This window comes from Pseudomonas sp. NPDC098740 (assembly GCF_044760065.1).
Taxonomy (GTDB): domain Bacteria; phylum Pseudomonadota; class Gammaproteobacteria; order Pseudomonadales; family Pseudomonadaceae; genus Aquipseudomonas; species Aquipseudomonas rossensis.
This window is the reverse complement of the sequence record NZ_JBIWAM010000015.1, coordinates 57672-110730: the sequence shown is the minus strand read 5'-3', so window position 1 is coordinate 110730 and position 53059 is coordinate 57672. Positions and strand designations below refer to the sequence as shown.

Below are 53059 nucleotides of genomic sequence, written 5' to 3'. Positions count from 1 at the left end.
TGGAATTGCGCCAGGCCCAGCAGAGCGCATTGGTGCGCCAGGATGAGATCACGCAACTGCACCGCGACAACGAGCGTTTGTTAACGGAGAACCGTGGCACCCTGAGAGAGTTGAGCCTGCTGCAGGATCAACTCAAGCAAACCAACGCTCGACAGGATCAACTGCTGGAACAGGTCAACCGTATCGACAGCGAACGCACCCTCCTCCAGGAACGCTTGCGCGCTGCCCTGCTGGAAAGCCAGTCGCTGAAACAGAGCGCCGATGAGCAGTCGCAGATAAACAAAGCGCTGGAAATTGAGTTGATCAAGACTCAGGCGAGCCTCGATGAGAGCGTGCGCCTGGCGGCCGTCATTGCGACAGCGCCAGACGCATCAGAGCCCCGAAATGACGATTAACCCGCGACCGGCGTGCGCATGGTGACGAATTCTTCGGCGGCAGTTGGGTGCACGCCGATGGTTTCATCGAAATCGCGCTTGGTGGCACCCGCCTTCAAGGCGATCGCCAAGCCCTGCACAATTTCCCCTGCCTCCGGACCGACCATGTGACAGCCCAGAACCTTGTCGGTCTTGGCGTCCACCACCAGTTTCATCAGGGTGCGCTCCTGGCATTCGGTCAGGGTCAGCTTCATGGGCCGGAAGCGGCTTTCGAAGATCACCACATCGTGACCGGCCTCCCGGGCCTCTTCCTCGGTGAAACCGACCGTGCCGATGTTCGGCAAGCTGAATACCGCGGTCGGGATCATCTTGTAATCGACCGGGCGATACTGCTCAGGCTTGAACAAGCGACGCGCAACGGCCATGCCCTCAGCGAGCGCTACCGGCGTCAATTGAACCCGACCGATCACATCGCCAAGCGCCAGGATCGACGGTTCAGCAGTCTGATACTGCTCGTCGACCTCGACGAAACCTTTCTTGTCGAGTTTGACCCCGGTGTTTTCCAGCCCAAGATTGTCGAGCATCGGACGGCGACCGGTGGCGTAGAACACACAATCCGCCTCCAGCTCACGGCCGTCCTTGAGGGTCACCTTCAGGCTGCCATCGGACTGCTTGTCGATACGCTCGATGTCGGCGTTGAATTGCAGGTCCATGCCGCGCTTCGTCAGCTCTTCCTGCAGGTGTTTGCGCACTGCACCGTCGAAGCCGCGCAGGAACAACTCACCGCGATACAGCAACGTGGTGTCGGCCCCCAGACCGTGGAAAATCCCGGCGAATTCGACGGCGATGTAACCACCGCCCACCACCAGAACGCGCTTGGGCAGTTCTTTGAGGAAGAACGCCTGGTTGGAACTGATTGCATGCTCATGCCCCGGAATTTCCGGAATCTGTGGCCATCCGCCGGTAGCAATCAGGATGTTTTTGGCGGTATAACGCTCGCCATTGATCTCGACCTGGTGCGGATCAACGATTTTGGCGTGGCCTTCATGCAAGGTCACGCCACTGTTAACCAGCAGATTGCGATAGATACCGTTCAGGCGATTGATCTCGCGATCCTTGTTGGCGATCAGCGTTGCCCAATCGAACTTCGCTTCGCCCGGCGTCCAGCCAAAACCTTGCGACTGCTCGAAGTCTTCGGAGAAATGCGCGCCGTAGACCAGCAGCTTCTTCGGCACACAGCCGACATTCACACAAGTGCCACCCAGGTAGCGGCTCTCGGCCACAGCCACTTTCGCGCCAAAACCGGCCGCAAAACGCGCAGCCCGCACACCGCCGGAACCGGCGCCAATCACATAAAGGTCAAAATCGTAGGCCATTTTCAATCTCCTCGGCAGTCCACAAGCATACCCGCAGACGTCCGCTGGGCAAGCGCTGCAATCGATATGGGGACGGAAAATGAAAAAGCCACCCGAAGGTGGCTTTTCAATACAAGTGGGTCAGAGGCTATTAGTAGGCCTTGCCAGTCTTGTAGAAGTTCTCGAAGCAGAAGTTGGTGGCCTCAATGTAGCCTTCAGCGCCACCGCAGTCAAAACGCTTGCCCTTGAACTTGTAGGCAATCACGCAACCGTTTTTCGCCTGCTTCATCAGGGCGTCGGTGATTTGAATCTCGCCGCCTTTGCCTGGCTCGGTTTGTTTGATCAGCTCGAAAATATCCGGCGTCAGGATGTAACGACCGATGATCGCCAGGTTCGACGGTGCGTCTTCCGGGGCTGGTTTTTCGACCATGTTGCGAACGCGGTACAAATCATCAGCGATCAGCTCGCCGGAGATCACGCCGTACTTGTTGGTTTCCTGCGGATCCACTTCCTGGATCGCAACGATGGTGCAGCGATACTGCTCGTACAGCTTGACCATCTGGGTCAGGACGCCGTCGCCTTCGAGGTTGACGCACAAGTCGTCCGCCAGCACTACCGCGAACGGTTCGTCGCCGATCAGCGGGCGGCCAGTCAGAATGGCGTGGCCCAGGCCTTTCATTTCGGTCTGGCGAGTGTAGGAGAACGAGCACTCGTCCAACAGTTTACGGATGCCGACCAGGTATTTTTCCTTGTCGGTGCCCTTGATTTGGTTTTCCAGCTCGTAGCTGATGTCGAAGTGGTCTTCCAGAGCGCGTTTGCCGCGACCGGTAACGATGGAAATTTCGGTCAACCCAGCGTCCAGTGCTTCTTCGACGCCGTACTGGATCAGTGGCTTGTTTACCACCGGCAGCATTTCTTTGGGCATGGCTTTAGTCGCTGGCAGGAAGCGAGTACCGTAACCGGCTGCTGGGAACAAGCATTTCTTGATCATAAAAGTCCTTGATAGGGCTGTGTATACGAGTTTCGGCGCAGTCTAATCAGGCGGCGCGCACCTTACAATGCCCCGCACTGGCTAACCGATGCCATCATAGAGAAATATTCTCGCGGATAGTTCCCGAGATAGCTCCGCAGCCTTTATAGATAGCACAGCCCACCAGATCTGCACGGCCGCGAATCGCACAACCCTACACCATCAGCACCGGTTGAGTGCATTTGGCGCTATCATTGCGCGATTGAACCAGTCAACGAGGCAGATAGATGTCGGTAGCAAAAAGTGTCAACGGGTTCCTGATCAATCAGGCGAAAGACGGCCAGTGGTGGGTAGACAGTGCCAGCGGCGAGAATATTGCCGGGCCTTTCCCGACCGAGGCGTTGGCGATTGAAGTAGCATCCGTATTGGAGCTCGAACACCCAGCCCCGAAGCGTCGCGGCAAGGACAAGTCCTGAGAAGCACCCGACTCGACCCAAGCCCTGCTCGCGCAGGGCTTTTTTGTGATTGCCTGCAACCAAGTGGCCATTCGCTATAACCTTTTGATGCCTGCGCTGTCACAGGCTCAGCCCCTTCATCCTGACGACGACAACGACATGAATAAATTTTTGCCACTGATCGCGGCACTGGCCCTGAGCGGCTGCGCCACTTCCGAAACGACCTACCTGAACAACGGCGAGCAAGGCCTGGCGATCGACTGCTCCGGGGAAGCCAATTCCTGGGCCACCTGCTACGAAAAAGCCGATGCCTCTTGCGCCGGCACCGGCTATCGAATCGTCGGTACCGATGGAACACCTTCGACCAAGGAAAGCGACAAGACCCTGGGTGTCGACGTCGGCAACTACAAGAACCGCAACGTCGTGGTGGTGTGCAAGTAAGGCGCCCCTGCCCTACATGTGAATTTCGGCGAACTTGATCCCGAGGCCGCGCACCGTCTCGATCAAATCGTCGAGACGATTGAAGGATTCGACTTCATCGTTATCATCGACCAGAAAATAACTGCGCCCGGCGCTCTTCTTGAAAAACACGATCCATTCTCCCGAATTTGCCGGATTTTGGATCACGTGGGTGGCAGAAATGTGACCCTCTGCATGGCACTCCCGTACCTGCTCTCGCTTCATGCTCGACTCCAGAAATGACAATGCCGCCAAAGCGCTGCTTTGGCGGCATCGGTGCTGACTCGCGACAGTCTATCAGCCGGAAATGCACGCAGTAGCGGCATTGCGTACATCCATTGGGCGCAACGGCACATTGGAGATGCGCTCATGCAACTTGATGCTGCTGCCAGTGGAGCGGTCTTCGATATCAAATACCGCGGCCGGCCCCGAGGAGAACTTCTGCGGCACGATGACTCGCACACCGTCCTTCTGCGGCTCGACTTGCAGGGCTCCCCGGCTGCTGGCCAGTTTCTCGGTGAGGCATTGCGCGTACTCATGAGGCTTCTTGCCTGAAATCACGCTCATGGTCGGCAGCGACTCATTGATCTCCGAGACATTCGCGCAACCACTCATCGCTATCGCCATAGGCAGAAACAGCACACCCCACTTCATACAACACCTCCGATAAAGACACTCCGACAGTACAAATGCTGTTTTTCTCCGAGGCTTGCTGCGTTTATCGCTCATAGAATTCCGTATAACTGTTTTTAATTGTCAAAGCAGACCTCGACGACCGGATAATAACCCGTTCGGGCTGATAAACTGCGCCAATCGCACATGCTATCGTTTTGATTTTGTAGAAAAAGCCCTTCTGGAGGCGCCTCATGAAATTTATCCACCAGCGCGAGCACCTCAACGAAGACGACATCGTCGTCATTCAATGCTCCCAAACATGCAATATCCGCTTGATGAACGACGCCAATTTCCGCAGCTTCAAGAATGGCGGCCGCCACACTTACCATGGTGGAGCATTCGACACCTTCCCGGCCCGTATTACTGCGCCAAGCACCGGTTTCTGGAACATCACCATCGACACGGTCAACCGCCGGCCGATCAGCGTGACTCGCACACCGACCCTGACTCACACCATCAAGATCATCCGCCGCTCCAGCACGAAACTGAGCTGAGTGACACCCAAACACGAAGACAAGCAGGTATGACCGTGGCCCAAACGACCAAGTACGTCATCAAATACAAACTCAATGGTGAGCGTCGCTTCGAATTTGCCCAGCTTGAAAACGGCACCGAAGAAGAAGCCAAGGCCGCGCTGGACGTCATTCATGGCCAGGGCGACGACGTCATCAGCGAAATAAGCGTCAGCAAAGCGCTGTAACGGGATCCGGAGCGACAACATGGACGTCTGCTCCTGCCTCTGGAATTCAACCGCAAGCGCCGGAGTGTTAACGAAGTCCCCGCTCCCTAGACTGGCCACCTCAACCTTTGGTTAAGGAGTCAGAACATGTCTACTTCCTCGATTCGCTTCATCAGTGGCACTTCCAGCCTTGGCGTCTTGCTGCTCGCATTCAGCGCCGCGGGTTTGTGTGCGCTGCTGATCGGTGATGATCTGGCAATGCTGGAACGCGATCTTTCGCAACGCTTCCCCGGCCAACAAGCACCGCAGCGCGATGAAGGCTTGATGCCTGCGCTGGAGCAAACCCTGCGCCACCTCGAAGACCCGCGCACCACCCTGGATTTGCCGCTGGATCTGACAGGCAGCGTTTTTCAACGGCGAGTCTGGGATGCCCTTCGACACATACCGGTGGGTGAAACCGCCAGCTATCTGGATATCGCGCGACAACTGGGTCAACCCACGGCTTTTCGGGCAGTGGCCAATGCCTGCGGAGCAAACCCGCTGGCGGTTATCGTGCCGTGCCATCGAGTGCTGCGTCAGGATGGCAGCCTCGGCGGCTACCGCTGGGGGCTGGAGCGCAAACGGCAACTGCTGGAGCGTGAGGCGCAGCGATGAGTGCGCAATTTCTCGACGGACTGGACTGGGTCATGCTGGAACAGCAACTCGATCAGGATGGCTGCGCGATCATCAGGTCGCTTTTAAGCCACAAGACGTGCGATGAAATCAGCGCTTTGTATGCCCGCCCCGAGCCGTTTCGCTCGCAAGTGGTCATGGCTCGTCACGGCTTTGGTCGTGGCGAGTACAAATACTTCAGGTACCCGCTGCCGGATATCGTCGCCCGTTTGCGCAGTGCGCTCTATCCTCGATTGGTGCCCATTGCCAATCGCTGGTACGAGCACATGGACCTGCCGACCCGTTTCCCTGAAGCGCATGAAGCGTTCCTCGAACGCTGCCATGCCGCCGGTCAGGAACGCCCGACGCCACTGTTGCTGCAATATGGACCGCAGGACTACAACTGCTTGCATCAGGACCTGTACGGCGAACACGTCTTCCCGCTGCAAGTGGCGATTCTGCTGTCAGAGCCGGACGACGACTTCACCGGCGGCGAGTTCGTGCTGACGGAACAGCGCCCACGGATGCAGTCGCGCCCCCAGGTCATTGGCCTGAAGAAAGGTGACGCGCTGATCTTTGCCGTCAACCAACGGCCGGTCAAAGGCGTTCGTGGCTATTACCGAGTCACCCTGCGCCACGGCGTGAGTCGCCTGCACAGCGGAAAACGGCATACCCTTGGAATCATCTTTCACGATGCGTTATGACCCCATGAACCCGATCACCTTCGACTTGTTTGCCGACGCGGAACCCGAGCAGCAACCCAGGCTCGATCGTATCGGCGAACAGTCCTGCGTCCTCAGAGGCTTTGCCCTGCCCTGGCTGGATCAGTTGCTGCCCGCACTGGACGCAGTTCTGGCGGCGGCACCGTTTCGGCAGATGATCACGCCCGGGGGCTTTACCATGTCTGTCGCCTTGAGCAGTTGCGGCGTGCTGGGCTGGACCACCGACCGCAGCGGTTACCGTTATACCCGCAATGATCCGCTGACCGGGAAACCCTGGCCGAAATTGCCCGAGGTGTTTCTCGAATTGGCACAAGCGGCGGCGCGGGAAGCAGGGTTCGCGGATTTCGTGCCTGATTCCTGCCTGATCAACCGTTACGTTCCCGGGGCCAAGATGTCGTTGCACCAGGACAAAGACGAAGTTTCCTACGCAGCGCCCATCGTTTCAGTGTCCCTGGGATTACCGGCGATGTTCCTGTTCGGCGGCTTCGAACGCAGCGATAAAAGCCAGCGGGTGCCGCTGCTCCATGGCGACATCGTGGTCTGGGGTGGCGTGGATCGTTTGCGTTATCACGGGGTCTTGCCGATCAAGGACGGCCAACACCCGCTACTGGGCGAACAACGGATCAACTTCACCTTTCGTACCGCCGGATGAAGCCTTCGAATTCGACCGCAAGACCCGGGGTGCAGCGACCCCGTCGGCTGGTTAATCTGCATGAAACGGATCAACGGACATGAAGCCATGACAAGCCATTCGACAAAGATTGCCACCGAGAACGATCCGCGCTGGGCCGCCGTCGTCGCGCGTGATCCCCGGGCAGACGGACAGTTTGTGTATGCGGTGAAAACCACCGGTATTTACTGCCGCCCCAGCAGCCTGGCGCGTTTGCCGAAACCGCAGAACGTCGAATTCTTCGACACGGCCGAGCAGGCGCAAGCCGCGGGTTATCGCCCTAGCAAACGAGCCGCGAAGGATCAAAGCGACATCGCCGCGCAACATGCTGCGACCGTGGCGGCCGCTTGCCGCCAGATCGAAACCGCGGAGAATCTGCCTGTCCTGAGCGAACTGGCTGTTGCTGCGGGCCTCAGTAGCTTTCACTTCCATCGTGTGTTCAAAGCGGTTACCGGTCTGACGCCCAAGGGTTACGCCGCGGCCCATCGTTCACGCAGGGTCCGTGAGCGCCTCGCGGACGGAGACTCGGTGACCGACGCGCTGTATGACGCCGGCTTCAACTCCAACAGCCGTTTCTATGAATCCGCCGATCAACTATTGGGCATGAAACCCGGTGATTACCGCGCCGCCGGTCAGAACAACGACATTCATTTTGCTGTCGGCCAATGTTCCCTGGGGGCGATTCTGGTAGCGCAGAGTGAGCGTGGTGTTTGCGCGATCCTGCTGGGCAATGACCCGCACCAACTGGTCTGCGATCTGCAGGACAAGTTTCGACGCGCGAATCTGATTGGCGCCGACCAAGAGTTCGAGCAACTGATCGCCAAGGTTGTTGGTTTTATCGAAGCGCCGGCCCTTGGCCTGGACTTGCCGCTGGATATTCGTGGCACCGCTTTTCAAGAACGGGTCTGGCAAGCCCTGCGGGAGATTCCCGCCGGTTGCACCGCCAGCTACGCCGATATCGCTCAACGAATCGGCGCGCCAAAAGCGATGCGCGCCGTGGCCCAAGCCTGCGGCGCGAACAATCTGGCGGTGGCGATTCCGTGCCACCGCGTGGTGCGCAGCGACGGCAACTTGTCGGGCTATCGCTGGGGTGTGGAACGCAAGCGTCAGTTGCTTGAACGCGAAAACCCGTCTGAATCCTGAATGCCGATATAGACCGACACTGAATCCGGGCTGGTATAGACCTCGAAGTCTGTGGCGAACGTGCGGCAAACCTGCGGGTTGTCCTTAAAGTAGGCCCAGATCAGGCCCCAAGTCTGAATGACGCTGTCCGGCATCGCCCCTTTGGCGCTGAACACCAGGTAATCGCCTCCCTCCACCTGAATCTGCGGAAAGTCCTGGGAGGGCGCGGTGACCGCCACCCCCGCGGTCACATCGAAGTGGCCCGAAGCGTCGGACTCGTAGTTGGAATAGACGCCGTATACAAAGGAATCCGGCTGCTTGTGGGCGATCTTGTCGAAGATTCCCTCAACGAAAAATTGTTCCCACATCGGGCCGATGCGCGCCGTGTCTGGTTGCTGCTCTGCGGCATTGCAGGTGCGCACTTGCAGGCCCGAGACGCTAAAGGGCCGCACTTCACGCTGCTTTACATCCATGGTCGATAGTCCTTGTCTCTGTCGTTTGTCTGTTTGATTGGCGGTGAGACAGTCAACGATTGACGTCGACCACCACCCGACCACGCAATTGGCCGGCGAGTAATCGCGGTGCAGCCTCGATCACTTCGCTCAAGCCGATTTCGTGGCTGATCAGCGGCAACAAGGTGAAGTCGAGATCCTTGGCCAGACGATTCCAGGCCAGTATCCGCTTGGCTTTGGGCTGAGTCACGCTGTTGATCCCGGCCAGGGTCACACCGCGCAAAATGAACGGGGCGACTGAAGCCGGGAAGTCCATGCCTTGCGCCAGGCCACACGCGGCGACAGTGCCGTTGGCCTTCGTGCTGGCACAGGCATTGGCCAGGGTGTGGCTGCCGACCGAGTCGATGACCGCCACCCAACGCTCCTTGGCCAAGGGCTTGCCCGGTTCGGACAGCGTGGCGCGGTCGATGATTTCGCTGGCGCCCAGTTGCTTGAGGTAATCGTGCTCGAAGGTTCGGCCGGTGGACGCGACCACCCGATAGCCGAGCTTGCTCAGCAGTGCGATGGCGAAACTGCCTACACCGCCATTGGCGCCGGTGACCAATACGTCGCCCTGCTCAGGCGTCACGCCATTATGTTCCAGCGCCAGGATGCTCAGCATCGCCGTGTAACCCGCCGTGCCGATGGCCATCGCTTGCGCCGCAGTGAACTCCTTGGGTAGCGGAATCAACCAGTCGCCATTCAAGCGAGCCTTCTGCGCCAGTCCGCCCCAATGTCCTTCGCCAACTCCCCAGCCATTGAGTACGACCTGATCACCGACCTTGTAGTCCGGATGCCCACTGACTTCGACAGTGCCTGCCAGATCGATCCCCGGCACCATCGGGAATTTTCGCACCACCGGGCTGCTGCCGGTGATCGCCAGGCCATCCTTGAAGTTCAGCGTGCTGTACGCCACACGCACAGTCACATCGCCTTCGGGCAGTTGATCGTCATTGATCTCTTGCAGTGTGGCCCGGTAACCGCTGTCGTCCTTGTCGATCAAAATGCCTTGGAACATTGCTGCCTCCAGATGAAATCACTCAATTTGGTGCAGTTGAAATAACACATAGCAACATTTCACCGTACTCGACTTTAAGCCAAGAGTGGCACACGAACTGAAAACTCGACTGGCCTTGTATCAGTCATTGCTGATACAAAAATGGTCCTACCGTCCCTGCCCTGTTATGACGTCGGAGAACCCTGCAAATGAGCAAATGGCCAGACACTCGCATTCTTGACCTGCTCGGCATTGAACTGCCGATCATCCAGGCGCCCATGGCCGGCGCGACCGGTACGGCCATGGTTATTGCAGCCAGTAACGCCGGCGGCCTGGGCTCGATGCCCGCCGCCATGTTGAGCATCGATCAGTTACGCGAGGAGCTGAAAACGATTCGCCAACACACTCAGCGCCCGATCAACGTCAACTACTTCTGCCATCAGCCACCCGCCGCCGATGAGCAACGCGCTCAAGACTGGAAGAATCTGCTGGAACCCTACTACCGGGAACTTGGCGTGGACTTCGACGCGCCGACGCCGGTGTCCAATCGAGCGCCGTTCGATAGCGCAGCCTGCGAAGTGATCGAAGAGTTTCGCCCCGAAGTCGTGAGTTTCCACTTCGGCCTGCCGGAAAAGTCCCTGCTGGATCGCGTGAAAGCCACTGGGGCGAAAGTGCTCTCCTCGGCCACCACCGTCGAAGAAGCCATTTGGCTCGAGCAGCACGGTTGTGACGCAATCATTGCCATGGGGTATGAAGCCGGTGGCCATCGGGGCATGTTTCTCAGTGATGATCTGAGCAGCCAGGTGGGGATCTTTGCGTTGGTGCCGCAGATCGTTGATGCCGTGAAAGTGCCGGTGATTGCTGCCGGCGGGATTGCCGATGCACGAGGCGTCGCGGCAGCGTTCCTGTTGGGGGCTTCGGCGGTGCAAGTGGGCACGGCGTACTTGTTCACGCCAGAGGCCAAGGTCAGCGCGTCTCATCACAAGGCGTTGCGCACCGCCAAGGAAAGTGAGACAGCCGTCACTAACATTTTCACCGGACGCCCGGCGCGTGGAATTCTCAATAGGGTGATGCGCGAACTCGGGCCCATGAGCGCCAAAGCACCGGCCTTCCCGCTGGCGGGTGGTGCGCTGATGCCGTTGCGGGCCAAGGGGGAAGCAGATTTCAGCAATCTCTGGGCGGGCCAGGCATTCACGCTGGGCGTTGAAATGACCACGGCTGAACTGACCCGGCGCTTGGCTGATGAAGGATTGGCCAAGTTGGTTCGTCGGTAAGACACGTCCGTGTAGCAGGGACATGCGCGACCTCAACAACGCGCATCCGACACATTCCGTTTGCGGGCATTTCGCTATATATTCCGCTATATAGCGTTTGCCCCCTCGCTGCACTTGCCTACAACGGAGCCGTTTCATGACCATTCGTGCCTCACGTTTTGCCCCCACCTGCCTGGCAACCCTGCTTGCAGTGTTCGCTTTCGGGTCCGCCCAGGCGGACGAAGTCCAGGTTGCCGTCGCCGCCAACTTCACTGCACCCATTCAGGCGATCGCCGCCGATTTCGAAAAAGACACCGGGCATAAACTGGTCACCTCCTTTGGTGCCACCGGCCAGTTCTACACCCAGATCAAGAACGGCGCACCGTTCGAAGTGTTCCTCTCGGCGGATGACACCACCCCGCAAAAACTCGAAACCGAAGGCGACACCGTCAAAGGCTCGCGCTTCACCTACGCCATCGGCACCCTGGCGCTGTGGTCGACCAAGGAAGGTTATGTCGATGCCAAGGGCGAAGTGCTGAAAAAGAACGAATACCAGCACCTGTCCATCGCCAACCCGAAAGCGGCGCCTTACGGTCTGGCCGCCACTCAGGTACTGGCCAAGCTGGGCCTGTCCGACCAGGTCAAAGCCAAGATCGTTGAAGGCCAGAACATCACCCAGGCCTATCAATTCGTTTCCACCGGCAACGCCGAACTGGGTTTTGTGGCCTTGTCGCAGATCTACAAAGACGGCAAAGTCACCGGCGGCTCGGCCTGGATCGTTCCAGCCGACATGCACGACCCGATCAAACAAGATGCGGTAATTCTCAACAAGGGCAAGGACAACCCGGCTGCCAAGGCGCTGGTTGAGTACCTCAAAGGCCCGAAAGCCGCCGCTGTCATCAAATCCTACGGTTACCAACTCTAAATGACGCTATCGAGTGCCGACTTTTCCGCCATCTGGCTGACCCTGAAACTGGCGTCGCTGACGACAGTCATCCTGCTGGTCATCGGCACTCCGATTGCATTATGGCTGTCGCGCACCCGCTCGTGGTTGCGCGGCCCGGTCGGGGCGATCGTCGCCCTGCCCCTGGTGCTGCCGCCGACGGTGATTGGCTTTTATCTGTTGCTGGCGCTCGGCCCTAACGGGTTTATCGGCCACTTCACCCAGTCACTGGGACTCGGCACCCTGACTTTCAGTTTTGCAGGGTTAGTGATCGGCTCGGTGCTCTACTCGATGCCGTTCGTGGTCCAGCCCCTGCAAAACGCTTTTTCTGCCATCGGCACTCGCCCCTTGGAAGTGGCCGCGACCTTACGCGCCAATCCCTGGGACACGTTTTTCAGCGTGATCCTGCCGCTGGCCCGCCCCGGTTTCATCACCGCCGCCATTCTCGGTTTCGCCCACACCGTGGGTGAATTCGGCGTGGTACTGATGATCGGCGGCAACATTCCCGATAAAACCCGCGTGGTCTCGGTGCAGATCTATGATCACGTCGAAGCCATGGAATACGCCCAAGCCCATTGGCTGGCCGGAGCGATGCTGGTGTTCTCCTTTATTGTGTTGCTGGCGCTCTACTCCAGCCGTAAAACCAAAGCGGGCTGGAGCTGATCGATGATTCATACGCGTTTAAAACTGAGGTATTCAGGGTTCGCCCTGGAAGTGGATCTGCAATTGCCCGGCCGCGGAGTCACTGCACTTTACGGTCATTCCGGTTCGGGCAAGACCACCTGCCTGCGCTGCATTGCTGGCCTGGAGAAGGCCGAGCAGGGATTCGTCCAGGTCAACGATGAAGTCTGGCAGGACAGCGACAAGAAGATTTTCGTGCCGCCACACAAACGTGCGTTGGGTTACGTCTTCCAGGAAGCCAGCCTGTTTCCCCATCTGTCGGTGCGGGCCAATCTGGAGTTCGGCCTCAAGCGTATTCCTCGCCAACAGCGCCGGGTCGACATGGCTCACGCGACTGAATTGCTCGGGATCGGCCATTTGCTGGATCGCCATCCGCAGCACCTTTCCGGCGGGGAACGGCAGCGGGTCGGCATCGCGCGCGCCCTGCTTACCAGCCCGAAACTATTGCTGATGGACGAGCCGCTGGCGGCATTGGATAGCCAGCGTAAAAACGAAATCCTGCCTTACCTGCAGCGACTGCACGATGAACTGGACATCCCGGTGCTGTACGTCAGCCACTCACAGGATGAAGTCGCGCGGTTAGCCGACCACCTCGTTCTGCTCAGCAACGGCAAGGCGCTGGCCAGCGGCCCTATAGGCGAAACGCTGGCCCGTCTCGACCTGCCCTTGGCGCTGGGCGACGACGCCGGCGTGGTGATCGAGGGCCACGTCAGTGCCCATGACGCCGACTACCAGTTGCTGACTCTGCAACTGCCCGACACGACCCTGAACATTCGAGTGGCTCACTCACCGATGGCCCTGGGGCAGACACTGCGCTGCAAGGTTCAGGCGCGGGATGTCAGCCTGAGCCTGCAAAGCGTCGAGCAAAGCAGCATCCTCAATCGCCTGCCGGTCACCGTGATCAGTGAAATGGGGGCGGACAACGCCGCCCACGTACTGATCCGTCTGGACGCTGGCGGCACACCGCTGCTGGCTCGGATCACCCGCTACTCCCGGGACCAATTGGGCGTGCACCCCGGCCAGCCACTCTGGGCACAGATCAAGGCGGTAGCAGTGCTGGCATAAATCCGCTGGCACGACTGCAATGGCGTGCGGTCAATGGCTGTAACGGCCCCTGATCCATTGCCAGGACTACCGCCATGCCCGATACCGCGCTGTCCGATGTGCTGCCATCCGACCTGCATTACGTCGATGACACCCAGCCCGGCATCACCCGCAAGAAACTGCGCGGCAAGTTCTGCTATCACGACCCTGCGGGTCAGCGCATTACCGATCAAGACGAGATAAAACGCATCAATGCCCTCGCCGTGCCCCCGGCCTACACCGATGTGTGGATCTGCGCAGACCCGCGCGGCCATCTGCAAGCTACCGGTCGTGATGCCAGAGGTCGAAAGCAATACCGTTATCACCCACGCTGGCGAGAAGTGCGCGATGCCGACAAATACTCGCGCCTACGAGACTTCGGCCTGGCCCTGCCGAAACTGCGCAAACAGCTTGAAACACTGTTGGCGGCTCCCGGTTTTAGCCGGGACAAGGTCATGGCCACGGTCATCACATTGCTCGATGCGACGCTGATCCGGGTCGGCAACACCCAGTACGCTCGGGACAACCGCTCCTACGGTTTGACCACCCTGCGCAACCGTCACGTCGAGGTCAACGGCAGCGCGATCCTGTTCCAGTTCCGCGGCAAGAGCGGCGTCGAGCATCAGATCACCGTGAAAGACCGACGCCTGGCGCGGATTATCAAACGCTGCCTGGAAATTCCCGGGCAAAACCTGTTTCAGTACCTGGATGAAAACGGTGAGCGACACACCGTCAGTTCCTCCGACGTCAACGCCTACCTGCAAACCCTCACCGGTGCCGACTTCACAGCCAAGGACTACCGCACCTGGGCCGGCAGCGCGTTGGCGTTGGCGGTTTTGCGGGAACTGCAGTGGGAGCCCGAGTCGGACGCCAAACGGCATGTGGTGGAGATGGTCAAGAACGTTGCCAAACAACTGGGCAACACCCCGGCCGTCTGCCGCAAGTGCTACATCCACCCGGCGGTGCTCGATGGTTTTCTTTTGGGTGCGTTGGCTGAGCTGCCCAGACCGCGAGCGCGCAAAGGGCTCAGGGCAGAGGAAGTCGGGCTGGCGGTGTTTTTGGAGAGGAGGGTCGCAATGGCTGAGGCGACGAACTGACCTGTCTATTTTTTTGCACGATCGCCAATGGCTTCTATAGTTGATGTGAACTGAATTAGCTGCGGTGACGCCATGGAAGACATTTTCGTTGTGAAGCGATGCAACAAGATCATCATCCATGGTCGCCGGGCCGGAGAACCCGATCATCCACCACCCGACGCCGCCGTCTGGTATCGCATCGCCGATACTCGAACCCGCGGCTTCATCGGTGACGGTTTCGATCGTGAAGAAGACGCCTTGCGTGAATGCTGGCAGCTCAATTCCAGGTCGCAAGTGACGGCCCGACAAGGCTAAGGTCACCTGCCTTTTAGGGGTCTATACTGAAAAAGCTGAAGGAACAGCGACCCCATCGGCAGAAAGCTCGCTCCCCGCGGGCTTTTTGCTGCCAATTACAGGTTTCTTGAACGGAGGTGTTTGCCATGTCCGAAAAAGAGTCCATCACCACTCTGCTCACCCTGCTCGACTCCCGTCAGGCTCGCCTTGCAGCGGCGTGCAAGGAAATCGCCGACTGGGTCGATCATCAAGGCGGGCACCCGACGGCCCTCAGAATCCGTGATCGGCTGAACGACATCGAGAAGGACGCGCCACTGATTCGCAATACGCTGTCTTCGCTCAAACCTGTCGACCCGCCCCTGCCGCGGTTCAGATGATTCGATCTGGACATCCTCAAGGACACGGCCTGATTCAGGACGCATGAACGGCGACTTTATCGTCACCGGGTGCGTCCTTGCCTGAGCGCTTCCTGCTACATCCCCAACCTAGCCTGGCGCTGGGCTTTTTTATGGCTGCGCAGTCTGTTTCACACTGCGTTCACATCTCAGGCTCTACATTGACCGGACTCCTTTGAAGAATCCCCTGGCCCGCCCGCATGCGGGCCTTTTTTTGCCCATTAATCAGGCAACGAACGTCGCCGTACGCTGGAGGTCAAACCATTACACGCAACGAAGGAGACGTCTGATGGTTACTCACTTCAAAGTTGGCGGGCATTTGGCCTGCGGTCACAAAGGCAGCAAACTCGTTTCAACCAGCGAACTGACCCGAGTGAAATGCAGAAGCTGCCGCAACACCGACGCGTTCAAGGATGCGCGCAAAGACCAGCGCAACGCTGCCCGCCGCGCCGCACGCAAAGCCAAAGTTACGCACACCGCCAATGACTGGCGTGCGGCTTGGGTCGAACGGCTCACCGCCATGGAAGGACTGCAACGATTGCCTCGTGGTTTTACCGGTCAGCCTTTCGTTTAGCTGACAGCATCAGCGGCTGAATCGAATTCACTCGATCCGGCCGCTGGCGCCATGATTTCCAGCAACGACATGCGCTTGAAGGCTTCGACCAGACCACGCCCCTCCTGGGGTGCACATGAGATGGCCAGCCGCATGGTCGCCTCCCCCAAATGCCAGATCAGAAACGCAGATTCCCGAACCCGCAACGCATTGCTGTCGGGGAATACTCGAAGCATCGCGTCGGCCAATAACCCGCCCGCAATACGACTCTCCTGCAGTTCCAACTCCATGAGCTGTTTGTCCGCCTGCATCCCGGACCAGATATCACGCATCGCCGGTGTAGCAAAAACGATCTCGTAATACTGATCGAGCAGATCCGAATAGGCTGCTTGCAATCCTTGCGCGTCCTCGACTGCACCCAACGCCTCTTCGATACAGCGACGGCTTTCGGCGTTATAGCGCTCGGCCAACATCCGAATCACCGAACTCTTGTCGGGAAAGTATTGATAAAGAGATCCGATCGATATCTCTGAACGCTCGGCAATTACACTCATTTTTAATTGATCGCTGCCCTTGGTCTCGATCAGCTGAGTTGCCACGGCCAGAATTCGCTCCTGCCGCTCTCGACTGCGTTGTTGCGTGGGGGTGCGCCGAGTCGGCTCTGAAACAAGCGGCTCGGGCCCCTCAGGGGTTTTCCTGGACACTGGCGTGCTTCCCGTTCAAGAACATGACATAGCCTCACCTTAGCACCGCCCGTCAGCGCGCCCAATAGGGAGCCTCCATACGTCGGTTTCTTCAGTTCTGTTGATTGACGGCATAACGTGAGCGTTTATCATCTTTTTAACATGAGTACTACTCACATTAATCCGATGGAGGTGAACGCGATGAAAACCAATCAAGAGAACATCCTGATTCTCGGCGCGACTGGCAAAACCGGTCGGCGAGTTGCCCAACGACTGGAAGCTGCCGGCCGGTCTGTGCGTCTGGGTTCCCGCGTGGCGACCCCACCCTTCGATTGGGAAGATCGAGCGTCCTGGGAAGCAGCCCTTGAGGGCATTCACGCGGTCTACCTCTCCTTTCAACCAGACCTCGCTGTCCCCGGCGCGCTCGAAACGGTTCAGGCATTCACCGATCAGGCAGTCAAAAGCGGCGTCAGCAAACTGGTGCTGCTGTCAGGGCGCGGCGAGGTCGAAGCGGAACAGGCCGAACGCGTCATCCAGAACAGCGGAGTCGACTGGACAATCCTGCGGGCCAGCTGGTTCTTCCAGAATTTCAGCGAGGCGCACTTCCTGGAGCCTATCCTTCAGGGGGAATTGGCCCTCCCCGTCGGTCATATCGCAGAGCCCTTCATCGACGCAGAAGACATCGCCGAGATCGCGGTCGAGGCGCTGACCAAATCAGAGCACTCAGGGCCACTCTATGAACTGACGGGCCCACGAGCGCTGACTTTTGCCGAAGCCGCTGATGAAATCGCCCGTGCGACAAAACGCGCAATCCGTTTCGCCGCAGTGCCACCGGAGGCTTATCGTCAGGCGTTGGGACAGGAAGAACTTCCTGCACAACTGATCGACCTGGTGCTGTATCTCTTCACCACCGTGCTTGATGGCCGCAATACACCGGTTGCCGATGGAGTGCAGCGTGCGCTGGGTCGGCCGGCGCGGGACTTTTCCGACTATGTACGGCGCACGGCTGCTACGGGCGTCTGGGCAAATGAGGGATGAAATCGAGTATTGCATTCCATCACGAACCCAATAACGGCACCAGCGTAGTGCCCCCCAGCACCCTGCCATTTTTGGCGGCAAACAGATTTCTCGACTAGGGTTCTATCGAATCGAAATGGCGCCGGCTGCGTTGGCGGGCCTTGATCAAGGAGGAGACAGATGACACCTATTCGTATTGCTGAGAAAACCTATCGCACTTGGTCCAGCCCTATCTTGCTTGAACTCAAAGAAAGACAGCATCAGCTCGATCCGGCAGCCCGTCAGGCCCTTCAAAATGTCTTGGTAGAGAGAAGGCTCGTCGATACCGGCAACCCTTCTGGCGAAGATCGACGCGGCGCTAATCCAGGGGCTAGCGGCCGGGATCAATAGCCGTGGCCGACTCAAAATAGCGGACCAGAAACAAACAAGGGTTTGCATCAGCTTTCGCCCGCAAACCCTTGATTTAAGATGGTGCCGAAGCCGGAATCGAACCGGCACGCCCTTACGAGCGGGGGATTTTAAGTCCATGATTTTCTACTTATAAATCATAAGCTTAGAGGTAGCATTTTTCCGCACCGCATACATTTTCCCTTCGTTCTAGGATAGTAAAACCAGCACCTCAAAATAAATTGCGGAAAGAAATCGGGCTGCAGGGATCCCGCATTCGAAGGCAAGACGGACGGACGTCGGTCTGTAGAAATGGCTTTTGCTAGCTGGATCGCCGATCAGGTGGGCCATACCAACGGCAACATGATCCGTAAGCACTACGGAACCTGCATCAATGAGGACGGACCGGACGTGGTGGGCATGCTGCAACTGGCCCTGAAACTGTCACCGGTTACAGCTCTACACTGAATCAACTCAGGCCGACGCTTTCGGCAAAGCGCCATACCGCGGTCAAGCTGGACCAGGTGCGCAACGGCTCACGTCTTGAGCGCACCGGCACCCAGCGTGCGCCGCTGCCGCCCAGGCGAATCGACACCCCCCAATCGGGGCCGCCCGCGATCCTGGCCACCAGGCGAACCGAGTTGACGTTGGCCGGCGGCTCAGGCGTCAACTCGAATTGCCCGACATTGATCAGCAGCCAGCCGCCACCCGGTTCGTTGCAGGCGTCGATTATTTACCCCTGCACCATGTGCCCGTCAGGCGGGATCATCCGCGGCAGGTTGGCCGCCTTGGATCCTTGTAGATACTGCTGCAGTTCAATGCGGGCTCGCCCAGAGTCGGCATCGCTCAAGCGTACCGGACATTCGAGCGTCGTCAGCTCAATCGGTGCCTGCCCCAGGTAGCGGGCGATCACGGCGACGGTAGCCAAGCCCTCATAGACTTACGACATGAAGGGTGCTCCCTGTTCGAAGAAGTGGGCCGAATGCATCGACCAGACAGTATGGGAATGGTAGACCAGCACGGTGGGGAGTAGTTTACACGGTCGCCAAAAAAGGCCCCCACACCTGCGCCAGGTGTGGGGGCCGATTGAACATAGGGCGGAATTCAATGTACCGGTCGTCAAAGACTGCAATCGCCCAAAAGGGCACATGCCATGCGACAGAAGTGCCCGAAAGATCCAGGACATTTCTGTCTCCCAACTGTTAAGTTTGTTATTTTGGAGCGACTAGAATGCGATATGGCAGGCATGCATGAAACACTGGACTGAGCCCAACGGAATACTTTTAATTCAAGTCCCAATCGATTGGCAGTACCTTAATTCAGGCCTTAGCGACTATGAAGAGAAGTCGCCTTACGGGTTTCAACCTTATGAAGACCCGTTAGGCTGCTTTCAGCTGAGTTGCTATCCGTTGAACGAACTTGCTCCCAGAATTGCCAAAGCCAATCCCAACGGAGTCAGAAAACTAAGCTGGAACGAGTCAAGGGAAGATAACTCCGAGTTTTGCACACATCTGTTTTTCGGCGCTTATTATGATCAAGCATTGATAGGTAAGTATATCTACGATGTAGGCCTTGAAGGCGACAAGAGGATTGCCGAACAGCTTGCAATCGTGAATAAAATTCTGAATTCGGTCGTAATAGTCCCCGAGAGTGATCGTAAACTGGCTGCAGACCTCGATAAGTTTGATCGATTTACAGGGGCTCTTGCAGCGTCATATGATCTTCTTTACTCAGCAATTGACGCTATGGCATTCATTGAGATCATTGCGATTGCAGCAAATCAAATAGATGCGCATTTAAGGTTGAGCTTGATAATTGCAAAACAGCTGGAGGAAAAGACAGACAATATCGAAATTAGATACCTTTTCCAGGCAGATGGTGAAAAGGGCATATCGGAGAGAAAAGTCTTCGATGATGCTTTAAAATTTCAAGTAATTGATGTGGAGACTGTCGATAGTTTGAATGAGCTCTATAATTCGAGAAATCGCGTTATCCACCGATACATAATCTCAGATATAAGATCGCGTGATCTTGTCGCGATTGCTGGAAAATATTTGAGTGCTTTGGAAAAAACACGTTTAATCCTTCGCGACTTTGAACAGAAACAAGCGGTCGTGCCCTATGGGTTGTACGGAACGAAGTGTGGGAAAACCTCTATTACGGACGACGCTATAAGACGATTATATGCGAAAGCAAATGACAAACATCTTCTCGAAAAATATAAAAGAAGCATTAGTGACAGAAAAAGCTAACAAGATGCTACAGGTCACACTTGACCCGCTGTGCACTTTTTTGCAACGCAAAGCGGTCATTCCTCCAAAGCACCGGCCTGTGAGTCGGTGACCGCTTTCGACCCTTTGCCGTCGGTCATGCTTCCCGGAAGCTGTCGTTCAAAGCCGAGCTAACAGGCCGCAACCTATGCCGCGCAGCGGCAGTCTTCGGTTGCGGTCCGAGTTGAGGGAAGGGTTAGACCTCAGTTGGCCGCGCATGATGATTTGGACTTTGGCTTACGCCTCCGTCGCCGACGGCCAGCCGATCCGTGCCGCACTACGAAGATTGGACTGAACGACTAAGCGATGAAACGGGGCAATGAGAAAAATATAGAGACGACCTAAGCGATTGTGGCAATGAACAACGGTCGACAGAGTCAAGTGACGTTTAGCTCCCGGCGACGACTGACCGGAACACAGAACAGAGAGCCTGAAGTCCAGGTGCTTGTCGTCTTCTCCAAGAACAACTTCAGTTGGACTTGTGCTGTAGATCTTAAAGATGCCGAGTCGGCCCGCTCCGCTCTCCGCATCCAGTGATGCGAGATGCTTAGCTGTCTTGAGGCCGAAACCGGCTACGAGCGCGTCTCGAACCGTTAAGAGGCTGCTGACCCAAGGCGCTTGGTGAGCGAAGATGAACCTCGCCAACAATTCGGGATTGGTTGACGCTCCGGTGGGAAGCTCGATCGAGTAAGCGTCGGCGAGAGTCATCGATGCGTAGGCTTTAGCAATCGCCGACTCCGGAGGAAGCGACACAGATGTTGCTTGATGGTGTTCGGTTGACATGTATGCGGCCTATGGTTCGTTTCTGAGGTCTAAAATTTCCACCACATGATCTGGCATCTCCTGCGGGAGCATTTGCCTAGCACTGTAATTGGCATCTTATTGGCCATCCGCCCGAATCGGCCTTGTGCCTTCGGACCAGGACTCGCTATCGAGCGACGACTTGAGGCGATATCTGTACTTCACGAAAAAGAACCTCAGTGCTGTCATTTTTTGGCCCTAGATGAGGGTTCGAGTACGAATCACAGGAAGCGTAGCATTGAATAGCCCCTGGCTTAATAAACGCAACCGAACGCCCCACTGATCTCCGACTCTTGTTGGTACTCGCCGGCCGCTTTTGGCCGTTTTTGGCCCGTCGCGAGAGGTAAGAAACGACCCATAGCAGCCGTTAGGAGCGGTCGATAGATTTGGAGCTAGCCGGCCGAGGCTGGCCACTGTCGGCCTGGAAACGATGTGAACGCTTGCGTTGTTCTAAGGCTTAGGTCGGTCAACCTAAGCGCTGCTTTATAAAGCATGAGATTAAAAAAAGTGGCCGCGAGATTAACAGCTGACACGAGAGCCGCGTCGATAGGAATACAGCGGGGAAGCTGCATCGTATTCGGGACACGACCTCATCGCGTTCTAGACCTTAGGCTCCGTAAATACGCTTGAGCTCCTGTATCCAGTCAAACAGGCTTTCTTGAGCTAAATTTTGCTGGGACTCGAACCCTTCGTCGTCAAAATAACCTTCCATCTCGATGGCGTATTCATGTTCTCGAAGTTCATGGGTAACGCTGAGCGGTACACCTTCCAGCGCACAAATGCTGTTGCTAAGGAAGGCTATGAAGACACCGCGAGCCAACGTTCCATTGCTGTAGGCTGCCAGCGAGTCCTCCAGCCGACTGAGAATCGATAGGTTTGACATCAGCCCCCTTGTGCCTCCTCTAGAGTGAATATAACGCGACCGTCCGCTTCTGGCCGATAGCTGCCTGTCCCGAAGGACCGCAATCGACCGATTCTGTTGAAAAAGTCGGTTTGCCCAAACCACTCGAATTGATGGATGAAAACACCTCTATTGCACGCTGCTACGTGAAATCCGAGTCCGGAAGCCTTTGCTGAAAGCAAGGATTTCAATCTCAGGCGCGTACTTTTCTGCCGTGGAAAGCAATCCAGACTTTTTCAACAGAATCGACCCAAAGGAGACGGTGGCCCTGTGGGGTGTGGGCACGGTTTCAGCTCCAATGTAAGCAATGACGCTAGCGCGCAGGCTCTGCGAATATGGTGTCCATCGTGTGTCGGTCGTAATCCAACAGGTATGTATGATGCTGACGATACAGCTGTGAAAGCAGCTCTTTGTTGGGGCCAACCACATCCATACCTCTGTCGTCGTAGGGAAAAACCATGACGTGCTTCTTCAAATTGAAGAGGTATAAAGCGCAGTTGGGTTTAGGCTGAATTGCGGAAAAATCCTTAGCCAAAGCACACCAAAGAAATGCTTGAAGCAGAGTCGCAGGCGCTTCAAATGCGATGTTGATCCAATACTCCGGCTCACTTTCGCAAAACCATTCCTCCGGATCTATCTCCTCACTCCAGACTGAGCATTCCGTGGGTATGTTAATGCCGGCAGATCGAAGAGCGTGAATCACGGGCCGATGAGCAAATCGGTTGCTGCCAGAATGAATGCGCAGACAAGCAACAAGCGTCGCATCATCAAGGAAGATATCGCTGCAGATCTTTATTGATTTTCGTATTGCTGTTAGAAATTGCTCAATTACTCCACCAGTTTCAGAGAGCTCAAAACGCAGACCTCCTGGATAGGAATAGAAAAGTGGTCTGGCAAATGCTTTACCCCCAAAGATCCTCTCAATTTCAAGTTGTAGATTCACTTGATCCCTTCATGGCTAATAGCCCGACTCCATAGCTTGGGCGGTGCAGACGGATATTACTGTATACGTAAGATGTGAGCTAAGCCGCGAGCGTCCGCTGTTGGCCGTTCTCTGCCGATCGTCATTCCCATGTGCGCTGGTCAAGTCCGATGCAAATGACTGGTCAGTGATGATGCAGTTGGGGGCAATTCCGTGCAACCCCAAACGGCTTTTTACTGCCCGCTCATCTGCTCAGTCGCACACTTTTCACCTGCCAACTTCAAACTATTACGGCCCAGAAAAGCTGGACCTCATTGGTGAGGTGGGTATGTCTTCCGATTCGAGTTTTCAAGACCAAACACAAGGTTCTGTTCCATCCAAGCCTGAGTCAGGTTCAGATGAGCCGACGCTAGATCCAGACGATCCGAATAAATACGATCCGTTAACAAAACCCAGCGATGATCGCCCAGAAGACTGGAAAGAACCTGGTGAGAGGACTACACCAGAGGCAGATGAAATAACACCGCTATCAGACGATATGCGATAGGAGAGAAAGCCCGGCCAGCAAGCCGGGTTTTTTGTGTTCGCCGTCTGTCCGATGGTAGGCACTTGCAGCGCACGACCGCTTCTCATGTTTAAGCACGGAAATCACGCGCATTAGGTCGGAGAGCCACCATGGAAATTAACGAGAACGCACCAGGCAATAAATCGCAGCAACGCGAAACACGCACTACGGACAACGAAACTGGCCACGACCCGAGCTGGAACCAGTACGAAGTTCCATTACCGACCGACGATGAAGCTCCTGTCGATGCAGATATGGCTGATGTGGCTGATGTGGATGCTACTAATTCGGTATCGAGTGAGCATCCAAAAGCTGGTACGAACAGCCACGTCGATAACCCAGACAACGACCCACAGATGAACGACCAGGACGAAAACGATAAGGAGGCTCGCGGGTTGCCTGCGAGTGACCCTGAATCAGGTGCCTGAATTAGTTCGGATGATTTCCGATGCCCGCTCAACGCGGGCAGCCCTCGGGGAGGCCTGAACGTCGTTAGTCGGATAGTGCAACGTACGGAATCAACGTCGCCAGCCCGCGCACCCTGACCTTACATGCATTCGGGGTGGTGCGAGACGGGATCAGCGAGGCCGATGCAATAGGGCGTCGGCGCCGTGAACGTCTTCGGCAGACAGCGGGATTTAGGTGTGTTGCTCCGACCGGTTGAATCCACAGCCGATTGCTGCCTGTCGTAACTGACCGAAATCCACAACCCTTTGCAGACATTCATAACAATCAAGCTAAAAGGCCAGCTTAGTCGGTCCCGGTGAACGAGCCGAACGATTTGAATCTAATACCCCATTTAAGAATTATCCGCCTCGGGCGCACGGAAGGCCTTACTGTAGTAACCGGACTGGTCGAAACAGCAAACGTGCTTCTTGCCGGATGCGAGCATATCGCAGGCATCACTGATTCGTTTTGCGCGGGTCTTGAGTTGCTTGGCTGAAGTAATCCAGTGAATCCAGTCTACTCGTGCGATGGTCGTCGTATTGTTCCAGACTTTACGAGCCTCAGGAGTGGCTGCCAGTGCCTCCTGAAAATCTGCCGGGATGTCAGGCTCGGGTTCCTTCTTCACAGAGGCTAGCTCCAGCGTAACGATGTCCCCAACAGCCGCGCCTGCGGCTTCGAGTAACTCTCTGCTGACCCGCAGCCAATGGCTCAGCTGACCATCCGGCTCAAGGGTTGCCTGGAAGTGGTGCGCATTGATTGTGCCTTCAACTGTCGTCCTTCCTCGCCTCGGAAGCTGTTCACTCGCGTCTCCTGGCAGTACCAGAAACGCCCACGACGTATCATTACCAGGCTTTGCCGGACGGAGAAGCTTTGCTTCGAATCGGGATTTCACATCGATTGTTGTCATTGCAACTCCTCCAACCAATACGCCTGACGACTCAACTACGGGAAAGATTCAGTGCAGAGGGTCGACGCTACCTATTAGCCACTAGTCTGTCCAGCGGCTGCTTATGGCCCAGAGCGTGTAAAAACGCTCATGGACCTCGTCGTTGTGGAGTAGTGACATTCGTTGGCTGAGCGATCGCACGGTTATGTCGCGGGCCACATCAGTCTCAGCCTGGAACACGCCAACGCTATTTTTACAGCCTCTGGGATGGGCCAAAATCAGCCTTTTTCAGGCCGTCAGCGCTTTCATCAAACCGTTGGCACCGATGATTTTCATAACCCGTTTCAAGTTGTAGGCGAGCACATTCAAGCTCATCTCCGCGCTCACCCCGGCCAGCTTTCGCGTCAGGAAGTGCGTCGCCCCCATCCATTGTTTGAGCGTCCCGAAGGGATGCTCAACCGTCCGTTTTCGGACTCGCATCATCTCTGGTGCTTTGCTCAGCCGAAGCTGCATCTCCTCCAATACGTCTTCATGCTCCCAGCGTCGAACTCGTCGTTCCGTGCTCGGAGTGCATTGCGACTTCAACGCGCAGCCCTGGCATTTCGAACTCCAGTAACGATGCAACTTCAGGCCTTTTTCAACGTAGGAGTAGTGCCAGATCAGCGACTCGCCAGCTGGACAAATGTATTCGTTTTTTACCGCGTCATAGATGAAGGCATCGTTATTGAAACGTCCGTCAGCCTTGGCTCCAGAGGTCATCGGCTTGGGCACGTAGGGGGTGATGCCTGCATCGTGACAAGCCAAGATTTGTTCGCTTTTGAAGTAACCTCGGTCCGCCACCACCGACAACGTTTCTGACGCCATCGCCTCGCGGGCCTGCTTGGCCATCGAGCTGAGCTGATCGCGGTCGGAACCGACATTGGTCACCTCGTGTGCAACGATCAAATGGTGCTGAGTATCGACCGCCGTCTGCACGTTATAGCCGACGATTCCCGTGCCGCGAGTCATCATGGAGCGGCTGTCTGGATCGGTCAGTGAGACCTGTTTGTCCGGCGATTCGTTGAGCTGGATCTCGATCGCTTGAAGCTCTTTCATTTGAGTTTTGAGCTTGGCGATTTTTTCTTCCAGCCACACGGTACTGGGCTCGGAAGCTGTTGGTTCTTGCCGATCGGCAGCATCGAGCGCGGTCAGGTAACGGCTGATGCTCGATTCGATTTCTTCCATTCGCCGCTTCAGCTTGGCGCTGGTGAAATTGCGGTCACGGTTGTGGACGGCCTTGAATTTACTGCCATCGATGGCGACCAGATGTTCTCCAAACAGTCCCAACTGCTGACACAGCACAACGAACTGGCGACAGACACCTCGGATGGCCTTGCTGTTGTCTTTTCGGAAGTTGGCGATGGTCTTGAAGTCCGGCATCAAACGCCCGGTCAACCACATCAGTTCGACGTTGCGTTGAGCTTCTCGCTCCAAACGTCGGCTCGACTGAATGCGATTGAGATAGCCGTAGATGTAGATCTTCAGCAAGATCGCGGGGTGGTAAGCCGGCCGGCCAGTATCGGCTGGAATGGCACCTTCAAAACCCAGATTGACCAGATCGAGTTCGTCGACGAAGACGTCGACTACGCGCACCGGATTGGTATCGCTGACGTAGTCGTCGAGGCTCTCGGGAAGTAAGGTGCCTTGGCCTCGATGTTCACCTTGGATAAAGCGCTTCATGGGCGATCCCTGCGATGAAATCCTCAGAAATCATAGCAAGGGTTCGCGAAGGCGTTTTTACACACTCTGGGCCGAAAGCAGCCAGCCCCCCGTCACATTTTTCAGGACGGGAGAACGATATATTCGCCAAGCATGGCCTAACGCCATGCTGCGCAAGAAGTTGCGCAGTTGTACGTAATACCCCCCCTGAAAACCGCTGCAAGGCACGCTGATCAAGGCTTCCAGCCAAGTGCGCAAGAAGTTGCGCAGTACTGCGCAACTTCTTGCGCACTTTTCTCCTGAATCTCTGCTTTTTTTGGCAAATTCAAGGACGCTCTAAGCCAAGCCCTTGGTTTATAAGGCTTCGAGAATCCTGGCACGCTCTTTGATCACAGTAAGGCACCCACCGGGCGATACCGCCTCCCGGGCACCCTAACTTTTAGCAAGGAGCACATCCATGGCTACACCAGCGTACATGTCCGTCACTGGCGAGAAACAAGGTCTGATCACTGCCGGCGCATTCACCGCCGACTCGGTTGGCAACACCTATCAGGAAGGTCACGAAGACCAGGTCATGGTTCAGGCTTTCAGCCACGACGTGATCATCCCGCGTGACCCGCAGTCCGGCCAACCGACCGGTCAGCGCGTTCACAAGCCAGTCGTGATCACCAAGGTCTACGACAAGGCTTCGCCACTGCTGCAGGCGGCTCTGACCTCCGGCGAGCGCATGAGCGAAATCGTTATCCAGTGGTACCGCACTTCGGCTCAAGGTACCCAAGAGCACTACTACACCACCAAACTGGAAGACGCGATCATCGTCGCCATCAACAACAAAATGCACAACTGCCAGGACCCGTCGAACTCGCACTTCACGCACCTGGAAGAAGTGCAATTCACCTACCGCAAAATCACCTGGACCCACGAAGTATCCGGTACTTCGGGTTCCGATGACTGGCGTCAGCCGGTCGCCTAACTCAGGCCGACCGTCTCAAGCATCGGCCAGCTCTGCTGGTCGATGTTGTTTTCGCCCTTCCAGAATTTTGCGTCTGCTGATTCCTTTTTCCGGTATTGGCGAGCGCCGCTGCACTGCACGAGGAACAAGGGATGTTCGCGCCGGCCAATCAAACTCACTTTGCCCTGACCATCGAAGGTCTTTCCAGCGACTTCCAGGTTTTCTCCCTGCAAGGTCGGGAAGCCATCAGCCAGCCCTTTGTGTTTGAGGTGGAGCTGGTCAGTGAACAGCCGTCCCTGGACCTCGAGACCCTGCTGCACAAACCGGCCTTCTTGCAGCTCTCGCCTGACGGCAGCGGCATTCATGGCCAGATCTATCGCGCCGCCCAGGGTGATTCCGGCAAACGCCTGACCCGCTACGCGGTGACCCTGCGCCCGCAACTGTCTTACCTGGCGCACCGCATCAACCAACGCATCTTCCAGAACCTCACCGTGCCGAAAATCATCGGCAGCGTCCTCGAAGAGCACGGCATCCAAAGCAATGCCTACGAATTCAAAGTCGGGGCGATTTATCCCGAGCGCATTTACTGCGTTCAGTACGATGAATCGGACCTGCAGTTCGTCCAGCGCTTGTGTGAGGAAGAAGGTATCCACTACCACTTCCAGCACAGCGCCACCGCCCACAAACTGGTGTTCGGCGATGACCAGACGGTGTTCCCGAAACTCGCGCCCGTGGCCTACCAGCAAGACTCCGGCATGGTCGCCAACGACCCGGTGATCAAACGCTTCGACCTGCGCCTGGAAACCCGCACCAGCCGCACCACCCGCCGCGATTACGACTTCGAAAAACCGCGACTGACCCTGGAAAGCGAACACCGTGGCGACGCCCTGCCCGACCTCGAAGACTACGACTACCCTGGCCGCTTCATCGACCGCGAACGCGGTAAGCACTTGGCCAAACGCGCCCTCGAACGTCACCGTAGCGACTTCCAGCTCGCCGAAGGCAAAAGCGATCAGCCGTTGCTGGTCAGCGGCCACTTCCTGGCCCTGACCCAACATCCAAAAGCCAAATGGAACGATCTGTGGCTGCTGACTGAAATCCTCCACGAAGGCAAACAGCCGCAAGTGCTGGAAGAGTCTGTCACCAGCAGCACAACTAACCTGAAAGACGATTTCCACCAGGGCTACCGCAACCGCTTCCAGGCAACTCCGTGGGACGTGCCGAACCGCCCGCCGCTGACCCAGAAAAAGCCGCGCATCCTCGGCAGCCAAAGCGCCGTGGTCACCGGGCCAAAAGGTGAAGAAATCCACTGCGACCAATACGGTCGCGTCAAAGTGCAATTCCACTGGGACCGCGAAGGTCAGGCCGACGACAAGACCATCTGCTGGCTGCGCGTCTCCTCCGCCTGGGCCGGCGCCCACTACGGCGGCATTGCCATCCCGCGCATCGGCATGGAAGTGCTGGTCAGTTTCCTTGAAGGCGACCCCGACCAACCGCTGATCAGCGGCTGCCTGTACCACAAGGAAAACGTCGTCCCGTACGCCCTGCCGGCGAACAAAACCCGCAGCACCTTCAAAACCCTGAGCTCCCCCGGTGGCGGCGGTTACAACGAACTGCGCATCGAAGACAAAAAAGGCCAGGAACAAATCTTCCTGCACGCCCAACGCGACTGGGATGAAAACGTCGAGCACGACCAGAGAATCCGCGTCGGCAACGAACGCCACGACACCGTCGAGCAAAACAGCTACAGCGAATTCAAGGCCGAAGAACACCACACCGTCTACGCCGACCGCAAAGTCGAAACCCGCGCCAACGACCACCTCACCGTGGGCGTTAACCAGCACATCAAAGTCGGCACCGGCCAGTTCATTGAAGCCGGCCAGGAAATTCACCTGAGCAGCGGTATGAAAGTCGTGCTAGAAGCCGGCAGCGAACTGACCCTCAAGGGCGGCGGCAGCTTCATCAAGATCGACGGTAGCGGCGTGACCCTGAGCGGGCCGGTGATCAACATGAACTCGGGTGGAAGTCCCGGCAACGGCACTGGCGCCGCACCACTGATGCCCGGCGTGCTGAAACAGGCGGATGCCGACAAGGCCGGCGCGGTCCTGACCCCGGCGCAGATCAATACGCTCAAACGCAACGCGCCGTTCTGTGAAGAGTGCGAGAAATGCAAGGCAGGTGCTTGTGCCATCTGATCGACTGACACCCAAGGACTGGCTGGCACAACAGCCGCTGCAGACTGGCGAGCGTTTGTATCTGGTTATTACTGCGGCGAGTGATGCCGATGCACTGAAAACCTTGTACCTGACCGAACCCACCGCCCAGCTCCTGCCGATCTGGGGCGGCACGCCCTACTCCACCTGGCAACCGGTGATGCCCTACGTCACCAAGCTATCGTCCAACTCCGCATTCCTGCCCTGGATCGCCGAAACCGACGCCCTAGACTGGGGCTGGCTGGCGGTATCACGCGCCGAACCGAATGACGTCTTCGAGCATCTGCGCAGCCTGACGCAGGTGAAGATGCCAGACGGGACTGAAGTGTTTTTCCGGTTCTGGGACGGGCGGCATATCTATCCGATTCTGCATGGGCTTGGCGACAAAGCCGGGGAAGTGCTGCCGATGTTTGAGCGGTATCTGATAAACGGCCTAACGCTGGAGGTTGGGACGAGGGTGTTGCCGAAGGTGCGGGACTGGCCGTGGTGGGAGGTGCCGAAATCGTTGCTGGACAGCTTGACCAAGGAAAACCCTTCGACACTGATTGGCAATCTCCTGCAGTGGCTCGAAGAAGAACGTCCGGACATTTACAACGCTTGGCCAGAGAACAACCTGAAGCTGAAAGTCAGCCGTTTCGTGCGCCGCCCGGATGCGCCGAAAAACCTTAAAGAAGCACTGTTAAACCACCTGATTCTGGAGCAAGGCTGATGGATCGCGTTGCCACTATCGAAACACAATTGGACTCCTTCAAAAACAGCCTGAAGCTGTACCGTGAAGAAACCAAGAGCTGGTACGCGCAGGTTGCTGACAAAGCCAGCCGAGCCGCAGACATGCCCTCCCTGCTGGGTATGGAGCGCGTGATAAAGGCTGGCAACTCCAGTAAGTCTGTCAGCATGACTGATGGTGATTTTTCATACGTCGCCAAGTGCCCGCTAGTAGGTCCGCTGCTGATTGAGAGCAAATTCGAATCGGTTTTCGACATCCCTATCGGCGATATCAAGGTCGACATCATTGCAGTGGATGGAGGCGCGAAGTCGACGATTACCTTAGATAAGCAAGGTAAAGGCAGCTTTCAGGGCCAGCCTGGAAAATCCTATAAGATCCACGTCCACGATCAGGTGACGCCTGCGCAGATCGACACCCTGTTCAAATCCTACGACGGCTTAGCTGCCGATCTGGAAGGGTTTCTGCGCAAGGAATGGGCAGGCTTCAAACCGCAGTGGTCGAATCAAAGTGCGTCAGCCAAAGCGATGGCAATTGGGATCGGCATTCTCGAAGGCGGATGGGAAGCCATCAAAGGCGTCTGGGATGGCATCTCAAAGGCCTTGGACATCCTTCAAAACCCTAAAAAGTTCGCAGAGGACTTGGGGGCCGGTGCCGAGGAACTGATCAAGCTGGCCAAAGAGGCGCCAGATGTGATGAAACAGGCCATGTTGCTTGCTAGCGACGAGGCCGCACTGTTCTTGATGGTGCATTGCGCTTCTATCTGGGTTTCAGCATTGCCACCGACGCAAGCGGCTGGCCAAACGGCGAAGATGACATCTGCAGCCGTTATCGGGATTCTCATCGACATCGTCATTTCGGTCGTGATGACCGTCGCAGCCGAAGGCGCCGGGCTATTTTACCTGGCCGCACGTTTAGCGAAGTACGGCCAGATCATCGTCAAGGCTGTTACCGGATTTGTGAAGTCGTTGTTCAACATAATCAAAGGCTTCATGGGTTACGTAGGTAAATACGTTGCTGTTGCCGCCCGAGGTGTGGCGACTCGGGTAGAAAAAGGAGTCGCGCAGCTACGCTTTGATGGCAAACGTAATGCGACCGTTGAACACAGCAAACGTCCTGATGACGCCTCGAAACAATCAAAGAACCCCGACGAAAAAAGCGCGGCGCCGGCGCAAGACACCTGCACCAACGGCTGCCCGGTTTCGATGGTCACGGGTGAAGAACTACTGACTCTTACCGATGGCCAACTCGACGGCCTGCTGCCTTTTGAGTGGACGCGCCTTTATCGCACCAGTGCGGTCGAGATCGACAGCCGTCTTGGATATGGCTGGAGCCACGCCCTTTCTCATCGACTGGATCTGGACGATGAAGGCGTCCTGTGGACGGATAACGAAAACCGAACCACTCGTTTTCCGATGCCGACACAGCAGCGCCCTGCTATCACTAATAGCTTGTCGAAAGCGGCCATCTACCTGGGGTCCACTCCCGGCGAGCTCATCCTGACGCAGGCCGGGCAAAGTCCGCGCTTTTACCATTTCCGTGCGGGCCGTTTAATCACCATTAGCGACGCGTACGACAACCAGTTGCTGTTGAGCTACGACTTTGCTGAGCGTATCCAGCGTATCGACAACGGTGCCGGTCGCTCCTTGCTCATCCAATACGAAGATCGTCATATCGTCGCCGTGGATTATCAGCAACGGCGCGCCGAATACACAGATCAGGGTCAACGACAGGAACCTTGGGTCACCGTACAAACGTTGGTGACCTATCGGTACAACCGACAAGGCGAACTGGTCAGTGCCACCAACGCTGCAGGTGAGACTGAGCATTACCGTTACAACGACCAACACGTCATTTTAGAGCGTCAACTGGCCGGCGGTGCGAGCTTCTTTTGGGAGTGGGAAAACGAAGGTAAATCGTCACGCAGCGTCCATCACTGGGCCAGTTTTTCGCAGATGGACTCGCATTACGCTTGGGACGATGCCGGCAAAGTCACCGTTACGAACGCGGATGGCAGCGAGCAGATTTATGTGCATGACGAAAATGCGCGACTCATCAGTGAGACCGCTGCAGACGGCGCCGAAACACAAAAGGTCTATGACGACAAAGGTCGTCTGATCGAAGAAAAGGATCCGCTCGGCGCAATCACCGAATACCGCTACAACGTCGCCGGACTGCTTGCCGCTGTTATTCCGCCTGAAGATGCGCCGACATTTTACGAATACCGTCACGGTTTCGTGAGTGAGATTCATCGCGGCAAAGCCAGTTGGAAATACCAGCGAAATAGCCAGGGCGACATCACCCGCCAGACAGATCCTGATGGTAACGAAACACACTACAGCTACGATGCCCAAGGTCGTGTGCTGGAGATCGTACATCCAGACGGCGGACGACATCAGCTCGCCTGGAATGGACTGGGTCAGTTGCTCGAAGAAGAATTGCCTGATGGTGGTCGACGTAAATACCGCTACGACGCACTGGGTCGTCAGATCACCCGCCAGGACGAGCACGGCACCATCACCCATTACCAATGGGATGCGGCTGGCCGCTTGACGCAGACCATACAGCCTGGCGGTTCGACCCGCACTTACACCTATAACGCCTACGGGAAGGTTACAGCCGAGCGCGATGAACTGGGCCGCATCACCCGCTACGAATTCGCCGACAACCTGCAACTTGTCAGCCGCCGCATCAACCCGGACGGCAGTGAGCTGCGCTATCGCTACGACAACTCACGCCTGCTGCTCACGGCGATTGAAAACGAGCGCGGCGAACATTACCTGCTCGACTACTACTCAAACGGTCTGATACAGCAGGAAACGGGATTCGATGGTCGTCGTACTGCCTACGAATATGACCTGAACGGCCACCTGCTGAAAAAAACCGAGTACGGCGACGACGGAAGCGAACTGGTCACTGGATACCAGCGTGATTCCGCCGGTCGCTTGCTCGTGAAGACGTTGGATGATGGTGAAGAAATTCACTACAGCTATGACGCTCTCGGTCGCTTGGTCAACGTCGATGACGGTCACTGGCCACTGGCCTATGAATACGACTCCCAAGATCGGCTGATCACCGAACATCAGGGATGGGGCACCCTGCGCTACGAGTACGACAGCGTCGGCCAACTCAAGCATTGCCGTCTACCTGACGGTAGCAAGCTCGACTATCGCCGATTGCCCGGCGGTAATCTGAGCAGTATTGACCTCAACGGTTCTCGCCTCACCTCTCACCAGTTCAAGGCTGGTCGTGAACAGCAGCGCCAGCAAGGCTTGCTGTTGAGTCAGTATCAATACGACGATCAGGGTCGCCTGCAGGCCCACAGCGTGAGCCAACGCGATAGCGTCCTGATCCAACGCCGGTATAACTACGACGCGACAGGCAACCTCGCAGGCATCAATGACAGCCTCAAGGGTGCCCGCAATTTTCACTACGATCCGCTTGATCGTCTGATCAGCGTTCGAGGCGCTACACCGGAGAGCTTCGCGCACGACCCAGCCGGCAATCTGCTGGGCCAAAATGACGTGCCCTCCGCCCACTTGGTCAACATCAAGGGCAACCGTCTGCTCATGCAGGGCGACCGTCACTACGACTACGACGCCTACGGAAATCTGATTCGTGAGCGCCGAGGTACCGGACAGAAACTCATCACCGAGTACCGCTATGACTGCCAGCATCGTTTGATCGGCGTTAGCCTACCGGGCGGTAGTATCGCCGCCTACAAGTACGACGCCTTTGGTCGACGCATAGAGAAAACGGTCGACGGCCATACCTCCGAATTCCTCTGGCAAGGCGAACGTCTGATCGTAGAGAGTGGTGACAATCGGTATCGCACCTATGTCTATGAGCCGGACAGCTTCCGGCCCTTGGCGATGCTCGACGGTGAAGGCCCACTGAAAGCCACGCCTTTCTATTACCAGCTCGATCATTTGGGCACGCCGCAGGAACTCACCGATTACAGCGGTGCGATCATGTGGTCGGCCAAATATCGGGCCTATGGCAACCTGGCTGCGCTGGATGTCGCGGAGATCGATAACCCGCTACGTTTTCAAGGCCAGTATTTCGACGCAGAGACGGGGCTTCATTACAACCGCCATCGCTACTACAGCCCGAGTACAGGACGGTTTCTGACCCCAGACCCGGTAAAGCTGGCAGGTGGCTTAAACAACTACCAGTACGCCCCCAATCCAACTGGATGGGTAGACCCTCTCGGCCTGATGTTCAGGGCGATTACGAAAGCTGTTTCCGGTGTGGCCAAGAAGGCACCGCTGAAACCCTCAGCGAACTGCCCCAAGCCCGGAGGATCATCGTCTCCAAACACAACCCCTACCCTCGCAGACTCCAGCGTAAAAACTGGAGATGTCACCCCACCGGCAGTCATCGAGTCGAAGCCCGACTTCTATGTCGGACCATCCGGACCGGACTCGACCTTGCCTGCGACGGGTTACCGATACATGGGCTACAAGAATGCTGACGGAACCGTAAACACCCACGCGCAGAACACGATCAACACTCAGGAAGCTCGACTGTCGTATTTTGGTTTTGAAAAACTTGAGACAGGTGACGCCGCAACGGAAGCTTTCCAGGTACGAGCTCCGAAGCACGTTACAGCGGCCGACCCGGATCCGGCGTGGAGTGATGGGCGCCTGCGCTTGAAGTTTGACACGCTGCAACTCTACAAAGACGGTGTACCCAACGCTACAGTGCCGTACGAACTCGGTGGTAAAGGTCCGAACCTGGAGCCGTTCACAAAAGCGTACCCTGAGTACGGTACGGGTGGTGCGCAGCAACTCATCCCCAAACCGGGTACCACCACCATCATCAAAGCGGATGAAATCACTATCTTGCCGGAGAAGTAACAGTGCTAACCGATCTAGAGGCGCGCGTAGCGCTCAAAGAACTGATTGAAAAATACCTCAAGGGCAGAGATCCCGATTACGACCGTCTGATCGAAATTGTTCAGGATCCTTCGCGGCAAGTTCCGATCAGAGGTGTGCTTGAGGACATTCGACGGTACAACAAGGTTCAGTACTCACAGCAGGAGCTTGAGCTGATCGACGACCTTTTGTACATGTATGGGTAAAGCGCTCTCCGCCCTAAGGACTTCCGCCCAGGAAGGAGCGGAAGTATCAATCAAGCAGTTTGATGGTGCAGCCTCCAGCAGGCTTCCAATAACATGCCCCTGGCGAGTTTTGATAGACCTGTCGGCGAGACCTAAAGCGTAAAAAGCCCAGCCGAAGCTGGGCCTTGTTTGCTAGCTATTGCAGCGGCCAGTTGGTCTGGCCGTGTGCAATCACGCCAGGAGTACGACCGTAGCGCTGCGCCAGAGAGGGAGCCAATTCAGGAAAAAGCTCCTCTATATACGGGACCATCATGGCCACGTATACCCCGAAGGAGGGGTGCTTACGCCATTGGCCTGCTTCAATAGTACTGTGATATGAACGATCAAACCATCCGCGCAAAACCAACAGCGCCCCCTCAATACGATCTTCCAAGAGGTCGGCACTGCGCGCCTTGGTGTGGCCATCTTTTTTCAAGGTAAAGCTTGTACCCAGGCGCAGAGCGCAACTCCGTCGTAATGGTGTTGGCGTACTGCCAGGCCGCGCATCTCGACCCGATGCTGAAGCCGGTGCACATCGTTCCAATCTGGAACTCGAAAGCGAAAAGGATGCAGGACACGGTCGTGCCGGGGATCGGTCTCTACCGCATCCAAGCGGCACGCACCGGTCAATACGCCGGCATCAGCGACCCCGAATATGGGCCATCGATTACCGCGAAGCTGTCCGGCGTTGACGTCGTCTACCCGGAGTGGTGTCGGGTAACCGTAAAGCGGCAGATGTCCAACGGGCTTGTCGCCGAATTCACCGCCAACGAGCGCTGGCTCGAAAACTACGCTACCGCTAGCAAGGACAGCGCCGCACCAAACGCCATGTGGAAACGCCGCGCCTTCGCCCAGCTCGCCAAGTGCGCCGAGGCCCAGGCCCTGCGCAAGGCATTCCCGGAAGTCGGATCAGCGCCTACTGCTGACGAAATGGAAGGCAAGACCTTTGAAGAAGCTGCGCGCGATGTGAGTCCACAGCAGCAACACCAGCAGCAACAGCCAGACCCTGCCCCTTTCCCAGACTACTCAGATGGTCTGCTCGCCGAGAACATCGTCAAGTGGCAGCCGCTGATTGATTCAAATCGGACCAGCCCCGAACACCTGATCGCGACCATCAGCAGCAAGTACACGCTGAGCCCAGCGCAAATTGAAAAAATCACCAATCTCAAAGCCCTCGATGGAGATGCAGCATGAAAATTCACAACGTAGCTCAAGGCTCCGCCGATTGGCATGCATTGCGCGGCAAGCACTTCACCGCTTCCGAAGCTCCGGCAATGAAGGGGGCATCGAAGTACCAGACCCGCACCGAACTGCTAACTCTGAAGAAGACCGGCATCACGCCGGGCGTGACGCAGTCGCAGCAGTACATCTTCGACAAGGGCCACGCCACTGAGGCGGCCGCCCGCCCGCTGGTTGAAGTGATGATCGGCGAAGAGCTGTATCCGGTCGTTGGAACGCTGGGCAACCTGCTTGCTTCGATGGATGGCGTGACGATGCTCGGCGAGACATTGTTTGAGCATAAGCTCTGGAACGAATCGTTGGTCGCTCAGGTGAAGGCTGAAGACCTGGCCCCGCACTATTACTGGCAACTTGAGCAGCAGCTGCTGGTGAGCGGCGCCGAGCGAGTGATCTTCGTTTGCTCCGACGGCACCGCCGAGAACTTCGTCAGCATGGAATACCGCCCAGTCGCCGGCCGCGCCGCACAGCTGGTCGAAGGTTGGAAACAGTTCGAGGTCGATCTGGCAAACTTCGAGATGGCAGACGCCCCTTCGATTGTCGTCGGAAAGGCGCCTGACGAGCTGCCGGTGTTGCGTATCGAACTCACTGGCATGGTTACCGCGAGCAATCTCAAGGTATTCGAGCAATCGGCCTTGGCGGTCATCGACTCGGTGAAAACCACGCTGCAGACCGACCAAGACTTCGCGGACGCCAAGAAGGCCGTGAAGTGGTGCGGTGATGTAGAAGAAGCCGTCGCCGCGGCGAAGAAGCAGGCGCTGTCGCAAACCCAGACCATCGACGAGCTGTTTTCGTCGCTGGATCGCATCTCGGCGCACGCCCGCGAAACTCGCCTGAAGGTCGACAAGCTGGTCAAGGCGCAGGAACTGCTGGTGAAGACCAACATCAAGCAGAAGGCCGAACAGGCGCTGTTCGATCACATCGCCGCAATCAACAAGACTCTGGGCAAAGTGGTCCTTCCCAACGTGGCCGTCGACTTCGCCGGCGCCATGAAGAACAAGCGCACCATCGCAAGCTTGCAGGATGCAGTCGATACCGAACTGGCCCGGGCGAAGATCGACGCGAGCCAGGCAGCTGACTGCATTCGACTGAACCTGTCCAGCCTGGCCGAGCTCGCCGTCGATCACGTCTTCCTGTTCAGCGACATCCAACAGCTTGTGCTCAAGGCAAACGATGACCTGGTGGCGCTGATCAAGGTGCGGATTTCGGAGCACAAAAAGGCCGAGAAGGAGAAAGCCGAAGCCACCCGGAAGCGCATCCGCGACGAAGAACTTCAGCGAATCGCCGACGATGAAAAGGCGAAGCTCGCCGTCGCGCCAGTTGTTGAACCAGCACCTGTCTCGACTTCGGCGCCGCCGCGATCTGCACCGGTCGCCCAGGCGGTTTCGAAGCCAGTCGCAGTACAAACCAGTCAGCCGGTGGCAATGCAGGCCGAAGTCTTCGATCTCGAAGCTCTGATCAAGGCCGTGGCATACGGTCAGGCCCCGATATCGATGCTGGCGGTCAACTGGGAAGCGCTCGATGCGCTCGTCGCCGACCAAGGTTCCAAGTTCAGCATGGCCGGCGTGAGACTGGTAAAGGTGGCCGCATGATCAGTAACCACCTCAACTTGGTCGAGCAGCAGCGGCAGAATGCTGAATCAATTTCTAGTTGGATCGCCGAGTTCCTGGCCGCTGGCGGGCAGATCGCCGAACTGAAAAGCCCGCCGCGCAACCCGCTGCCACCTCCCCGCTCACAGAAAATCGACCCCGGCACGGTCCTCAAGAGAAAGCCGAAGGCGTTGACCGCCGCTGATCGAAAGGCTCTCCGGTTAATGGCGGACTCAATATGAGCAAACGCAAGCCGCACAACCTCAAGACCCGCATCGACCGATCGTGTCGTTCGCTGCTGGCCACCAACCACGTCGCAGTGGTGAACATCGACCCCTGCGGTCACCAGGGCATGATCAATTACAAGTCGCTGAAGAATATCGCTCCCGGGACGATTGGCCAGGCCGTGTGTGGAATTGCCCACCGCTGGACGATCTACCTCAGCGCTCTCTGTATTGATGCTCGCGGTGACCGCTACAGCAAGTCGATAGAGGTGGCGCCGGACGGCGTGTACCTCTCCGATCACCTGGAAGACGTGATCGAGCACTGCTACAAGAAGCTGCGCGACTCAGCCAATCAAAGCCAGATGGTGGCTTCTGGTTGGATCGCAATTCCGGAGTCCTTGTCGCTCGACGAAGCTCATGCAGCGCGGATTTTTGAAGCGGTCGGGGCCTGGAATCAGGTCAAGGTAGCAGCGTGAGGCGCTTCCGCACCCAACAACGCAAACGACAAACCTGGCTGGCGTTGCCGGCCAGCGGTATAGAAGAGGTTGGCCATGGCCAAGAGTGGGCAAGAGCGATCGGCGAAGGCTGCCGAGAAGCGAATCCAGTACGACGAAAAGGAACTGCGCCACCGGGTCCGGCTCGGTACCCGGCAGAAGCTTGATTAACTGATGGCCTGGAACGGGATAGAGGAAATCAATGAGGCGGTGCAGAACCTGATTTTGAACGCTCACGCGCTCGGGCCGACCCTCTCATTCCAAGCGATGGAAAGTCCGCGCCACAAAGTGCAGATAAGCGAAAATGTGGCGCGGATGTTTCAGAATGTGAGCTTGGCAGAGCTGAAGCGCGATCCGGGCGACGAGATTTTCGAGCCACCTCAGACCTTGGTCGACTGAGTAAACGCCCAACCAAAGGCGACTAAGCCAATAATCGGTCGGATTAGGTCCGTTGCTTGAGCTTGTCCTGAGAATACCTGCAGGCCAGATATTACGAACACCACTACCGCGGCAAGAACCCCCAATACTGCGATCCAGCGGAAATACCTTGGAAACATCGTGTAACTCCCTTGTGAAGGGTCGGCATCGCAATCGCATTTAGCCATCACATCAATTTACTTTGTCGCATCCGGTCACGGAGGGCGGCGCCTGCATTGGAGAACACCATGGATCTGAAAATCAGGACGCTTTACCAATGTGGAGCGTGCCGCGAAATTCACGACGATGAAGACGAGGCCATGGATTGCTGCCGGCCGGACATCATCGAGCTGTACGAATGTCCGGTCTGTAAAGCGAACCACAACGACGAAGACAAAGCGCTTACCTGCTGCGGTGTGGACGCAATCAAATGTCCTTCGTGCTACCGAGACTATGCCTCGGTTTCACTTTCGTACCAGGCCATCAGAATCGCTAGGCACTGCACCACCTGCAACCCGATGTTCACCATCGACCAGCGGCTGGCGATTCAAGACCTGCATTATCGGCAGACCGGAAAGCGTGAGCACCTGCACGACTGACCCACCCTCACCTATTGCGCTGAGTACTGTTTTCAAGCCGAAAGATCGGGCCCAAGAGTCAAATCGATGTCTAGCCTCGCCAATGCTTTACCGCGGGCTAACGCTTCATTGAAGCTGTTGTACTTGGCATTTTCACGGATTGCTTCAACCTGCCTTTCTTCGATCTCAACAGCGATTCTAAGCCCTGTTGGCACAGAATCACTGTCGCTCTCCCATTCGAAATCAATCTTCGCTTTAACGCCTCGATGCTCATAGACAACTGGATACGACCTATCCGCTAACACCATTTCGATCTCCTTGATCCGGCTCCATGCCGGGCCGAACACAAATACCCCACTTCAACGAATCACGCCACCGCATCCGGTAACGGAGGGCGGCGCATGCAATGGAGACGTCAGGACTTGCTGCTGCCCAGTACAACCCTCCTGACGTGGAAGCACATCACGCCAGCGATCAGACCAATCCACCAGAGCAACATTTGTGGCATCTGAAGGAAAACGCTAAAGAACATACCTAACGAGTACGCACGTGAGACGAGAGACACGACAAGCATGTAAGTGACAGGAACTGCACACAGAAAAAGCAGCACGGCCCCAACGATGGCTAGCAGCTCTCCAGTAGCTTTTTTTTGTTCGGTGTTCATGACCATGATTGACCTATAGCCCACTCTCACCTATTGCGCTGAGCTTGATGCTTATTTCGGCTGGGTTCCGCGAGCTAGCCATTCACCATGACCGATACCTTGCTGGATCGCCTGATAGTCAGAATCGTCCGAGATATCGAAAACATGCTCCGAGTGTTTCGATCCGCTGGGATGAAACAACTGGGTCAACATTATGCCTTCATGCCTGCTCTTACGTCTGAGCCTAACCGTGATGACAAAGCCACGCTCCGCATCGTGCTTCTGGCATACATCCGCAGGATCTTCGCCCCAAAGCTCCGACTGCCAATATTTGTTCGACATATCCGCTCCTTGATCCGGCTCCATGCCGGGCCATCAAGCAATAGCCCACAAACTCAAATCACGCCAGCCCGGGCATGACCCGGCATAGGACGCCTGCATGTCCATTTCTCAGGCTCGCCTGAAAGAGCTACTGCACTACGACCCTGAAAGCGGCGTCTTCACCTGGAAAGTGGGGCGCAGCAGAACAAGAGCCGGATCAATCGTGGCCACCAAGGATCGGAAGGGATACTTGAAGGTGATGATCGACAAGAAGACCCACTACTTGGCTCGGCTGGCTTTTTTGTACATGGACGGCCAGGAACCCGCGGTATTCGTGGATCGCATAAATGGGGTCCGTGCGGACAACCGGTGGCGCAACCTTCGAGAAGCATCCGTCATAGAGAACGCCCGGAACCAGCGGCTGCACTCAACAAATACCAGCGGGCTTCCCGGTGTCACCTGGGATAAGCGAGGGCAATGGCGTGCGTACGCTGGATTGAAATCCAAATACATCTTTATCGGCCGCTTCGATGTCCTGCTCGATGCAGCGGCCGCCCGTAAATCCTTCGAGCGCCGTTATTGCTATCACAGTAATCACGGAAACAAACCGGGCATGACGGTTGTGAATGCCCATCAACTTATCGAAAACAAGGAGGCTGTATGAACAACGCCCATGAAGTACTGCTGCGCAAAGTCGAACAACTCGAACAGTTCCGAGCTGAAGTACAGGCCATCTGCGAAGACGGAAACCATCGGATCAAACACACCCAGCTCCAAATGTGTGGATTCCTCGATGGCTTGCGGCTCAAGACCATGAAAGCCACTCAGGACGCGCCAGAAGAACCCACAGAACCCTCAATCGAAGCAGAGGCCCGCGTCATCTATGAGAGCTGGTCAGCTCAACCCGGTTTCAGGCCTTGGGTAGACGGCGGTAATTCAGCCATGCAGGACAAGGCAAGGGTCGAGGCTCGACGTGGATTGGAGGTCGCAGGATGAGCGAAGTGAAGCGTTACCGATTCAAAGGGGCGGCCGGCGAGTACGTTTATGCCGGTGACTTCGACGATGCAGCGCAGTGCTTTCTTACTGCTGCCGAAAGATGCGTTGCCGCTGAACGCCGAGAGGCTGCTGCACTGAAAGAGCTGGGTCGGTACAAAGAGGCGTACCGCGGCGCAGTAAAGGGCCGCTCAGCTTTCCGCGATTCAGTGCTGCGTTTGCGGGCCGAGCGTGACGCCCTGCAGCTGCGCCTGAACGCAGCGGATCAGCGGATTGATGAGCTGACCACCAGGCCATCCGACGTCGAGCGCCAGCGGCTGATGGAAATTGTCGAGCGGTACCCGAACGGCGATCCCCTCGAATATAACGCCGCCCTTCGCAAAATCCAGCAGTAACTCCCTCCCCCTTCAAAGTCAGCCGCTATAGCGGCAAAGGACGAAGTCATGCCTGAAGAAAAGGTTGTGATGTACGAATCCCCGGAAGCAGCCAGCATTCAAACCGTCACCGGCTGGGTCGGCGCCGACGGTCGCTTTTGGGGAAATGATGAGCACATGGCCCGATATTGCGGCTCCACTCATCGCCGCTACGAGAAGAATCCAGATCACCCAATCTTCGAAGTGCGCCGCTGGTGCGAGCAGTGCTACGCGGACAGTCGCCAAGCGAAGTTCGCAGCAATGCCGGTCAAGGAATGGGCCGGCGAGCCGCTGGTTATCTTCGACGGCGATGAGTATTTCTTCGACGAAGACAGCCTGCGCGACTACATCATCGATGGCGATATCGACCTGGCCAGCCTGAAGCTTTGCATCTGCGAGCCGAACATGCCCCACGAGATCGATCCGTCGGACGTCTTCTGTGATGGCTTGCCGGAGGACGGTGAGATTCGTGATGAGCAGTTGGTGGCGGCGTTCGACCTGCTGAACGAGATGATCCGCAGTTCTGAGCCGCTGTCGTGGTCGGAGGGAAAGTTTGTTGCAAAGCTGCCTCAGGCTTTTATCGATTCGATCGTCGCTGAGCAGGTGACGCCATGCTCCTGACCTGCATGGCCAGCTGCGCCCTCTTCTTCTGGCTTCCATTGACCCTATGGGTGACCTCATGAGCGACAAGTTGCGAGCCGAGTTCGAAGCGGCCATCAAAAAAAACCAACTAGCGGGTGGCTTTCGTCCAGCGAACCTCGATCGCTGCGCGTTTGACGATAGTTATGTCCTGCCTGAAGTTGCCGGCGCCTGGTGGGGTTGGCAGGCCTCCCGCGAGGCATTGGTGATTGAGCTGCCCGGCGCCTGCGAGTGCTGTCACGACCAGTCAGCGATCGACATGAATGAAGCTTGCGCACAAGCCGTTGAAGCCGCCGGCCTGAAGGTGCAGTCATTATCGCCCTCGCCTGGTTCGCCTACGTGTACTACTACAAGGGGCCGCGTTGATGAATGAACATTTTTTGCGATGTTAAGAGTACGTATTCAATTAACTCTATTGAGTTGAGGAGGAACGACAACCTCACTACAGCATCCCTCCAAAACTCACGAAGAGTATCGCTACTCCAGCAACCATTAACGTTGTAAATAAAAGTGATTATGGTTTTTTTGTATCCTGACTAGGGGTTGTGCTTGGACTTGTTGTTGGTTGTACCGGCGGCCTTAGATCTGGACTTTCGTTTGGCACAACTTTTCTCAAATCAGGACCTTTGGGCTGCTGACTAACCGAACTTCTTATTTCATCTTCTGTATAGGTTTTAGTCTCATCTGCCAACGCCGTTAATACTACGAGCGATAAGGGAGGACGTACATATAACTAATATAGGACATCACGCTCACCATTTTCTGTAAGTAAGTGAGTGCACCTCAAAGTGCCAATGGAGTATAGGTTCGCTACACGATCTCAACTCATGCTTTTTGCTGTAGCACATATACCTATTTGCTGCATGCCTGCCATCCTCCAACAAACTATCAGCCTGCCGGTGAACGGCGGGCGAGGAATTCTCATGTCCGATCAAAAGTATCCGCTTCGCGAAGTGGCGATCGACGCCATCTCCGATATTGCCCAGCACCTGCCCCTCGACTGCGAAATGTTTCTCATCGCATGCCGGCCGGGCAAGGCCGACTTTGACCTAGTTCTGCCGTCGCCCAAGGCGAACCTGAACAACGCTCTCGACGCGCTGCGGCGCCAGGGCCTCAGCATCGACGGCGACAACGCCTACAAGCGTGACCTGTGCGACTCAATCGTCGGGGGCCCTAACCCTCGGAGCACAGAACACAAACCCTCCGCCAGCCGAGCACTGGGGTCAACGCTTCTGGGAGATCGGTCGGGAGGAGCGCGCAATGCAGGAAGATCTGCTCGAAAGCCTCACCAATCTTGTTGGCCTGGCAAAACTCGGCGCAGCGCGGCTCGACAAGTACCACGCAGCCCTTGCTCACGCCGAGGCGGTAATCGCCAAAGCCACCCGATAACCACCTTCTGCCGCCACGCGCGGCATGGCGCAGCTCATGAGCATCCAGTTTCTATCCCATGAGGAGGTTTGCGAGCTGACCGGCGCGCGGACCAAGGCAGGTCAAATCCTCAACCTGAAGAAGAACGGCGTCAGGCACACCATCAAAGTGAACGGCTGGCCAAGTGTTACCGCCATGGCCGTGACCGCAGTCGGTATGTTTGAAGCTGAAAAACCCGTATGGACACCACGCAAGGCTAGCTGACATGGGACGACGACCAAGTAAACCCGGCTCAATTGCCCGGCTGCGCGAGCGCAAGAAAGCCAGCGGCCGGATTTTCTACTACTACGAAGTAGGTGGCAAAGCCCGCAAAGAAATCGCCCTGGGCAGCGACTACGGCCTGGCAATCATGGAGTACGCCAAGCTGGAGCGCGATCGCACAGCTACAGAATTGGTCGCCAAAGTGATCACGTTCCGGTACGTCGCCGAGAAATACATGATCGACGTTGTTCCCGCGAAGAAGCCCGCCACGCAGAAGGACAATGTCAGGGAGTTGAAAAACCTAATGTCATTTTTCGATGACCCGCCTGCGCCGTTGGAGACAATCCAGCCGTTGCACGTCCGGCAGTATCTGACCTGGCGCAAGGCAGCACCAGTTCGAGCAAACCGTGAAAAGGCTTTGCTCAGCGCTATCTGGAACTATGCCAGGGATGTCGGCTACACGGCCTTGGCCAACCCATGCGCTGGCATCAAGGGCAACAAGGAGACCGGGCGTGATATCTACATCGAGGACGCACTGTTCAAGCGCGTGTATGAGAAAGCAGATGTTGGGTTAAAAGATGCCATGGACCTTGCCTATCTAACGGGTCAGCGCGTGACCGACACACGCTTACTAGACGAGCGGGATATTCGTGACGGCCAGATTTGGGTTCTGCAAGGCAAGACAAATGCAAAGCGACGGATCGAGATAACTGGAGAGCTGAAAGTTTTGATTGATCGAATCATGTCCCGGAAAAAAGAACACAAGGTCCGCTCGACGCGGTTGATCGTTTCAGAGGATGGCACACCGATGACGGTGTCAATGTTGCGGGGAAGGTTTGACCTGGCCAGGGAGGCGGCAGGTGTTGCGAAGTCCGAGTTTCAAATGCGAGATTTGCGCGTCAAAGCGGGTACGGACAAGGCCGAATCGAGCGGCGACATTATGCAAGCCAGAGATCAACTTGGGCATACGACGGTTGTTATGACAGAGCAATACATCCGCAATCGCAAAGGCAAAAAAGTCTCGCCAACCAAGTGAATTGCGACCCACATCCATTATTGCGACCCAGAAACAAACAAGGGTTTGCATCAGCTTTCGCCCGCAAACCCTTGATTTTAAATGGTGCCCGAAGCCGGAATCGAACCGGCACGCCCTTACGAGCGGGGGATTTTAAGTCCCATGCGTCTACCAGTTTCGCCATTCGGGCGGTAGCGCGGTGAAGCAGTCTGAAGACTGTCAAATAACGATCTGTCAGTTCTGACGCCTGTGCAGCAGAGGGGGAAATATATACATCCCGCTCCGGTGAAGCAAGTTTGCGACTGGCCTTTTCAAGACTAAATCTTGCAGGACAGTGCAAATAAAAAAGCTCCGTAAATCATAGATCTACGGAGCTCGTTTAAAGTGGAGGCCGAGGTCGGAATCGAACCGGCGTAGGTGGATTTGCAATCCACTGCATAACCATTTTGCTACTCGGCCTCAAACATCTGATGTCATGTAACACAACATCAAACGCGTACAAACTTGGAGTAAGATTCGTTATCTAACTCCTTGAAAACATTCAGCTTTTTCAGCGATCAGTGCTTTCGATGGCGTGAATTATGTACTGATTTCCCGAGGCTGGCAACCCCTTGATTTCAAAAAAAATTCCGTCAGGTGGTTTCTATGTTTCCAGGGGTTGCTCAGCCCTACCGGCCGGGATCGTCCGTCACATCTTCTACCGCGATCAACGGTTCGATGCCCCAGTCGCCATGCAGATACCAATCGTCTCCGATCATTTCGGCTGGATGCATTGTCCTGTCGGAGCCATTGCCGCACGCCAGGGAATTGGCTGGACAGTATCTGTCGCAGCCCCAGCAAATGCGCTCGGGGTGCTTGGGGCTGATGGGAAAATTCTTGGCCATGTCGATCCCCGGTTTGCCTCTAGGATGTGCCTCCAACCTACATCGCTCGCGCAAAGGTGACCTTGATACGGATCAAGGTACGGCTAAGCTTTGTCCTGTCGGGAACTCGGCTACGGCATAGCGTTTTCCGGTCCTTGGGCAGCCACATAAAAACACTTGAGAAGCTTCTTATGCCTGGTAAAAAACCATCTGCCGGAGAACAACCACCTGTCCACCTGTCCACCTGTCCACCTGCCGACCTGGGATGATGAAGGCGCGGAAAACTCACTCGATGCATAAGCATTTTCCTCTCCCCCCGAATTGACCAACGCAGAACTGATCCACCTTCGTGTCCGGGTGATTGCCCTGGAAAACCTGGTCATCGCGTTACTGACACAAGGTTCGGATCAACAGTTAGCCGTCGCCCGCGAAATGGCCGCCAACATTTCACCCCGGCCCGGCTTCACCCAGCATCCTCTGACGATTCATGCGGCTGCGCAGATGAGCGACAGCGTCGACCGCGCCGAGCGGTTTCGAAAGCGCTCTCAGTCATAGGCTTAATCGCTGAAAACTTGATAACAATCATTATTATTCGCAGGAAAGCTTCCTACACTCGGGCTCCTACTCGTTAGTGCCCAGGAAGACATCATGCGTACGACCTTTTCGCTGTCACTCGCCCTGCTCTTGCTCACACCGTTGGCTCAGGCCAAGGAATACCCGATCGGGGAACCCCAGTTGTGTCCGGGGCTGGAAGTCGGTGCGGTGTATTTGCAGCCGATCGAGATGGCGCCTGCCGGAATGATGCGGGCCACTGCAGATTCCGATGTGCATCTGGAAGCCGACATTCGCGCCACGGCCGACAATCGACAGGGCTTTCAGGAAGGCAGTTTCGTGCCTTACCTCAACGTATCGTTCAACCTGAAAAAACAGGGCAACGAGAACGAGCTCAAAGGCGATTTCCACGCCATGGTCGCCAATGACGGCCCGCACTATGGCGACAATGTAAAGCTGCTCGGCCCAGGCAAATATCAGCTGACCTTCACTGTCCTGCCACCCGGCGGTCATGGGTCACTTGGCCGCCACACCGATAAGGAAACCGGCGTAGCCCCCTGGTTTGAACGCTGCGAATTGCACTACGAGTTCATCTACGCCGGCATTGGTAAAAAAGGCGGCTATTGAATGAAGCGCCTGCAGATTGCCTGGCTGATGCTTGCTGGAGCAGTTGCGCCGTTCACGGCCTATGCCGAATTACCGAGCTATGAACTCAACCTGCGCGATGGTCACTTCACTCCCGCCCTGCTGGAGGTGCCGGCCGGACAGCGCTTCAAAATCATCCTGAAAAACACAGGTCAAGGGCCAGCCGAGTTCGAGAGCACACCATTGCGGGTTGAAAAAGTACTGTCGCCGGGCGTGACGACTTTCGTAGTGATTCATCCCCTCAGGCCCGGTCACTACCCCTTCTTCGACGAGTTCAATCCACAACTGCCCGAGGGCGGCATCCTCGCAAAGTAACCCGTTCAAACACGGAGTTTCCATGAATCAATCAATGTTCATTGTCTGGCGCGAAAGCATCGAGGCGCTGCTGGTGATCGGCATTCTCCAGGCCTGGGTCAGCCAGCAGCATCAGGGTGATCGACTGGCGAAGTACTTGTGGGCGGGTGTCGTGCTTGGGTTGATGCTCTCGGGCCTGCTGGCGGTGTTGATTCTGTTTGCCGGTGAGGCCATGAGCGGCTCCGCCAGTGAGTGGTTCCAGGCTGCACTCGCGCTAGTGGCCAGCCTGCTGATCGTGCAAATGGTCGGCTGGATGCACCGCCACGGGCGCACGCTCAAGCACGATTTACAACGACACGCCGATAGCCACCTGGCCCGACAAGGTGGCACAGGTCTGTTACTGCTGGCCATGCTCGCCGTCAGCCGCGAAGGCAGTGAAACGGTGGTCTTTCTCTATGGCGCCGGTGCTCAGTTGCGAGGTCCGCAACTCGGGTTGTTTGCCATCGGCGGCGCAATGGGGCTGGTGCTGTCGGCGCTGACTATTACCCTGCTGCACAGCAGTCGCCGGTTCATTTCGTGGCAGCGATTCTTTGCCATCAGCGAAGCTGTTTTGCTGATGCTCGGCGCGGCGTTGCTGGTCAGCGGCACGGAACGAATCGGCGGCCAATTGCTCGCCCTGGATTTGCCGGAGGTGATGTACAGCCTCGTCGGCGAAGCGTTATGGGACAGCAGCGCATTGCTCAGCGACAGCCATGGACTGGGTGGTTTTCTCGCGGGTTTTGCCGGTTATCGCGCGACGCCCAGCGGCATGACGTTACTGGTGCTGGCAGGTTATTGGCTGGCCGTCGGCGGTTGGCTGCGTCAACGTGCGGCGGAAAAAGTCCCATGCCTGAGCTGAGTCGCCACAATCGATGGCTGCAGCGCCTGGGCGACGGCATGCGTCGTCACGCGCCCGTGATTCGTGCCGTGCAGTGGGTCGTCGTACTGTTCTACGCGTTGCTGTTGGTGATCCCGACGGTGTTGCCGCTGCCGGACAGCCAGACACGGATGTTCGATAACCTGACCCTGTTCTCGCAGTTTTTGTTCTGGGGCATTTGGTGGCCATTCGTGCTTTTGTCGATCGTGCTGTTAGGCCGGCTCTGGTGTGGCGTTTTATGCCCGGAAGGCTCACTCAGCGAATGGGCCAGCCATTACGGCAAAGGTTTGGGTGTACCGCGCTGGTTGCGCTGGGGCGGCTGGCCAACCCTGGCGTTCTGCCTGACGACCCTCTACGGCCAGTTGATCAGCGTCTATGACTACGCCCAGGCGGCGCTGTTGATTCTGGGCGGCTCGACCGTCGCCGCGGTCGTCGTCGGGTTGCTGTTCGCTCGGGGCAAGCGCGTCTGGTGCCGTTACCTGTGCCCGGTCAGCGGCGTCTTCGCCCTGCTCGCCCGCCTGGCGCCCGTGCATTTTCAGGTCGACGAACAACGCTGGATGGAAAACTCCGCACCACGCCTGCCGCCGCCCAACTGCGCGCCCTTGCTCGATATCCGTCGCATGCAAGGCGCCAGTGACTGCCACGCCTGCGGACGCTGCAGCGGACAACGCGGCGCCGTTCAGCTGATCGCCCGCTCCGGCAATCAGGAGATTCTTCACGCAACGGCGCAGACGCTTTCGCCGTGGGACGCGCGCTTATTGCTGTTCGGTGTGATCGGCCTGGCCATGGGCGCGTTTCAGTGGACGGTCAGCCCATGGTTCGTCGCCCTCAAACAAACCCTCGCCCAATGGCTGGTCGAGCACGACCAACTCTGGGCATTGCAGGACAACGCGCCCTGGTGGCTGCTCACCCATTACCCGCTGCTCAACGACAGCTTCAGTTGGCTCGACGGTTTCAGCATCGTCGTTTATCTGGGTTTGAGTTCAATGGTGTTGGGCACCGCGCTGATGATCCTGCTACGCCTGACGGCTCGACTGGCGCAAGATCCTGCACTGTATTGGCCCCTGGCGCTGACACTCACGCCCTTGGGTGGTGCGGGATTATTTCTCGGGCTGTCGGCCACAACGGTGAAATTGCTGCGTTATGAAGGTCTGTTGCTGGAATGGGTACAACCGGCCAGGGCCTGTCTATTATTGGCCGCGATGGGCTGGAGCCTGCTGCTGGGATGGAAACGGCTGGATCGCGAAGGCATTTCCCAGGTTCGTCGCTACGCTGGCAGCACTTGCCTGTTACTCGCCATCGGCTCGGTAGGGTTCGGCTGGTGGTTGCAATTCTGGGGCTGGTCCTGAGCGCCCTGATCCACAGCCCCCCTCGAATTAACTAGACTTTAAAACGCGCTACCGTCTGGTGCAGCGCCCCTGCCATCTGCGCCAAATCGTGACCCGCAGTGTGAGTATGTTGGGCCCCCAGCAAGACCTGCTCCGACAAGTTGCGAATCCCCATCAGATTACGATCCACCTCCCGCGCCACCAACGCCTGCTCCTCCGTGGCGCTGGCGATCATCATGTTGCGCTCGTTGATCTGTGAGATCGACCGCGTGATTTCATCCAATGCATCGCCCGAGCGTTGCGCCACTTCAAGCGTGGCCCGCACCAGGTTACTGCTGCTTTGCATGGCGGTCACCGCATGGCCGGTATCGAGACGAATGTTGCCAATCATCTGCTCGATTTCCTGGGTGGACTCTTGAGTGCGATGCGCCAAGGCGCGCACTTCATCGGCGACCACGGCAAAACCGCGTCCGGCATCGCCGGCACGGGCCGCTTCAATGGCCGCATTGAGGGCCAGCAGATTGGTCTGCTCGGCGATGCTGCGAATCACGTCCAGCACCTTGCTGATGTCCTGCACCCGGCCCGCCAGTTGTTCGATGCGCTGTGAGGTGTCGGTAACGCCATCGGCCAGTGCGCCGATTGAAACCACGGTTTCCTGAACCTGTTCACGCCCGCGCTGTGCGGTTTGCTCGGACTGCCGCGAAGCCTCGGAGGTGCTCACCGCATTGCGCGCCACTTCATCGACCGCAGCGGTCATCTGGTTCACAGCGGTGGCCGCCTGCTCGATCTCCAACCCCTGCAATTGCAGGTTACTGCTGGTCTGGCTGCTGACCGCGCTCAGTTCTTCGGAGGAACTGGCCACCTGGTCCACCGAAGTCGCGATGTGCTTGACCATGGCATTCAGACTTTGCTGCATCTGATGCATGTTCATCATCACGCTGCCGCCGACACTTGAGTTCACGGGCACCTGAATCGTCAGGTCGCCTTGAGCGATCTGACTCAAAAACCGTGCGGCATCATCCGGCTCGCCGCCCAATGGACGGGTCACACTGCGCGTGACGATCACCGCCGCGGCGATGACCAGCGCCACACAGAACACAAACAACCCGAGCATATTGCGCCGGGCATCGCTGTACAGTTCCTGCGCCGACTGTTCACGGTCGGCGAATATTTTCCCTTGCAGCACCATCAACTCATCCAGGCTTCTATAAACCTCGTGTTCGGCCGGCACGACCTTTTGTTTCAGCTGTGCCATGGCGTCATCGAAGGCCCCTTGCCGGATCAACACCTGCACTTGAGTGAACGCCGCAACGTAGGCTTCGCGATTCTTTTTCAGCGCGGCATAAGCGGTTTTGCCCTCTGGCAAATAGAACAACGGCTCAAGCGTTTCGAGCGCCTGAGTGATCCGTTTCTTGGTGGCGTCAATTGACTGCTGCACCTGCTGATTGTCTTTATCGATCAGTAGATCCCGGGTGTTCCTGGCGTTATCGCGCACGCCGGTGGCGATGACCATGATCGGATCGATTTTCGGCCAGTCCTGCTTGACGATGACCACTGCCTGATCCTTTAGCGTTGCCAGATCGTGCAACGCGTAAAACGCCATGCCCATCAATGCCAACGGCGCGATGGCAAAGCCGATGACGATACGTTGTGCTGTCGTTAATTTGGCCATATCAAATGCTCCCCGTTTGATACCTGCCGATTGGCAGCGCATTTGAAAACCTAATGATGGATGTCACCGCTAAACGTAAAACCTCAGCCTCGGTTACCCCCGTAACACGAAGGCTGGAAACAACTCGCGCATGGCCTCCCATAGCTCAGGAAGCAAGGCTTGTGCCGAAACACTCGGCAGCAGCGGATCGAACATCCGCTCGGTGCGGACCATCTGCACGGCGAAGCGTTTGACGCCGAGTTCGCTCAAGCGCTTGGCGAGGATCAGCAGACGCGCCGGCTCGAACAGATGCCAATGCACCGTGGTGCGACATTCGTAGTCGACACCGCTGGCCAGCAGATGCTCAAGGCTGCGCCAGTTAGCGGTTCCGCTGCCCTCGACGCGGGTGATGGCCTGGCAATCCTCGGGCAACGCCTTGACATCGAAACCGACCCAATCGGCCCCGGTCAGTGCCTTGGCAAACGCGGCGGGTTTGATGCCGGCGCTGTGCAAACCAATGCGAAATCCCATCGCCCGCACCTCATCCATGGCGCCAAGCAAACCGTCTTGCAAGGTCGGCTCTCCGCCACTGAACACCACCGCATCGAGCAGGTCCTGACGCCGTTGCAGAAACGCCAACACCCGCCGCCAATCCACTTCGTCTCTGCCACGAGGCGGGATCAACTGCGGGTTATGGCAGTAACGACAACGCCAGGCGCAACCCTGGCAAAACAGCACGCAGGCGAGCTGTCCGGGATAGTCGATAGTGGTCAGGGGCACCATGCCCCCGACCCGAAGCGTTCGACTCATTGGCGCCCGGCCAATGCCGCGCCTTCAGTGAAGTGCACCCGCTCGCGGTGCTCCGACTGTTTACCCGGATTGAACGCCGATACAGGGCGGTGATAGCCCATTACCCGGGTCCAGACTTCGCAGCGTTGACGTTGAGCCTGGGGCAATGTTTGCGATGCAGTCATGGTGAAGCTCCTTGCAGTTGAGTGGATCGAAATCAATGAACGGTGCCGAGCTTCTGTTCTTGCAGCAGCAATGCTTCGTCGCACTTGGGGCAGAACTCATGCTCGCCATCGAGGTAGCCGTGCACCGGGCAGATGGAGAAGGTCGGGGTCACGGTCAGGTATGGCAGGCGGAAGCGGCCA

Annotated in this window: 63 protein-coding genes, 2 tRNA genes and 6 pseudogenes (2 of these 71 only partly in view); 47 read left to right on the top strand and 24 right to left on the bottom strand. The window is 56.9% G+C overall.

The genetic code is table 11. The features are described from left to right. On the top strand, positions 1–395 hold the final stretch of the coding sequence (locus ACIQU2_RS19395) for a DNA-binding protein (RefSeq protein ID WP_403143378.1). 625 nt of this gene lie to the left of the window's left edge; only the last 395 of its 1020 coding nucleotides appear in the window; the start codon falls outside the window, past its left edge; the stop codon is at positions 393–395. On the opposite strand, the gene gorA is transcribed toward ACIQU2_RS19395, so the two are convergent. Next, positions 392–1750, bottom strand: coding sequence for a glutathione-disulfide reductase (gene gorA / locus ACIQU2_RS19390; RefSeq protein ID WP_403143376.1), 1359 nt, complete (start codon positions 1748–1750; stop codon positions 392–394). The genes ACIQU2_RS19395 and gorA overlap by 4 nt on opposite strands. Positions 1751–1880: 130 nt before the next feature. After that, positions 1881–2720, bottom strand: a complete 840-nt coding sequence (galU, locus tag ACIQU2_RS19385; RefSeq protein ID WP_129444518.1) for a UTP--glucose-1-phosphate uridylyltransferase GalU — start codon at positions 2718–2720, stop codon at positions 1881–1883. 266 nt (positions 2721–2986) lie between these two features. On the opposite strand from galU, the gene ACIQU2_RS19380 reads away from it, so the two are divergent. Further along, a complete protein-coding gene (locus tag ACIQU2_RS19380) occupies positions 2987–3175 on the top strand; it encodes a hypothetical protein (protein WP_033055162.1) in 189 nt (62 codons plus the stop codon). A 138-nt stretch (positions 3176–3313) separates the two neighbouring features. Continuing rightward, positions 3314–3595, top strand: coding sequence for a hypothetical protein (locus tag ACIQU2_RS19375; protein ID WP_123365041.1), 282 nt, complete (start codon positions 3314–3316; stop codon positions 3593–3595). Positions 3596–3607: 12 nt separating this feature from the next. On the opposite strand, the gene ACIQU2_RS19370 is transcribed toward ACIQU2_RS19375, so the two are convergent. Further along, entirely contained in the window at positions 3608–3838 is a 231-nt protein-coding gene (locus tag ACIQU2_RS19370) for a hypothetical protein (RefSeq protein ID WP_347805613.1), read from the bottom strand. A 72-nt stretch (positions 3839–3910) separates the two neighbouring features. After that, a complete protein-coding gene (locus ACIQU2_RS19365; RefSeq protein ID WP_347805614.1) occupies positions 3911–4267 on the bottom strand; it encodes a hypothetical protein in 357 nt (118 codons plus the stop codon). Between the two features lie 212 nt (positions 4268–4479). Here ACIQU2_RS19365 and ACIQU2_RS19360 point away from each other — a divergent pair, with 212 nt between their 5' ends. The 6 genes from ACIQU2_RS19360 to ada all read left to right on the top strand — a co-directional run bounded on the left by ACIQU2_RS19360 (position 4480) and on the right by ada (position 8153). Beyond that, positions 4480–4782: a DUF1883 domain-containing protein gene (locus ACIQU2_RS19360; protein WP_282375786.1), complete on the top strand. Its 303-nt coding sequence runs from the start codon at positions 4480–4482 to the stop codon at positions 4780–4782. Positions 4783–4811: 29 nt separating this feature from the next. Beyond that, a complete protein-coding gene (locus ACIQU2_RS19355; RefSeq protein ID WP_283184154.1) occupies positions 4812–4988 on the top strand; it encodes a hypothetical protein in 177 nt (58 codons plus the stop codon). A gap of 126 nt (positions 4989–5114) precedes the next feature. Then, positions 5115–5621, top strand: a complete 507-nt coding sequence (locus ACIQU2_RS19350; RefSeq protein ID WP_403143373.1) for a methylated-DNA--[protein]-cysteine S-methyltransferase — start codon at positions 5115–5117, stop codon at positions 5619–5621. After that, positions 5618–6322, top strand: coding sequence for a 2OG-Fe(II) oxygenase (locus tag ACIQU2_RS19345; RefSeq protein ID WP_347805616.1), 705 nt, complete (start codon positions 5618–5620; stop codon positions 6320–6322). Before ACIQU2_RS19350 ends, ACIQU2_RS19345 begins: the two co-directional genes overlap by 4 nt. Beyond that, positions 6312–6992, top strand: a complete 681-nt coding sequence (gene alkB / locus ACIQU2_RS19340; protein ID WP_347805617.1) for a DNA oxidative demethylase AlkB — start codon at positions 6312–6314, stop codon at positions 6990–6992. Before ACIQU2_RS19345 ends, alkB begins: the two co-directional genes overlap by 11 nt. A gap of 87 nt (positions 6993–7079) precedes the next feature. After that, complete coding sequence (gene ada / locus ACIQU2_RS19335; RefSeq protein ID WP_403143433.1) at positions 7080–8153, top strand: bifunctional DNA-binding transcriptional regulator/O6-methylguanine-DNA methyltransferase Ada; 1074 nt, start codon at positions 7080–7082, stop codon at positions 8151–8153. Here the strand turns inward: ada and ACIQU2_RS19330 are convergent. Together ACIQU2_RS19330 and ACIQU2_RS19325 are read right to left on the bottom strand one after the other, a co-directional pair. Continuing rightward, positions 8117–8605, bottom strand: coding sequence for a GyrI-like domain-containing protein (locus ACIQU2_RS19330; protein WP_403143371.1), 489 nt, complete (start codon positions 8603–8605; stop codon positions 8117–8119). The two genes, ada and ACIQU2_RS19330, sit on opposite strands and share 37 nt — an antisense overlap. A gap of 52 nt (positions 8606–8657) precedes the next feature. Then, on the bottom strand, positions 8658–9641 hold the full coding sequence (locus tag ACIQU2_RS19325) for an MDR family oxidoreductase (protein WP_403143370.1): 984 nt from the start codon (positions 9639–9641) through the stop codon (positions 8658–8660). A 188-nt stretch (positions 9642–9829) separates the two neighbouring features. On the opposite strand from ACIQU2_RS19325, the gene ACIQU2_RS19320 reads away from it, so the two are divergent. The 8 genes from ACIQU2_RS19320 (at position 9830) to ACIQU2_RS19285 (ending at position 15919) form a co-directional block, all read left to right on the top strand. Next, positions 9830–10894 carry an NAD(P)H-dependent flavin oxidoreductase gene (locus tag ACIQU2_RS19320; RefSeq protein WP_403143368.1) on the top strand — a complete coding sequence of 355 codons (1065 nt, stop codon included), beginning with the start codon at positions 9830–9832 and terminating at the stop codon, positions 10892–10894. Between the two features lie 136 nt (positions 10895–11030). Continuing rightward, a complete protein-coding gene (modA, locus tag ACIQU2_RS19315) occupies positions 11031–11798 on the top strand; it encodes a molybdate ABC transporter substrate-binding protein (RefSeq protein WP_403143366.1) in 768 nt (255 codons plus the stop codon). Then, positions 11799–12479: a molybdate ABC transporter permease subunit gene (gene modB / locus ACIQU2_RS19310; protein ID WP_403143365.1), complete on the top strand. Its 681-nt coding sequence runs from the start codon at positions 11799–11801 to the stop codon at positions 12477–12479. 3 nt (positions 12480–12482) lie between these two features. Then, positions 12483–13562, top strand: a complete 1080-nt coding sequence (modC, locus tag ACIQU2_RS19305) for a molybdenum ABC transporter ATP-binding protein (RefSeq protein ID WP_403143363.1) — start codon at positions 12483–12485, stop codon at positions 13560–13562. A 74-nt stretch (positions 13563–13636) separates the two neighbouring features. Continuing rightward, positions 13637–14677 (top strand): DNA topoisomerase IB, encoded by a 1041-nt coding sequence (locus ACIQU2_RS19300; RefSeq protein ID WP_347805624.1) that lies wholly within the window; start codon positions 13637–13639, stop codon positions 14675–14677. A 72-nt stretch (positions 14678–14749) separates the two neighbouring features. Further along, positions 14750–14971, top strand: coding sequence for a hypothetical protein (locus tag ACIQU2_RS19295; protein ID WP_347805625.1), 222 nt, complete (start codon positions 14750–14752; stop codon positions 14969–14971). A 125-nt stretch (positions 14972–15096) separates the two neighbouring features. Beyond that, positions 15097–15327: a hypothetical protein gene (locus ACIQU2_RS19290; protein ID WP_010460746.1), complete on the top strand. Its 231-nt coding sequence runs from the start codon at positions 15097–15099 to the stop codon at positions 15325–15327. 307 nt (positions 15328–15634) lie between these two features. Next, the gene (locus tag ACIQU2_RS19285; protein ID WP_046047412.1) at positions 15635–15919 is read left to right on the top strand and encodes a hypothetical protein; all 285 of its coding nucleotides are present in this window, start codon (positions 15635–15637) and stop codon (positions 15917–15919) included. Here ACIQU2_RS19285 and ACIQU2_RS19280 read toward each other — a convergent pair. Continuing rightward, positions 15916–16602: a TetR/AcrR family transcriptional regulator gene (locus ACIQU2_RS19280; protein WP_403143361.1), complete on the bottom strand. Its 687-nt coding sequence runs from the start codon at positions 16600–16602 to the stop codon at positions 15916–15918. The genes ACIQU2_RS19285 and ACIQU2_RS19280 overlap by 4 nt on opposite strands. Positions 16603–16782: 180 nt before the next feature. On the opposite strand from ACIQU2_RS19280, the gene ACIQU2_RS19275 reads away from it, so the two are divergent. The 3 genes and pseudogenes from ACIQU2_RS19275 to ACIQU2_RS19265 all read left to right on the top strand — a co-directional run. Further along, entirely contained in the window at positions 16783–17619 is an 837-nt protein-coding gene (locus ACIQU2_RS19275) for an NAD(P)H-binding protein (RefSeq protein ID WP_403143358.1), read from the top strand. Positions 17620–17778: 159 nt separating this feature from the next. Next, positions 17779–17988, top strand: coding sequence for a hypothetical protein (locus tag ACIQU2_RS19270; protein ID WP_347805628.1), 210 nt, complete (start codon positions 17779–17781; stop codon positions 17986–17988). A gap of 309 nt (positions 17989–18297) precedes the next feature. Continuing rightward, positions 18298–18453 (top strand): annotated as a pseudogene (locus tag ACIQU2_RS19265) (site-specific integrase); the annotation flags it as partial. 1 nt (position 18454) lies between these two features. Here the strand turns inward: ACIQU2_RS19265 and ACIQU2_RS19260 are convergent. Then, entirely contained in the window at positions 18455–18655 is a 201-nt protein-coding gene (locus tag ACIQU2_RS19260) for a hypothetical protein (protein ID WP_347806479.1), read from the bottom strand. 580 nt (positions 18656–19235) lie between these two features. Here ACIQU2_RS19260 and ACIQU2_RS19255 point away from each other — a divergent pair. Continuing rightward, positions 19236–20237, top strand: coding sequence for a hypothetical protein (locus tag ACIQU2_RS19255; protein WP_403143353.1), 1002 nt, complete (start codon positions 19236–19238; stop codon positions 20235–20237). A 255-nt stretch (positions 20238–20492) separates the two neighbouring features. Here the strand turns inward: ACIQU2_RS19255 and ACIQU2_RS19250 are convergent, their stop codons facing one another. From ACIQU2_RS19250 to ACIQU2_RS19240, 3 genes are all read right to left on the bottom strand, one after another. Further along, positions 20493–21038, bottom strand: a complete 546-nt coding sequence (locus tag ACIQU2_RS19250) for a DUF2867 domain-containing protein (protein WP_403143351.1) — start codon at positions 21036–21038, stop codon at positions 20493–20495. Positions 21039–21663: 625 nt separating this feature from the next. Continuing rightward, positions 21664–21939: a hypothetical protein gene (locus tag ACIQU2_RS19245; RefSeq protein WP_403143349.1), complete on the bottom strand. Its 276-nt coding sequence runs from the start codon at positions 21937–21939 to the stop codon at positions 21664–21666. Between the two features lie 331 nt (positions 21940–22270). Next, positions 22271–22900: a DUF3885 domain-containing protein gene (locus ACIQU2_RS19240; RefSeq protein ID WP_403143347.1), complete on the bottom strand. Its 630-nt coding sequence runs from the start codon at positions 22898–22900 to the stop codon at positions 22271–22273. Between the two features lie 166 nt (positions 22901–23066). On the opposite strand from ACIQU2_RS19240, the gene ACIQU2_RS19235 reads away from it, so the two are divergent. Beyond that, entirely contained in the window at positions 23067–23426 is a 360-nt protein-coding gene (locus ACIQU2_RS19235) for a hypothetical protein (protein ID WP_403143344.1), read from the top strand. 128 nt (positions 23427–23554) lie between these two features. Then, positions 23555–23872 carry a hypothetical protein gene (locus ACIQU2_RS19230; protein ID WP_403143342.1) on the top strand — a complete coding sequence of 106 codons (318 nt, stop codon included), beginning with the start codon at positions 23555–23557 and terminating at the stop codon, positions 23870–23872. A gap of 371 nt (positions 23873–24243) precedes the next feature. Here the strand turns inward: ACIQU2_RS19230 and ACIQU2_RS19225 are convergent, their stop codons facing one another. After that, on the bottom strand, positions 24244–24798 hold the full coding sequence (locus tag ACIQU2_RS19225; protein ID WP_403143339.1) for a YdeI/OmpD-associated family protein: 555 nt from the start codon (positions 24796–24798) through the stop codon (positions 24244–24246). A gap of 267 nt (positions 24799–25065) precedes the next feature. Next, positions 25066–26496 (bottom strand): IS1182 family transposase, encoded by a 1431-nt coding sequence (locus tag ACIQU2_RS19220; protein ID WP_403143337.1) that lies wholly within the window; start codon positions 26494–26496, stop codon positions 25066–25068. A gap of 436 nt (positions 26497–26932) precedes the next feature. On the opposite strand from ACIQU2_RS19220, the gene ACIQU2_RS19215 reads away from it, so the two are divergent. From ACIQU2_RS19215 to ACIQU2_RS19195, 5 genes are all read left to right on the top strand, one after another. Then, positions 26933–27448: an Hcp family type VI secretion system effector gene (locus tag ACIQU2_RS19215; protein ID WP_054051032.1), complete on the top strand. Its 516-nt coding sequence runs from the start codon at positions 26933–26935 to the stop codon at positions 27446–27448. Positions 27449–27579: 131 nt separating this feature from the next. Further along, on the top strand, positions 27580–29622 hold the full coding sequence (tssI, locus tag ACIQU2_RS19210) for a type VI secretion system tip protein TssI/VgrG (RefSeq protein ID WP_403143335.1): 2043 nt from the start codon (positions 27580–27582) through the stop codon (positions 29620–29622). After that, positions 29612–30349 (top strand): DUF4123 domain-containing protein, encoded by a 738-nt coding sequence (locus tag ACIQU2_RS19205; RefSeq protein WP_403143332.1) that lies wholly within the window; start codon positions 29612–29614, stop codon positions 30347–30349. The genes tssI and ACIQU2_RS19205 overlap by 11 nt, the downstream gene beginning before the upstream one ends. Beyond that, positions 30349–35223, top strand: a complete 4875-nt coding sequence (locus ACIQU2_RS19200) for an RHS repeat-associated core domain-containing protein (RefSeq protein ID WP_403143330.1) — start codon at positions 30349–30351, stop codon at positions 35221–35223. The genes ACIQU2_RS19205 and ACIQU2_RS19200 overlap by 1 nt, the downstream gene beginning before the upstream one ends. Positions 35224–35225: 2 nt before the next feature. After that, positions 35226–35447 carry a hypothetical protein gene (locus ACIQU2_RS19195; protein WP_403143328.1) on the top strand — a complete coding sequence of 74 codons (222 nt, stop codon included), beginning with the start codon at positions 35226–35228 and terminating at the stop codon, positions 35445–35447. Between the two features lie 175 nt (positions 35448–35622). Here the strand turns inward: ACIQU2_RS19195 and ACIQU2_RS19190 are convergent, their stop codons facing one another. Beyond that, positions 35623–35901, bottom strand: a complete 279-nt coding sequence (locus ACIQU2_RS19190) for a hypothetical protein (protein ID WP_347804587.1) — start codon at positions 35899–35901, stop codon at positions 35623–35625. A gap of 5 nt (positions 35902–35906) precedes the next feature. On the opposite strand from ACIQU2_RS19190, the pseudogene bet reads away from it, so the two are divergent. From bet to ACIQU2_RS19160, 6 genes and pseudogenes are all read left to right on the top strand, one after another. Further along, positions 35907–36659 (top strand): annotated as a pseudogene (gene bet, locus ACIQU2_RS19185) (phage recombination protein Bet); the annotation flags it as partial. Then, positions 36656–38293: a YqaJ viral recombinase family protein gene (locus ACIQU2_RS19180; protein WP_403143326.1), complete on the top strand. Its 1638-nt coding sequence runs from the start codon at positions 36656–36658 to the stop codon at positions 38291–38293. The pseudogene bet and the gene ACIQU2_RS19180, both read left to right, overlap by 4 nt. Further along, positions 38290–38532, top strand: a complete 243-nt coding sequence (locus ACIQU2_RS19175) for a hypothetical protein (protein ID WP_403143324.1) — start codon at positions 38290–38292, stop codon at positions 38530–38532. Before ACIQU2_RS19180 ends, ACIQU2_RS19175 begins: the two co-directional genes overlap by 4 nt. Next, entirely contained in the window at positions 38529–38990 is a 462-nt protein-coding gene (locus ACIQU2_RS19170) for a hypothetical protein (RefSeq protein WP_403143322.1), read from the top strand. The genes ACIQU2_RS19175 and ACIQU2_RS19170 overlap by 4 nt, the downstream gene beginning before the upstream one ends. A 75-nt stretch (positions 38991–39065) precedes the next feature. Next, positions 39066–39407: pseudogene (locus ACIQU2_RS19165) on the top strand (hypothetical protein). A 266-nt stretch (positions 39408–39673) separates the two neighbouring features. Further along, complete coding sequence (locus ACIQU2_RS19160) at positions 39674–40024, top strand: hypothetical protein (protein WP_403143319.1); 351 nt, start codon at positions 39674–39676, stop codon at positions 40022–40024. A gap of 32 nt (positions 40025–40056) precedes the next feature. Here ACIQU2_RS19160 and ACIQU2_RS19155 read toward each other — a convergent pair whose 3' ends face one another. Together ACIQU2_RS19155 and ACIQU2_RS19150 are read right to left on the bottom strand one after the other, a co-directional pair. Then, positions 40057–40311 (bottom strand): hypothetical protein, encoded by a 255-nt coding sequence (locus tag ACIQU2_RS19155; protein WP_134420194.1) that lies wholly within the window; start codon positions 40309–40311, stop codon positions 40057–40059. Positions 40312–40718: 407 nt separating this feature from the next. Then, positions 40719–40988 carry a hypothetical protein gene (locus tag ACIQU2_RS19150; RefSeq protein WP_347804582.1) on the bottom strand — a complete coding sequence of 90 codons (270 nt, stop codon included), beginning with the start codon at positions 40986–40988 and terminating at the stop codon, positions 40719–40721. Between the two features lie 97 nt (positions 40989–41085). Here ACIQU2_RS19150 and ACIQU2_RS19145 point away from each other — a divergent pair, with 97 nt between their 5' ends. The 8 genes and pseudogenes from ACIQU2_RS19145 (at position 41086) to ACIQU2_RS19110 (ending at position 45677) form a co-directional block, all read left to right on the top strand. Continuing rightward, positions 41086–41631 (top strand): HNH endonuclease, encoded by a 546-nt coding sequence (locus tag ACIQU2_RS19145; protein WP_403143317.1) that lies wholly within the window; start codon positions 41086–41088, stop codon positions 41629–41631. Then, positions 41628–41963 carry a hypothetical protein gene (locus ACIQU2_RS19140; protein ID WP_347804580.1) on the top strand — a complete coding sequence of 112 codons (336 nt, stop codon included), beginning with the start codon at positions 41628–41630 and terminating at the stop codon, positions 41961–41963. Before ACIQU2_RS19145 ends, ACIQU2_RS19140 begins: the two co-directional genes overlap by 4 nt. Beyond that, positions 41960–42355, top strand: a complete 396-nt coding sequence (locus ACIQU2_RS19135; protein WP_403143314.1) for a hypothetical protein — start codon at positions 41960–41962, stop codon at positions 42353–42355. The genes ACIQU2_RS19140 and ACIQU2_RS19135 overlap by 4 nt, the downstream gene beginning before the upstream one ends. Positions 42356–42403: 48 nt before the next feature. Next, complete coding sequence (locus tag ACIQU2_RS19130) at positions 42404–42994, top strand: hypothetical protein (protein ID WP_347804578.1); 591 nt, start codon at positions 42404–42406, stop codon at positions 42992–42994. A gap of 58 nt (positions 42995–43052) precedes the next feature. Then, complete coding sequence (locus ACIQU2_RS19125) at positions 43053–43385, top strand: hypothetical protein (protein ID WP_403143313.1); 333 nt, start codon at positions 43053–43055, stop codon at positions 43383–43385. A 550-nt stretch (positions 43386–43935) separates the two neighbouring features. Further along, a pseudogene (locus tag ACIQU2_RS19120) lies at positions 43936–44401 on the top strand (hypothetical protein). 36 nt (positions 44402–44437) lie between these two features. Further along, positions 44438–44644 carry a DUF4224 domain-containing protein gene (locus ACIQU2_RS19115; protein ID WP_134420214.1) on the top strand — a complete coding sequence of 69 codons (207 nt, stop codon included), beginning with the start codon at positions 44438–44440 and terminating at the stop codon, positions 44642–44644. A gap of 1 nt (position 44645) precedes the next feature. Next, positions 44646–45677 carry a tyrosine-type recombinase/integrase gene (locus ACIQU2_RS19110; RefSeq protein WP_403143311.1) on the top strand — a complete coding sequence of 344 codons (1032 nt, stop codon included), beginning with the start codon at positions 44646–44648 and terminating at the stop codon, positions 45675–45677. Positions 45678–45759: 82 nt separating this feature from the next. Here ACIQU2_RS19110 and ACIQU2_RS19105 read toward each other — a convergent pair. The 3 genes from ACIQU2_RS19105 to ACIQU2_RS19095 form a co-directional block, all read right to left on the bottom strand. Continuing rightward, positions 45760–45846: transfer RNA gene (locus ACIQU2_RS19105), tRNA-Leu, on the bottom strand. A gap of 195 nt (positions 45847–46041) precedes the next feature. Next, positions 46042–46115, bottom strand: a tRNA-Cys gene (locus ACIQU2_RS19100). A 209-nt stretch (positions 46116–46324) separates the two neighbouring features. Then, positions 46325–46540: a DUF3079 domain-containing protein gene (locus ACIQU2_RS19095; RefSeq protein WP_347804574.1), complete on the bottom strand. Its 216-nt coding sequence runs from the start codon at positions 46538–46540 to the stop codon at positions 46325–46327. A gap of 189 nt (positions 46541–46729) precedes the next feature. On the opposite strand from ACIQU2_RS19095, the pseudogene ACIQU2_RS19090 reads away from it, so the two are divergent. From ACIQU2_RS19090 to ACIQU2_RS19070, 5 genes and pseudogenes are all read left to right on the top strand, one after another. Next, positions 46730–47074 (top strand): annotated as a pseudogene (locus tag ACIQU2_RS19090) (hypothetical protein). A gap of 93 nt (positions 47075–47167) precedes the next feature. Next, the gene (locus tag ACIQU2_RS19085; RefSeq protein ID WP_008153602.1) at positions 47168–47698 is read left to right on the top strand and encodes an iron transporter; all 531 of its coding nucleotides are present in this window, start codon (positions 47168–47170) and stop codon (positions 47696–47698) included. Further along, on the top strand, positions 47699–48031 hold the full coding sequence (locus tag ACIQU2_RS19080) for a cupredoxin domain-containing protein (protein ID WP_347804573.1): 333 nt from the start codon (positions 47699–47701) through the stop codon (positions 48029–48031). It begins immediately after the preceding gene. Positions 48032–48053: 22 nt separating this feature from the next. Beyond that, positions 48054–48908, top strand: a complete 855-nt coding sequence (locus tag ACIQU2_RS19075) for an FTR1 family protein (protein WP_347804572.1) — start codon at positions 48054–48056, stop codon at positions 48906–48908. Beyond that, on the top strand, positions 48896–50275 hold the full coding sequence (locus tag ACIQU2_RS19070) for a 4Fe-4S binding protein (RefSeq protein ID WP_403143306.1): 1380 nt from the start codon (positions 48896–48898) through the stop codon (positions 50273–50275). The genes ACIQU2_RS19075 and ACIQU2_RS19070 overlap by 13 nt, the downstream gene beginning before the upstream one ends. 31 nt (positions 50276–50306) lie before the next feature. Here ACIQU2_RS19070 and ACIQU2_RS19065 read toward each other — a convergent pair whose 3' ends face one another. From ACIQU2_RS19065 to ACIQU2_RS19045, 5 genes and pseudogenes are all read right to left on the bottom strand, one after another. After that, positions 50307–51011, bottom strand: a complete 705-nt coding sequence (locus ACIQU2_RS19065) for a methyl-accepting chemotaxis protein (protein ID WP_370655155.1) — start codon at positions 51009–51011, stop codon at positions 50307–50309. A 396-nt stretch (positions 51012–51407) separates the two neighbouring features. Next, positions 51408–51926 (bottom strand): annotated as a pseudogene (locus ACIQU2_RS19060) (MCP four helix bundle domain-containing protein); the annotation flags it as partial. A 93-nt stretch (positions 51927–52019) separates the two neighbouring features. Beyond that, the gene (locus tag ACIQU2_RS19055; RefSeq protein ID WP_403143304.1) at positions 52020–52715 is read right to left on the bottom strand and encodes an anaerobic ribonucleoside-triphosphate reductase activating protein; all 696 of its coding nucleotides are present in this window, start codon (positions 52713–52715) and stop codon (positions 52020–52022) included. Further along, the gene (gene nrdD / locus ACIQU2_RS19050) at positions 52712–52879 is read right to left on the bottom strand and encodes an anaerobic ribonucleoside-triphosphate reductase (protein WP_008153595.1); all 168 of its coding nucleotides are present in this window, start codon (positions 52877–52879) and stop codon (positions 52712–52714) included. Before nrdD ends, ACIQU2_RS19055 begins: the two co-directional genes overlap by 4 nt. 32 nt (positions 52880–52911) lie before the next feature. Then, on the bottom strand, positions 52912–53059 hold the final stretch of the coding sequence (locus ACIQU2_RS19045) for a ribonucleoside triphosphate reductase (RefSeq protein WP_403143300.1). The gene runs 1868 nt beyond the window's last position; the window shows 148 of its 2016 coding nt (coding positions 1869–2016); its start codon lies beyond the right edge, outside the window; its stop codon occupies positions 52912–52914.

Excerpts from the sequence above, each read along its gene's own strand:
- ACIQU2_RS19350 (WP_403143373.1), top strand. The coding sequence starts at position 5,115 with ATGTCTACTTCCTCGATTCGCTTCATCAGTGGCACTTCCAGCCTTGGC.
- ACIQU2_RS19170 (WP_403143322.1), top strand. The coding sequence starts at position 38,529 with ATGAGCAAACGCAAGCCGCACAACCTCAAGACCCGCATCGACCGATCG.
- ACIQU2_RS19065 (WP_370655155.1), bottom strand. The coding sequence starts at position 51,011 with ATGACCGCTGCGGTCGATGAAGTGGCGCGCAATGCGGTGAGCACCTCC.
- ACIQU2_RS19135 (WP_403143314.1), top strand. The coding sequence starts at position 41,960 with ATGAGCGAAGTGAAGCGTTACCGATTCAAAGGGGCGGCCGGCGAGTAC.
- ACIQU2_RS19140 (WP_347804580.1), top strand. The coding sequence starts at position 41,628 with ATGAACAACGCCCATGAAGTACTGCTGCGCAAAGTCGAACAACTCGAA.
- modA (WP_403143366.1), top strand. The coding sequence starts at position 11,031 with ATGACCATTCGTGCCTCACGTTTTGCCCCCACCTGCCTGGCAACCCTG.
- ACIQU2_RS19255 (WP_403143353.1), top strand. The coding sequence starts at position 19,236 with ATGAAACACTGGACTGAGCCCAACGGAATACTTTTAATTCAAGTCCCA.
- ACIQU2_RS19270 (WP_347805628.1), top strand. The coding sequence starts at position 17,779 with ATGACACCTATTCGTATTGCTGAGAAAACCTATCGCACTTGGTCCAGC.
- ACIQU2_RS19070 (WP_403143306.1), top strand. The coding sequence starts at position 48,896 with ATGCCTGAGCTGAGTCGCCACAATCGATGGCTGCAGCGCCTGGGCGAC.
- ACIQU2_RS19055 (WP_403143304.1), bottom strand. The coding sequence starts at position 52,715 with ATGAGTCGAACGCTTCGGGTCGGGGGCATGGTGCCCCTGACCACTATC.
- ACIQU2_RS19325 (WP_403143370.1), bottom strand. The coding sequence starts at position 9,641 with ATGTTCCAAGGCATTTTGATCGACAAGGACGACAGCGGTTACCGGGCC.
- ACIQU2_RS19375 (WP_123365041.1), top strand. The coding sequence starts at position 3,314 with ATGAATAAATTTTTGCCACTGATCGCGGCACTGGCCCTGAGCGGCTGC.
- ACIQU2_RS19275 (WP_403143358.1), top strand. The coding sequence starts at position 16,783 with ATGAAAACCAATCAAGAGAACATCCTGATTCTCGGCGCGACTGGCAAA.
- modC (WP_403143363.1), top strand. The coding sequence starts at position 12,483 with ATGATTCATACGCGTTTAAAACTGAGGTATTCAGGGTTCGCCCTGGAA.
- ACIQU2_RS19085 (WP_008153602.1), top strand. The coding sequence starts at position 47,168 with ATGCGTACGACCTTTTCGCTGTCACTCGCCCTGCTCTTGCTCACACCG.
- ACIQU2_RS19330 (WP_403143371.1), bottom strand. The coding sequence starts at position 8,605 with ATGGATGTAAAGCAGCGTGAAGTGCGGCCCTTTAGCGTCTCGGGCCTG.
- ACIQU2_RS19155 (WP_134420194.1), bottom strand. The coding sequence starts at position 40,311 with ATGGTGTTAGCGGATAGGTCGTATCCAGTTGTCTATGAGCATCGAGGC.
- ada (WP_403143433.1), top strand. The coding sequence starts at position 7,080 with ATGACAAGCCATTCGACAAAGATTGCCACCGAGAACGATCCGCGCTGG.
- ACIQU2_RS19225 (WP_403143339.1), bottom strand. The coding sequence starts at position 24,798 with ATGACAACAATCGATGTGAAATCCCGATTCGAAGCAAAGCTTCTCCGT.
- ACIQU2_RS19175 (WP_403143324.1), top strand. The coding sequence starts at position 38,290 with ATGATCAGTAACCACCTCAACTTGGTCGAGCAGCAGCGGCAGAATGCT.
- ACIQU2_RS19150 (WP_347804582.1), bottom strand. The coding sequence starts at position 40,988 with ATGTCGAACAAATATTGGCAGTCGGAGCTTTGGGGCGAAGATCCTGCG.
- ACIQU2_RS19230 (WP_403143342.1), top strand. The coding sequence starts at position 23,555 with ATGGAAATTAACGAGAACGCACCAGGCAATAAATCGCAGCAACGCGAA.
- galU (WP_129444518.1), bottom strand. The coding sequence starts at position 2,720 with ATGATCAAGAAATGCTTGTTCCCAGCAGCCGGTTACGGTACTCGCTTC.
- nrdD (WP_008153595.1), bottom strand. The coding sequence starts at position 52,879 with ATGACTGCATCGCAAACATTGCCCCAGGCTCAACGTCAACGCTGCGAA.
- alkB (WP_347805617.1), top strand. The coding sequence starts at position 6,312 with ATGCGTTATGACCCCATGAACCCGATCACCTTCGACTTGTTTGCCGAC.
- ACIQU2_RS19095 (WP_347804574.1), bottom strand. The coding sequence starts at position 46,540 with ATGGCCAAGAATTTTCCCATCAGCCCCAAGCACCCCGAGCGCATTTGC.
- ACIQU2_RS19110 (WP_403143311.1), top strand. The coding sequence starts at position 44,646 with ATGGGACGACGACCAAGTAAACCCGGCTCAATTGCCCGGCTGCGCGAG.
- ACIQU2_RS19125 (WP_403143313.1), top strand. The coding sequence starts at position 43,053 with ATGAGCGACAAGTTGCGAGCCGAGTTCGAAGCGGCCATCAAAAAAAAC.
- ACIQU2_RS19145 (WP_403143317.1), top strand. The coding sequence starts at position 41,086 with ATGTCCATTTCTCAGGCTCGCCTGAAAGAGCTACTGCACTACGACCCT.
- ACIQU2_RS19380 (WP_033055162.1), top strand. The coding sequence starts at position 2,987 with ATGTCGGTAGCAAAAAGTGTCAACGGGTTCCTGATCAATCAGGCGAAA.
- ACIQU2_RS19220 (WP_403143337.1), bottom strand. The coding sequence starts at position 26,496 with ATGAAGCGCTTTATCCAAGGTGAACATCGAGGCCAAGGCACCTTACTT.
- ACIQU2_RS19355 (WP_283184154.1), top strand. The coding sequence starts at position 4,812 with ATGACCGTGGCCCAAACGACCAAGTACGTCATCAAATACAAACTCAAT.
- ACIQU2_RS19160 (WP_403143319.1), top strand. The coding sequence starts at position 39,674 with ATGGATCTGAAAATCAGGACGCTTTACCAATGTGGAGCGTGCCGCGAA.
- modB (WP_403143365.1), top strand. The coding sequence starts at position 11,799 with ATGACGCTATCGAGTGCCGACTTTTCCGCCATCTGGCTGACCCTGAAA.
- ACIQU2_RS19250 (WP_403143351.1), bottom strand. The coding sequence starts at position 21,038 with ATGTCAACCGAACACCATCAAGCAACATCTGTGTCGCTTCCTCCGGAG.
- ACIQU2_RS19345 (WP_347805616.1), top strand. The coding sequence starts at position 5,618 with ATGAGTGCGCAATTTCTCGACGGACTGGACTGGGTCATGCTGGAACAG.
- ACIQU2_RS19080 (WP_347804573.1), top strand. The coding sequence starts at position 47,699 with ATGAAGCGCCTGCAGATTGCCTGGCTGATGCTTGCTGGAGCAGTTGCG.
- ACIQU2_RS19245 (WP_403143349.1), bottom strand. The coding sequence starts at position 21,939 with ATGTCAAACCTATCGATTCTCAGTCGGCTGGAGGACTCGCTGGCAGCC.
- ACIQU2_RS19200 (WP_403143330.1), top strand. The coding sequence starts at position 30,349 with ATGGATCGCGTTGCCACTATCGAAACACAATTGGACTCCTTCAAAAAC.
- ACIQU2_RS19075 (WP_347804572.1), top strand. The coding sequence starts at position 48,054 with ATGAATCAATCAATGTTCATTGTCTGGCGCGAAAGCATCGAGGCGCTG.
- ACIQU2_RS19365 (WP_347805614.1), bottom strand. The coding sequence starts at position 4,267 with ATGAAGTGGGGTGTGCTGTTTCTGCCTATGGCGATAGCGATGAGTGGT.
- ACIQU2_RS19360 (WP_282375786.1), top strand. The coding sequence starts at position 4,480 with ATGAAATTTATCCACCAGCGCGAGCACCTCAACGAAGACGACATCGTC.
- gorA (WP_403143376.1), bottom strand. The coding sequence starts at position 1,750 with ATGGCCTACGATTTTGACCTTTATGTGATTGGCGCCGGTTCCGGCGGT.
- tssI (WP_403143335.1), top strand. The coding sequence starts at position 27,580 with ATGTTCGCGCCGGCCAATCAAACTCACTTTGCCCTGACCATCGAAGGT.
- ACIQU2_RS19180 (WP_403143326.1), top strand. The coding sequence starts at position 36,656 with ATGAAAATTCACAACGTAGCTCAAGGCTCCGCCGATTGGCATGCATTG.
- ACIQU2_RS19370 (WP_347805613.1), bottom strand. The coding sequence starts at position 3,838 with ATGAAGCGAGAGCAGGTACGGGAGTGCCATGCAGAGGGTCACATTTCT.
- ACIQU2_RS19290 (WP_010460746.1), top strand. The coding sequence starts at position 15,097 with ATGTCCGAAAAAGAGTCCATCACCACTCTGCTCACCCTGCTCGACTCC.
- ACIQU2_RS19215 (WP_054051032.1), top strand. The coding sequence starts at position 26,933 with ATGGCTACACCAGCGTACATGTCCGTCACTGGCGAGAAACAAGGTCTG.
- ACIQU2_RS19300 (WP_347805624.1), top strand. The coding sequence starts at position 13,637 with ATGCCCGATACCGCGCTGTCCGATGTGCTGCCATCCGACCTGCATTAC.
- ACIQU2_RS19285 (WP_046047412.1), top strand. The coding sequence starts at position 15,635 with ATGGTTACTCACTTCAAAGTTGGCGGGCATTTGGCCTGCGGTCACAAA.
- ACIQU2_RS19320 (WP_403143368.1), top strand. The coding sequence starts at position 9,830 with ATGAGCAAATGGCCAGACACTCGCATTCTTGACCTGCTCGGCATTGAA.
- ACIQU2_RS19115 (WP_134420214.1), top strand. The coding sequence starts at position 44,438 with ATGAGCATCCAGTTTCTATCCCATGAGGAGGTTTGCGAGCTGACCGGC.
- ACIQU2_RS19130 (WP_347804578.1), top strand. The coding sequence starts at position 42,404 with ATGCCTGAAGAAAAGGTTGTGATGTACGAATCCCCGGAAGCAGCCAGC.
- ACIQU2_RS19295 (WP_347805625.1), top strand. The coding sequence starts at position 14,750 with ATGGAAGACATTTTCGTTGTGAAGCGATGCAACAAGATCATCATCCAT.